Consider the following 56,389-nt stretch of genomic DNA (forward strand, 5'->3'; position numbering starts at 1 on the left):
GGCTCGAACAACCCGGACGGTGTCGATATCAAGAAGCACAAGGATGAAAACGGCGTGCCGCTGGATGGCATCCCTTTCCACCCTTACTACACCGTCAAAGACATCGTCGGCGTGGTGGTGTTCCTCTTCGTGTTCTGCTCCATCGTGTTCTTCTTCCCTGAAATGGGCGGGTATTTCCTCGAGAAGCCGAACTTCGAAGTGGCGAACGCCTTCAAGACGCCAGAGCACATCGCTCCGGTCTGGTACTTCACCCCGTTCTACGCAATCCTGCGGGCCATTCCCGACAAGCTCATGGGCGTTATCGCCATGGGTGCGGCTATCGCGGTTTTGTTTGTGCTGCCATGGCTGGACCGCAGTCCGGTCAAGTCAATGCGCTACAAGGGCTGGCTGAGCAAAATCTGGTTGTTGGTGTTCTGTGTGTCCTTCGTGATTCTGGGTGTGCTGGGCGTGTTGGCTCCGACTCCAGGTCGTACGTTGCTGTCGCAGGTGTGTACCTTCCTGTACTTCGCCTACTTCATTCTGATGCCGTTCTATACCCGGCTCGAGAAGACCAAACCGGTTCCAGAAAGGGTGACTGGCTGATGAAAAAGCTATTTGCTGTATTGATTCTTGCGGCTCTGCCAGTGTTCTCTTTTGCTGCCGTACACGGCACCGAGCTGGAAAAAGTCGAGATCGACGTGTCTGACAAGGCGGCGATGCAGGACGGTGCGCGGACGTTCGCCAACTACTGCATGGGCTGCCACAGCGCCAAGTTTCAGCGCTACGAGCGCGTGGCGAATGACCTGGGTATTCCCTCTGACCTGATGCTGGACAAGCTGGTGTTCACCGGCGCCAAGATTGGCGATCACATGAACATCGGCATGCAGTCTGCGGATGCTAAAGCCTGGTTCGGTGCGGCTCCGCCCGATCTGACTCTGGTTGCCCGTGTGCGTGGCACTGACTGGCTGTACGGCTACCTGCGTTCCTTCTATGAAGACCCTGCTCGTCCATGGGGCGTGAACAACAAGGTCTTCCCGAACGTTGGCATGCCCAACGTGCTGGTAGGGCTGCAGGGGCGTCAGGTCGTGGGTTGCAAGCAGGTTCAGGTCGTGGAGGATGGCAAGAAGCAATATGATCCGCTCACTGGTGCTCCGCTGACTCACGAAGCGTGTGATCAACTGACCATCGTGCCGAAGACCGGCAGCCTGAATGAAGAGCAGTTCGACGAGAAGATCAAGAATCTCGTGACCTTCCTCGCCTATTCGGCCAACCCGGTCAAGCTGGAGCATCAGCGCATCGGTACCTACGTGCTGCTCTATCTGGCGTTCTTCTTCGTGTTCGCCTACCTGCTCAAGCGCGAGTACTGGAAAGATATTCACTGATCATTGCACCACCCGCTGTAGACGATACGCGCCCTCGGGCGTCTCTTTTAGGTAGTGAACGCGGGACGGGTAGAGTGGCGGCGGCAAAGATTGCAGAATTTACTTTGTGTAAATGAGCTATCTTGTCGCCCGCGACGACCACCAGTTCCAAAAGCGGTCGTTATCGGAGGCGCCTCAGGGCGCGTTCGTTTTTTCTGTATTCAATAAATTCAACAAGCGAGGAGGACCGCCATGGGCGTGACCAACCGGTTGGCCTGTTACTCCGACCCCGCCGACCACTATTCCCATCGCGTGCGCATAGTGCTCGCCGAGAAAGGTGTCAGCGCCGAGATCATTGATGTTGTTGCGGGTCGTCATCCGCCCAAGTTGATCGAGGTGAATCCGTATGGCAGCGTGCCAACCCTGGTTGATCGCGACCTGGCGTTGTACGAGTCCACGGTGGTAATGGAATACCTGGATGAGCGTTACCCACATCCGCCGCTGTTGCCGGTTTACCCGGTGGCACGTGCCAACAGTCGGCTGCTGATCCACCGAATCCAGCGGGACTGGTGTGCGCTCGTGGATCTGATTCTGGATCCGCGCAGCAAAGAGGCGGCTCGTGTTCAGGCGCGTAAAGAGCTGCGCGAGAGCCTCACCGGGGTTTCGCCGTTGTTCGCCGAGAAAGCTTTTTTCCTGAGTGACGAGCAAAGTCTGGTTGATTGCTGTCTATTACCCATACTCTGGCGTTTGCCTGTCCTGGGTATCGAGTTGCCGCGGCCTGCCAAGCCGTTGCTTGATTATATGGAGCGCCAGTTTGCGCGTGAGGCATTTCAGGCGAGTCTGTCTGGTGCTGAACGCGACATGCGCTAAGGCTTAAGGAGCCGTTGATGAACTCCAGTCGCCCTTATCTGATTCGTGCTCTTTACGAGTGGATTGTCGATAACGATTGCACACCGCATATGCTGGTCAATGCGGAATACCCATCGGTTCAGGTTCCTCAGGGATTTGCCAACGATGGGCAGATTGTCCTGAATGTTTCGCCGTCTGCTGTGCGTCACTTGCACATGGATAACGATGCCGTCAGTTTTGAAGGTCGCTTCGGCGGCGTGCCACACACCCTGTACGTCCCTGTGGCGGCGATTCTGGGCATTTACGCCCGGGAGAACGGCCAAGGTATGGTTTTCGATCTGGAGCCTCCCTTCGAGGACGACGAGAATGAATCAGGCGATGACAGCCCACCTCCGGATTCCGAGCCACCGCGTCCCAGCGGCCGGCCAAGTCTGAAAGTGGTGAAATAAAAAAAGGCGATCCCTCGGGATCGCCTTTTTATTTCGCTCATTCTTGTTAAACGCCACACAACCTTGAATCGAAAAGCGATGAGCCGGGGCGTTGTGTATCAGTCGATGTATTCGAACAGCTTCACGATCTTTTGCACCCCGGATACGCCCTGAACCAGATTGGTTGCCCGGGTAGCTTCCTGCTGCGTCAACAGACCGAGCAAGTAGACGATACCGTTCTCGGTAATGACCTTGATGCGTGTTCCAGGGATGGCGCTGTCCGCCAGCATTTGTGTCTTGATCTTGGTCGTCAGCCAGGCATCGTTGTTGCGCGCCAGCAGGGAAGAGGGCGCCATGACCTGAATTTCATTGTTGACCTTCTTGACCTTCTGCACGGCAGCGGCGGCCTGTTCGGCCATTTGCTTGAGGTCGGCGCGAGGCGTCTGGCCAGCCAGCAGTACGATGCCGTTGTAGCTGGAAACCACAATGTGCGAGTTTTCGTCCAGGTCAGGGCTGGCCTTGGCGACGTTGACCGCTACTTTGGTTTCGATCAGCGAGTCATCGATCTTGCTGCCGAAGGTGCGAGTACCGCGATCGTCTTCGATAGGCTTTTCGCGGCTGGCATTGATTACCGAGCTGCAGCCGCTAAGGCCAAGGCACAGCGTCAGAGCCAGCAGGCTGAGGCGATTAAGGGTCATTCTTCACTCCCGAACAGTTGGCTGTCGATCAAGTCACATAAGCAGTGGATCGCCAGCAGGTGGACTTCCTGGATTCGTGCGGTGACTTTTGCCGGTACGCGGATTTCCACGTCTTCCGGCAACAGCAGTGAGGCCATGCCGCCGCCATCGCGTCCCGTCAATGCTACGACAATCATTTCGCGATCATGTGCGGCCTGGATGGCTTGAATGATGTTCGCCGAATTACCGCTGGTGGAAATCGCCAGCAGTACATCGCCGGGTTGGCCCAGGGCGCGGATCTGCTTGGAGAAGATTTCGTTGTAGCTGTAATCGTTGGCAATGGAGGTGATCGTCGAGCTGTCGGTGGTCAGCGCAATTGCCGGAAGGCTCGGGCGCTCGCGCTCGAAACGATTGAGCAGCTCGGATGAGAAGTGTTGGGCATCGCCCGCCGAGCCGCCATTGCCGCAAGAAAGCATTTTGCCCTCGTTGAGCAGGGCGTTCACCATGACCTGACTGGCTTGCTCGATATGGGGGGCAAGGACTTCCATCGCCTGTTGCTTGGTATCGATGCTGGCCTGAAAAAGCTGGCGAATTCGGGATTGCATGTCCATCTGGGTGACCTTAATTAGAACGTATGGCGGCTGTTCGGGCGCTGACCAGAAGATTCTGGAGGCCTCCCGGCGCACATCTGTGCAGCCCGCAAAGCGAAAAGCGAAATCGGTGTCAGGTTGTACTGCGTGTGTTGCAGGTTGTCATTCCGGGCGCTGTCATTCAGCTGTCGAACGCGCTTTTCAGCCAGTTAAAGGCGGGGCCGGAGCTCGGTTGTCCCTCAATGGCCACCACGTCGAAACGGCAGGGTGCATCAGCCCAGCGTGCTTCGTCCTGCAAGAAAAGCTGTGCCGCGGCAATGAGTTTTTGCTGCTTGCGAAAGTCCACGCTGTGCAGTGCTCCGCCCCAGCCCGAATGGCGCCGGTAACGAACTTCGACGAATACTACTGTATCCCCGTCGAGCATGACCAGATCGAGCTCGCCGCGCTTGCATAACCAGTTCTGTGCAATCAACTGCATGCCTTGCTGCTGTAAAAACAGCAGGGCGCTGGCCTCAGCCTCGCGCCCTGCGTTTGCAGCGGTGTCGCCCTGCATCAGGGGGCAGTGTCCGGCAGACGCTGAATCGCGCCATCTACGAACTCGGCCCATGGCAATTGACGTTCTATACGGCGTGCCGGGTTCATGCTCAGGCTTCCTGAGAGTCCGTCGATACGGCTTTCAGGCAGGGTCTTGAGTTGCCCCAGGCGTGGCGCGAGGCGGTACGCGTCGACACCCATCGCGTACAGCCGACCCAGGGTGCCGGCAGCCTGCGGCCATTGAGCGATCACTTGCTGGCGCAGCGGATCGTTGGCGTTGAGCAGCCATGGCGTCTCGCAGAAGCGTACCCCGTTGAGGTCCATGTATTGCGCATGATCGTTGCTGTTGGTGAACAGATGCGAGGTGGCGTAGACCGGCACGTCACCCGCGTACTGGAAGACCATGGTCGGTCTGATCTGTTGGGCTTGTTGAGGCGTGGCGGCGAGGAACATGAAGTCGATGTCCTGGCGACGCGACGGTTGCGCTGCGACGTCAGTACCGACCGTGCTCTGCAGGCGCTTGGCGCGACCTTCGCTGCTGCGCAGCTGGAACAGGTCGGCGATCTGCTGGGCGAGCGCGACAGGCTGGTCAACGTGTTCGGCTGCGATCAGCGTGCCGCCCTTGGCCTGCCAGCTCTGACGGAAAGCTTCGAGAACGCGGTCGCCCCATTCCCCTTTGGGCACCATGGCAACCGCACTGCGTTTGCCATCAGCCCAGGCGCGACGAGCCACTTCACGAGCTTCGTCTTCTGCAGCCAGACCGAACTGGAACAGTTGCGGCGGGCCTTCGCTGCTCACATCGCTGTAGTTCAGCGCCAGTGTGGTGATTGGCAATTGCTCGCGGGTACTGAGTTGCTTGACCAGTGGTTTTTCCAGCGGGCCGACGACCAGTTGCACGCCGTCAGCCTTGGCCTGACGGTAGAACTCGTCCATGGAGGTCAGGCGCGAGCTGTCGAAGACTTGAATCGAAGGTGGGTTCTCTCCCGCCTGTTGCGCTTGATAATGAGCGGCCAGGAAGCCCTCGCGCAGCGCCTTCGCCACTGCCGCCAGCGGGCCTTCCTGTGGCAGCAGCAGGGCGATCTTGGTCAGCGGCTCGCTGGTCAATGCTCTGAGCTGCGCGAGTGCGGTCGGCAATTGCAAGGCAGCAGGGTGTTTCGGGTTCTGCGCTTTCCAGTTGTCGATGGCGGCTTGCTGCTGTTCCAGCGTACCGGCGCCTTTCACAGCGCGGGCCAGGCTCAGCCAGCCGCCCATGTCATCGTTGGCCGTACTTTGCAGCTGTTCGGGTGGCAGGGCGGCAACCAGTGTCCAGATAGCGTTGTTGTTGGCGCTCAGTTCGGCACCTTGCAACAGAGGCCCTACGAATACGCGCTCGCTGATCGCTGCCATGACCTGGCCGTCAGCTTCCAGTGCACGTGCCCGAACAGTATGGGTGCGCACCTGCTGCTCGACGGACAACTCGCCAAGACGTTGCAGGCTTGGATGGTTCAGTGCGGTCAGCGCAGCCTTGGGCTGGTTGCGGCCCATTGCCAGTTCAGCGGCCAGCGTGCTGGCGTAAACCTGTTGGCCTGGCTTGAGCAGATCCAGCGGCACCTGCGCCAGAATCTGTGCTGCACGACCGGGGTCGTTCTGGCGGCTGGCCAGATCCGCGGCGCTGAGTCTGAGCAAGGCCGCCTGTTCCGGCGATTTCGCCTGTGCAGCTTGATCAAGCAATTGCTCGATGCTGGCGTCGGGGGTGCGTGGAAGTTCGCCAAGGCTGGACGAAGGCGAACTGGCGCAAGCCGCCAACAGGGCAGCAAGGCAGAGGGCAGAGAACAGCCGCAGGCAAGCGATCATGTGTATGTTCCTGATACTCGAGCAAATTAGCGGGGGATTGTACCCAAGCACTGGCAAGGGTGCGACGTCGGTGGCATTAAAGCGGTGATATTGGTTGCCGGAGGGGCATATTTGCGACCAAACCGGCAGATTTGCAGGGAATGAAATAGCGAATGGCGATGATACTGATCATGCTGCTCCGTCCTTTTTAAGGTCTTCCATGAATGCGCTACCCGTGCGAGGGGGTCGTAGTCTGTACAATGCAAACTCTTCACCAACCAAGGGTAACAAAAATGAGGTCTGCGCTTTGACTGCTCCCGTTGCTTCGAATTCCGCTGCCGGGTCGCTTTATGTAGTGGCCACGCCTATCGGCAATCTGGACGACATGAGCGTGCGCGCCCTGAAAGTGTTGCGTGACGTTGCACTTATTGCTGCTGAAGATACGCGTCATTCATTGCGATTAATGCAGCATTTTGGAATTCCTACTCCTTTGGCGGCGTGTCACGAGCATAACGAGCGCGATGAAGGCAGCCGTTTTATCGCACGGTTGCTGGCCGGTGATGATGTCGCGCTGATCTCTGATGCAGGTACGCCGCTGATATCCGATCCGGGTTATCACCTGGTTCGTCAGGCGCGTGCAGCGGGCATCCAGGTGGTGCCCGTGCCGGGCGCCTGTGCGTTGATAGCCGCGCTTTCGGCTGCGGGGTTGCCGTCCGATCGTTTTATCTTCGAAGGATTCTTGCCCGCCAAGGTCGTGGGCCGTCGGGCGCGTCTGGAATTGCTCAAGGAAGAACCGCGCACGCTGATTTTTTACGAAGCGCCGCACCGGATTCTTGAATGCCTGCAAGACCTTGAGTTTGTGTTCGGGCCAGAGCGGCCTGCGTTGCTGGCCCGTGAGCTGACCAAGACTTTCGAAACGCTCAAAGGCCTGCCCTTGGGCGAGCTCCGGGCGTTTGTCGAGGGCGACAGCAATCAGCAGCGCGGTGAGTGCGTCGTGTTGGTGGCGGGCTGGAGCGAGCCTGAAGGTGAAGACGTCATTGGTGTTGAAGCGCGCCGCATTCTGGACTTGCTGCTTCAGGAAATGCCGCTCAAGCGTGCAGCGGCCCTGGCGGCGCAAATCACCGGCGTGCGCAAGAATCTGCTTTATCAGGTGGCCCTGGACCAGCAAAAGGGTGATCAGGACGCGCCCCTTTCCCCTAAGTGATTGAGCTTCGGGTGTTTTAAAGCTTGTTCTCGCCGACTCGTGCCGCTAACCTTGTCGGCGGAGAGTCGATTGGACAGTCGCTGCCTCTTATTGTTCGCAATTAAGGGGGGGAGGAAAGTCCGGGCTCCATAGGGCGGAGTGCCAGGTAACACCTGGGAGGCGCGAGCCTACGGAAAGTGCCACAGAAAATAACCGCCTAAGCACTTCGGTGCCGGTAAGGGTGAAAAGGTGCGGTAAGAGCGCACCGCACGTCTGGCAACAGTTCGTGGCAAGGTAAACCCCACTCGGAGCAAGACCAAATAGGGTTCCTAGGCGTGGCCCGCGCTGGAACCGGGTAGGTTGCTAAAGACGTCCAGTGATGGCCGTCGTAGAGGAATGACTGTCCTCGACAGAACCCGGCTTACAGATCGACTCTCCACCTTTTCCCCTCTTGTGCGTTTCAGGCGCACAACACCCCTCGTAATACCGAAAAAATCTTACACCTCATAAATCACTTTAACTTCTGCGCGCAGCTCGTTGAGCTTTGTGGGAAATGTCCGAAAGAACGTTCCCGAAATTACCGTTCCGTATCCGAAAACACTCCTAAATCTCAGTAATGTAAGGGTTTTCCTTAAGACCGTGCCTTGACGGTGTGGTGGGCGCGTTCCTATAGTGTGCGCAAGTGGCAGAAAGTGGCATGAAGTGGGTTTTTTCAGCGCAAAAAGTTAGTATTTGGAGAATGCGCCTGTGTTTCGTGGTGCCAACGCAATCAATCTCGATGCAAAAGGCCGTCTCGCTATGCCGAGTCGGTATCGTGACGAGTTGGATTCGCGTAGCGCCGGCCAACTGATTGTGACCATTGATGCTGTTGACCCTTGTTTGTGCCTCTATCCGCTTTCCGAGTGGGAGTTGATCGAAGCAAAGCTGCGAGACCTCGCAACGTTTCGCGAGGAAAACCGGCGTCTTCAAAGGCTTTTGATCGGTAACGCTGTCGATCTGGAACTTGATGGCAGTGGGCGTTTTCTAGTGCCGCCGCGTCTGCGCGACTATGCCAAGTTGGATAAGCGCGTGATGTTAGTTGGCCAGCTCAATAAGTTTCAATTGTGGGACGAGGACGCCTGGAACGCAGTTGCTGATGCGGATCTGGCGGCCATTCAAAAACCTGGCGCGATGCCTGATGAATTACGTGACCTGATCCTGTGACTATTACTAGCGGCTTTACACACATCACCGTACTGCTCGAAGAAGCCGTCGAGGCTCTCGCGGTGCGCGCCGATGGCTGCTATCTGGATGGCACCTTCGGGCGTGGCGGGCACAGCCGCCTTATATTGCAGAAGCTGGGGCCTGCTGGCACATTGCTGGGGTTTGATAAAGACCCTCAAGCAATTGCCACCGGGCAATCGCTAGCGGCCGAAGACGGCCGCTTTGTTATTGTGCAGCGCAGCTTTGCCGAGCTGGGTGCCGAGGCTCAAAGCCGCGGGCTGGAAGGTAAAGTCAGCGGTGTGCTGCTGGATCTTGGCGTGTCTTCCCCGCAGCTGGACGATCCCGAGCGCGGCTTCAGTTTCATGAATGACGGTCCGCTGGACATGCGCATGGACCCGACTCGCGGTGTCAGTGCCGCCGAGTTCATCGCCACCGCTCCCGTGGAAGAAATCGCCCGGGTTTTCAAGGAATATGGCGAAGAGCGTTTTGCCAAGCGCATGGCGGCTGCCGTGGTCGCGCGCCGTGAGGTCCAGCCTTTTGAACGCACCGCCGATCTGGCCGAAGTGCTCAAGGTCGCCAATCCTGCCTGGGAAAAGGGCAAGAATCCGGCGACGCGCGCCTTTCAGGGTTTGCGTATCCACGTGAACAATGAGCTGGGCGACCTGGAGGCCGGTCTCGAAGCCGCTCTGGATGTACTGGAAGTCGGTGGTCGTCTGGTGGTGATCAGCTTCCACTCTCTGGAAGACCGCATCGTCAAGCTGTTCATGCGCAAGCTCGCCAAAGGCGAAGCCGACAACATGCCCCGGGATCTGCCCATCCAGTTCAAGGCATTCGATCCGAAGATCAAGATCCACGGCAAGGCGCAGTTCGCGTCCGACACCGAGACCAAGGCCAATCCACGCTCGCGCAGCGCCGTCATGCGTGTCGCGGAGAAGCTCAAGTGAGCCGGCGGTTCCTCAAGCCACTGCCCGGCGGCAGCTTCATCATGCTGCTGCTGTTCATTGCTGTCCTGGTTTCGGCGATTGGCGTGTCTTACAGCGCTCACTGGAACCGCCAGTTGCTCAACTCCCTTTATGCCGAACTCAGCGTGCGGGACAAGGCGCAAGCCGAGTGGGGCCGTCTGATTCTTGAGCAAAGCACGTGGACAGCCCATAGCCGCATCGAAGCCCTCGCCACAGAACAGCTGCACATGCGCATCCCGAGCGCTGCCGAAGTGCGAATGGTGGCCCCATGATGAAGCTTGAGGGGGCAATGTACCCGTGGCGCTTTCGCGTGGTCGTAGGTCTGCTCGTTTTGCTCGTGCTCGTCATTAGCTGGCGCATCGTCGACCTGCAAGTCGTGGATCATACGTTTCTTAAAGAGCAGGGCGACGCCCGCAGTGTTCGGCATATCCCGATTCCTGCGCACCGTGGCTTGATCACCGACCGTAATGGCGAACCTTTGGCCGTCAGCACACCCGTTACGACGCTGTGGGCCAACCCCAAGGAAATGCAGCAGGACAAAGCCAAATGGCCCGCTCTGGCAGCGGCTCTGGGTCAAGACCTCAAGTCACTGACCGAACGCCTGAATTCCCAGGCCTCCAAGGAATTCATTTACCTGGTCCGTGGTCTGACCCCGGAGCAAGGGCAGCAAGTCCTGGACCTTAAAGTGCCGGGTGTCTACGGCATTGAAGAATTCCGTCGTTTCTATCCGGCCGGCGATGTAACGGCCCATATGGTCGGTTTCACCGACCTGGACGACCATGGTCGTGAAGGGGTCGAACTGGCCTATGACGACTGGCTTGCGGGCGTGCCCGGCAAACGTCAGGTCATCAAGGATCGCCGCGGACGACTTATCAAGGATGTCCAGGTCACCAAAAATGCCAAGGCCGGGAAGACCTTGGCCTTGTCCATTGATCTGCGCCTGCAATATCTGGCCACCCGCGAACTGCGCAATGCCATTGTCGAGAACGAAGCCAAGGCCGGCAGTCTGGTGATCATGGACGTCAAGACAGGCGAAGTACTGGCCATGGTCAATTCGCCGACGTACAACCCGAACAACCGTCGCACCATGGTGCCTGCCGCCATGCGCAACCGGGCGATCATTGACGTGTTCGAGCCCGGCTCGACCATGAAGCCGATTTCCATGACTGCCGCGCTCGACAGCGGTCGCTGGAAACCCACCGACAAGGTTGAGGTTTACCCCGGCACCTTGCAGATCGGCAAGTACACCATTCGCGACGTTACCAAGACCGAAGGACCGATACTGGATCTGACCGGCATTCTGATCAACTCCAGTAACGTGGGGATGAGCAAGGTGGCTTTCGATGTGGGCGGCGAAGCGATTTTTCGTGCCATGCAGCGCGTGGGTCTCGGGCAATACACCGGTCTGGGCTTTCCGGGCGAGCGCGTAGGCAACCTGCCTAACTATCGCGAATGGCGCAAAGCCGAGACGGCGACCCTGTCTTACGGCTACGGGTTGTCAGTGACCGCGCTGCAACTGGTTCACGCCTACGCCGCGCTGGCCAACAACGGTCGTATCGTGCCGCTGACGATTCTCAAAAGCGACGCGGCGCCGACATCGGTTCAGGCGATTCCCGAGGCGACCGCCAAAACGCTGCAAGGCATGCTGCAACAGGTGATCGAGGACCCGCGTGGCGTTTATCGCGCCCGCGTGCCGTCCTATCACGTTGCCGGCAAGAGCGGCACGGCTCGTAAGACTTCGGCGGGCATCAAAGGCTATGCCGAAAATTCCTACCGCTCGTTGTTCGCCGGTTTCGGACCGATGAGCAATCCGCGCTACGCCATCGTCGTGGTCATCGACGAGCCGAGCAAGGGCGGTTATTACGGCGGTCTGGTGTCCGCGCCGGTCTTCAGCAAAGTCATGTCCGGCACGTTGCGCCTGATGAATGTCACGCCTGATAACCTCGCCCCAACGCCGCCAGAACAAGTCACTGCAACACCTGTCGTTAAAGGAGGGCGTGGTTGATGTCTTCCAGCCTGAACAAGATTTTCGCTCACGCAGACCGCGATCTGATGATTCGCGAGTTGACCCTGGACAGCCGCAATGTTCGCGGCGGCGATCTGTTTCTTGCGGTGCCGGGTGGCAAGTTCGACGGTCGCGATCACATTGCCGATGCATTGAAGCGCGGCGCGGCGGCGGTGGCGTATGAAGTTGAAGGCGCTACGGTTTTGCCGATCACCGATGTTCCGCTGATCCCGGTCAAGGGCCTGGCTGCGCAACTGTCGGACATCGCCGGTCGCTTTTACGGCGATCCAAGCCGCAGCCTGAACCTTGTCGGCGTCACCGGCACGAATGGCAAGACCAGCGTTACCCAACTGGTTGCCCAGGCGCTGGATCTGCTGGGGCAGCACTGCGGCATCGTGGGCACGCTGGGCACCGGTTTCTATGGCGCGCTGCAAAGCGGGCGGCACACCACGCCGGACCCGATTTCGGTGCAGGCGACGCTCACGGACTTGAAGAAAGCGGGCGCACGTGCCGTGGCCATGGAAGTTTCTTCCCACGGCCTGGATCAGGGGCGGGCGACGGCGCTGGCCTTTGATGTCGCCGTGCTGACCAACCTGTCGCGTGATCACCTGGATTATCACGGCACCATGCAAGCCTACGGCGAGGCCAAGGCCAAGCTGTTTGCCTGGTCCGATCTGCGTTGCCGGGTGCTGAATCTGGACGATGATTTCGGCCGTACGCTGGCTGCACAAAAGCATGAGTCGCGACTGATTACCTACAGCCTCGAAGATTCCAGCGCTTACCTGTATTGCCGGGAAGCGCTTTTCAACGATGGCGGCGTGCGCGCCACGCTGGTGACGCCGCAAGGCGAACACCTGTTGCGCAGCAGCCTCTTGGGCCGCTTCAACCTGAGCAACGTACTGGCTGCGGTGGGTGCGTTGCTGGGGCTGGATTACGCGCTGGACGAAATTCTCAAGGTGCTGCCAAAGCTCGAAGGTCCGGTTGGACGCATGCAGCGTCTGGGCGGCGGTGCCAAGCCTTTGGTGGTTGTGGATTACGCCCATACGCCTGACGCACTGGAAAAAGTCCTCACCGCGTTGCGGCCACATGCCAAGGGTCGCTTGATGTGCCTGTTTGGTTGCGGCGGTGATCGTGATCGTGGCAAGCGTCCGTTGATGGCCGAGGTTGTGGAACGTCTGGCCGACAGCGTGCTGGTCACCGACGACAACCCGCGCAGTGAAGTCCCTGCACGCATTTTCGACGACATTCGTGCGGGTTTCACCCACGCTGAAAACGTGCGTTTCCTTGAGGGCCGTGGTCCGGCCATCCGTGAGCTCATCGCCAGTGCCGAAGCCGACGATGTCATCGTGCTGGCGGGTAAAGGTCACGAGGACTATCAGGAAATCCACGGGCAGCGCCTCGCGTTCTCCGATCTGGAAGAAGCCACCCGTGCATTGGCTGCCTGGGAGGTCGCACATGCTTAAGCCGCTTTCTTTCAGCGAACTGGTCGTAGCCCTGGACGCCCGTCTGGTGGGCGCTGATTGCACGTTTGACGGCGTCAGCATCGACAGTCGCGCCATTGCGCCGGGGCAGCTGTTTGTCGCGCTGACCGGTCCGCGCTTCGATGGGCACGATTATCTGGATCAGGTTGCCGCCAAAGGGGCGGTAGGTGCGCTGGTTGATCATGAAGTTGCCGGCTCCACGTTGCCGCAACTGGTCGTCAACGATACGCGCAAAGCGCTGGCGCAACTGGGCGCCATCACCCGTAACGCGTTTGTCGACAAGCCCGTGGCGGCCATCACCGGTTCCAGTGGCAAGACGACGGTCAAGGAAATGCTTGCCAGTATCCTGCGCACCCGTGGGCCGGTATTGGCGACACGCGGCAACCTGAACAATGAACTGGGTGTGCCGTTGACGCTGCTGGAACTGGCTCCGCACTACGCGGCGGCGGTGATCGAGCTGGGTGCGTCCCGTGTCGGTGAAATTGCCTTCACTGTCAGCCTGACCAAACCGCACGTTGCGCTGATTACCAACGCTGGAACCGCCCATGTGGGCGAGTTCGGCGGGCCTGACAAAATTGTCGAAGCCAAGGGCGAGATTCTCGAAGGGCTCGATAGCTTCGGCATCGCCGTGCTCAACAAGGAAGACAAAGCGTTCCCCATCTGGACCGCCCGTGCCGGTCATCGTCAGGTGATCAGCTTTGCTGTCGCGGATTCGACGGCTGACTTCCATGCCCAAGACCTCAAGCTGGATGCGCGTGGCTGCCCGGGGTTCACCCTGCAAAGCCCGGCGGGTTCAGCGCGGGTGCAACTCAATCTGCTGGGTGTGCACAACGTAGGCAACGCACTGGCGGCGGCTGCGGCGGCGCATGCACTGGGCGTCACCCTGGATGGCATCGTTGTCGGCCTGAACACTGTGCAGCCGGTCAAGGGCCGCACTGTTTCGCAGATTGCGCCCAACGGCGTTCGGGTCATTGATGACACCTATAACGCCAACCCTACCTCGGTGAACGCCGCTGTCGATATCCTCACGGGCTTTACCGGTCGTACCGTGCTTGTGCTGGGCGATATCGGTGAGCTGGGCGACTGGGCCGAGCAGGGTCATCGCGATGTCGGCGCTTACGCCGCAGGCAAAGTGTCGGCGCTTTATGCCGTTGGTCCGCTGATGGTTCACGCCGTCAACGCGTTCGGCGAGCATGCGCGCCATTTTGCCAATCAGACCGACCTGATCGCTGCGCTGGGCGCCGAGCAGGACACTCAAACCACTATCTTGATCAAGGGTTCGCGCAGCGCTGCGATGGAAAACGTCGTCGCGGCACTGTGCGGTTCCAGCCTGGAGAAACATTAATGCTGCTGCTGCTGGCCGAGTTTCTGCAACAGTTTCACAAAGGCTTCGCGGTCTTCCAATACCTGACCCTGCGCGGGATTCTCGGCGTGCTCACGGCATTGTCGCTTTCGCTCTGCCTGGGCCCCTGGATGATCCGTACGTTGCAGCTTCGGCAGATCGGTCAATCCGTGCGCAATGACGGCCCGCAATCGCACCTTTCCAAATCGGGCACGCCGACCATGGGCGGGGCGCTGATTCTGTCGTCCATTGCCATCAGTACGCTGCTTTGGGCGGACCTGACCAACCGTTACGTCTGGGTCGTGCTGATCGTTACGCTGTTGTTCGGTGGCATCGGCTGGATCGACGATTACCGCAAGGTCATTGAAAAGAACTCCAAAGGCTTGCCCAGCCGCTGGAAATACTTCTGGCAGTCGGTGTTCGGCTTGTGCGCGGCCATCTTCCTTTATATGACCGCGCCGTCGGCGGTCGAAACCACGCTGATCATCCCGATGTTCAAGGATGCCAGCATCGCCTTGGGCATTGGCTTCGTGGTCCTGACGTATTTCGTCATCGTCGGCTCCAGCAATGCCGTCAATCTCACCGATGGCCTGGACGGGCTGGCGATTCTGCCGACAGTACTGGTGGGCGGCGCGCTGGGCATCTTCTGCTACCTGTCCGGTAACGTGAAATTTGCCGATTACCTGCTGATTCCTTACGTACCGGGTGCCGGCGAGCTGATCGTGTTCTGCGGCGCATTGATAGGCGCAGGTCTAGGGTTCCTGTGGTTCAACACCTATCCGGCTCAGGTTTTCATGGGCGACGTGGGTGCCCTGGCACTGGGCGCGGCGCTGGGCACCATTGCGGTGATCGTCCGTCAGGAGATCGTGCTGTTCATCATGGGCGGCGTGTTCGTGATGGAAACCCTTTCAGTCGTTATTCAGGTTGCGTCCTTTAAGTTGACCGGTCGTCGCGTCTTCCGCATGGCGCCGATCCATCACCACTTTGAACTCAAGGGCTGGCCCGAGCCGCGTGTGATCGTCCGTTTCTGGATTATCACCGTGATTCTCGTGTTGATCGGCCTTGCCACACTGAAACTGAGGTAGAACGAGTGTCTTTAATCGCTTCCGACCACTTCCGCATTATTGTCGGCCTCGGCAAGAGCGGCATGTCCCTGGTTCGCTTCCTCGCGAACCGGGGCGTGCCGTTTGCCGTGGCTGACACGCGGGAGAATCCGCCGGAACTGGCGACCTTGCGTCGGGACTATCCTCAGGTCGACGTGCGCTGTGGCGAACTGGACGTCGAATTTCTCTGCCGCGCCACAGAGCTCTACGTGAGCCCGGGCCTGGCTTTGGCGACCCCGGCGTTGCAACAGGCTGCCGCCCGTGGCGTGAAGCTGTCGGGTGACATCGAGTTGTTCGCACGTCACGCCAAGGCTCCGATCATCGCCATCACCGGTTCCAACGCGAAAAGCACCGTGACCACCCTGGTGGGCGAAATGGCCGAGGCGGCAGGCAAGCGCGTTGCCGTCGGTGGCAATCTCGGTACTCCGGCTCTGGATCTGCTGCGCGACGACGTCGAGTTGTACGTGCTTGAGCTGTCGAGCTTTCAGCTGGAAACCACTGATCAGCTCGGCGCCGAAGTCGCGACTGTATTGAATATCAGCGAAGACCATATGGACCGCTACAGCGGCCTGCCGGCTTATCACCTGGCCAAACACCGGGTTTTCCGTGGTGCTCGGCAAGTGGTGGTCAACCGCCAGGACGTGTTGACCCGTCCGCTGATCGGTGAGGGCCTGCCGTGCTGGACCTTCGGCCTTAACACGCCTGACTTCCATGGCTTCGGTCTGCGCGAAGAGAACGGCGAGAAATACCTCGCGTTCCAGTTCGACACCCTGATGCCGGTACGTGAACTGAAAATCCGTGGTGCCCATAACCAGTCCAACGCCCTGGCGGCGCTGGCGCTGGGGCATGCCGTCGGCTTGCCCATGGACGCGATGCTTGCCAGCCTGCGCACTTTTGGTGGCCTGGAACATCGCTGCCAATGGGTACGCGAGCGTGAAGACGTCAATTATTACGACGACTCCAAGGCAACCAATGTGGGGGCCGCGCTGGCTGCAATCGAAGGGCTGGGCGCGGACATCAGCGGCAAGCTGGTGTTGATCGCCGGTGGCGATGGCAAAGGCGCCGATTTCAGCGGGCTTGCTGCACCGATAGCGGCCCACTGCCGCGCGGTCGTGTTGCTGGGGCGTGATGCAGAGCTGATCGCTCAGGTGCTGGGCGATAGCGTGCCGTTGATTCGTGTCCAGTCGCTGGATGAAGCCGTAGCGCGCAGTGCAGAAGCCGCGCAGCCCGGCGATGCCGTGTTGCTGTCGCCAGCGTGCGCCAGTTTCGACATGTTCAAGAATTACGAAGAGCGCGGTCAGCTGTTCGCGCAAGCCGTGAGGAACTTGTCATGATCTTTGGCGTAATCAAACCGTACCCATCGCCACTGATCAGTGGCCGTGGCATCGACGTGGACTTCCCCATGCTGGCCGGTTGCCTGGCATTGCTGGGCCTTGGGCTGGTCATGATCACGTCCGCGTCGTCGGAAGTGGCCGCCGTGCAGTCCGGCAACACGCTCTACATGATGACCCGCCACTTGATCTACATGATCATCGGCCTGGGTGCCTGCGGCGTAACGATGATGATCCCGGTGGCGACCTGGCAGCGTCTTGGCTGGTTGATGCTCCTCGGTGCCTTCGGCTTGCTGGTCATGGTGTTGATTCCCGGTGTCGGGCGCGAGGTCAACGGTTCGATGCGCTGGATCGGCTTCGGTGCGTTCAACGTGCAGCCGTCGGAAATTGCCAAACTGTTCGTGGTGATTTTCCTGGCGGGCTATCTGATTCGTCGCCAGACCGAAGTTCGCGAAAGCTGGATGGGCTTCTTCAAACCCTTCATCGTGTTGCTGCCCATGGCTGGCTTGCTGCTGATGGAGCCCGACTTCGGTGCCACCGTCGTGATGATGGGCGCTGCGGCCGCAATGCTCTTCCTGGGCGGGGTCGGTCTGTTCCGGTTCAGCCTGATGGTGGCATTGGCGGTAGGGGCGGTGTTCGTTCTGGTTCAGGCTCAGCCGTATCGAATGGCGCGTCTGATTACATTTACCGACCCATGGTCCGATCAATTCGGCTCCGGTTATCAGCTGACTCAGGCGCTTATCGCCTTTGGTCGTGGCGAGTGGTTTGGCGTAGGTCTGGGCAACAGCGTGCAGAAGCAGTTCTACCTGCCGGAAGCCCACACTGACTTCGTTTTCTCGGTACTGGCTGAAGAGCTGGGCGTGGTCGGCTCGCTGCTGACCGTTGGCCTGTTTCTGTTTGTCAGCATCCGGGCGATGTACATCGGCATGTGGGCTGAGCGTGCCAAGCAATTCTTTGGCGCCTATGTGGCCTATGGCTTGGCGTTCCTGTGGATCGGTCAGATTCTGATCAATATCGGCGTGAACGTCGGGCTTTTGCCCACCAAGGGTTTGACCTTGCCGTTCCTCAGCTATGGCGGCAGCTCGCTGGTGATCTGCTGTGCGAGCCTGGGATTGTTGCTGCGTATCGAATGGGAATCGCGCAACAACATGGGCAGCGAAGAGGCCGAGTTCGACGAAAGCGACTTCGCCGAGGAGCCGCCTCATGGACGCTAATGTGCTGATCATGGCGGGCGGAACCGGCGGGCACGTGTTCCCTGCGCTGGCCTGTGCCCGTGAGTTTCAGGCCCGTGGCTATAAAGTGCACTGGCTCGGTACGCCCCGTGGCATCGAGAACGAACTGGTTCCGCAGGCGGGGTTCACCCTGCACCTGATCAACGTGACCGGTCTGCGCGGCAAGGGCCGTTTGTCCTTGCTCAAGGCCCCTTTGATGCTGGTCAAGGCATTGCTGCAGGCGCGCAGGATCGTGCGCGAGCTCAAGCCAGTTTGCGCGGTGGGTTTCGGTGGCTACGTCACCGGTCCTGGCGGTCTGGCGGCAGCGTTGGCGAAGGTACCTTTGATTGTCCACGAGCAGAACGCCGTGGCCGGTACCGCCAATCGCAGTCTGGCGTCGTTCGCCAGTCGCTTGTGCGAAGCCTTCCCCAATACCTTCGCGGCCAGCAGCAAGCGCCGCACCACCGGCAATCCGGTGCGTGTCGAGCTGTTTCTGGAGACCCCGCGCCAGGCATTGGCCGGGCGTCGTGCGCGGTTGTTGATTCTGGGCGGCAGCCTGGGCGCCGAACCGCTGAACAAACTGTTGCCCGAGGCGCTGGCGCTGGTGCCCGCAGAGGTGCGGCCCGAGGTGTTTCATCAGGCCGGCAAGCAGCACGATGAAATCACCGCAGAGCGCTATCGCGCTGCCGGTGTGGAGGCGCAAGTGGCGCCTTTTATCCAGGACATGGCTCAAGCGTATAGCTGGGCCGACCTGGTGGTCTGTCGCGCAGGCGCGCTGACCATCAGTGAATTGGCGGCAGCCGGACTGCCGTCACTGTTGGTGCCGTTGCCCCATGCGATCGACGACCACCAGTCCCGCAATGCCGACTATCTGGCCCTCGAAGGCGCTGCTTTCGTGATGCCACAAGCGACAACTGGCGCAGCCGAGATGGCGGCGCGCCTGAAAGAGGTTTTGATGCAACCCGAACAACTGAACAACATGGCTCGCACCGCTCGCCGACTGGCCAAGCCTGACGCCACCAACACCGTTGTCGATATCTGCCTGGAGGTGGCTCATGGTTGAGAATAAACGCGCGATGCCACAGCCGGAAATGCGCCGTATTCGTCGCATCCACTTCGTCGGGATCGGCGGGGTAGGCATGTGCGGGATCGCTGAAGTGTTGTTGAACCTGGGCTACGAAGTTTCCGGTTCCGACCTTAAGTCATCCCCTGTTACCGAGCGCCTTGAGTCCTTCGGTGCCCAGATCTTTATCGGTCACCGTGCCGAAAACACCGTGGGCGCTGACGTGCTGGTGGTGTCCAGTGCGGTCAATACCTCAAATCCGGAAGTGGCGACGGCTCTTGAGCGCCGCATTCCCGTGGTGCCCCGCGCCGAGATGCTGGCTGAGCTGATGCGCTATCGCCACGGCATCGCAGTTGCAGGCACCCACGGCAAAACCACCACCACCAGTCTGATTGCCTCGGTGTTCGCCGCGGGCGGTCTGGACCCGACATTTGTCATTGGTGGCCGGTTGAATGCCGCAGGTACCAACGCTCAGTTGGGCACCAGCCGTTACCTGATTGCCGAAGCCGACGAAAGCGACGCCAGCTTTCTGCACCTTCAGCCTCTGGTCGCGGTCGTGACCAATATCGACGCCGATCATATGGCGACCTACGAAGGCGACTTCAACAAACTGAAGAAAACCTTCGTCGAGTTCCTGCACAACCTGCCGTTCTACGGTCTGGCAGTGGTGTGCATCGACGATCCGGTGGTGCGCGAAATCCTGCCGCTGGTGAAACGTCCGACCCTGACTTACGGATTCAGCGAAACCGCTGACGTGCGCGCCATCAATGTGCGCCAGGACGGCATGCTGACGTTCTTCACCGTGCTGCGTCGCGATCATGAGCCGCTGGATGTTTCGGTCAACATGCCGGGCAATCACAACGTGCTCAATTCGCTGGCGACCATTGCCATTGCGACCGACGAAGGCGTCAGCGACGAGGCCATCGTCCAGGGCCTTTCCGGATTCCAGGGCGTGGGTCGCCGCTTTCAGGTGTATGGCGAGCTTCCGGTGGAAGGCGGCAACGTCATGCTGGTCGACGACTACGGTCATCACCCCCGTGAAGTTGCCGCTGTGATCAACGCGGTACGCGGCGGCTGGCCCGATCGCCGTCTGGTCATGGTTTACCAGCCCCACCGCTTCAGCCGTACCCGTGACCTGTACGACGATTTCGTCCAGGTGCTGACCGAAGCCAATGTGTTGCTGTTGATGGAAGTCTATCCCGCTGGCGAAGAGCCTATTCCGGGAGCGGACAGCCGCAACCTGTGCCACAGCATTCGTCAGCGTGGCCAGATGGACCCGATCTATATCGAACGCGGCGTTGAGCTTGCGCCGCTGGTCAAGCCGCTGCTGCGTCCGGGCGACATTCTGCTGTGTCAGGGTGCCGGCGACATCGGTGGCCTTGCGCCGCAACTGTTGAGAAGCCCGCTGTTCGCGGGCGCTGTCATCGCGTCAACTGAAGGAAAGCTGAAATGACGGCGCTGACGCAATCACTGCTCTGCACGCTGGAGCCGAAAACCTTCGGCCGCGTTGCCGTGCTGTTCGGTGGCAAAAGCGCTGAGCGTGAGGTTTCGCTGAAGTCCGGTCAGGCGGTGCTGCACGCACTGCAAAGCGCGGGCGTCGATGCGTTCGGTATCGATGTCGGCGACGATTTCCTGCAGCGTCTGGTCAGCGAGAAGATCGATCGCGCCTTTATCGTGCTGCACGGTCGGGGCGGTGAAGACGGGACCATGCAGGGGCTGCTGGAGTGCCTGGAAATCCCCTACACCGGCAGCGGCGTACTGGCTTCCGCGCTGGCCATGGACAAGTTGCGCACCAAGCAGGTCTGGCAGAGCCTGGGCCTGCCAACGCCACTGCACAGAGTGCTGGCCAGCGAAGCGGATTGTATTTCGGCGGTCACGGAACTGGGCTTGCCTTTAATCGTCAAACCGGCTCATGAAGGTTCCAGTATCGGTATGGCCAAGGTGACCGGCGCCGACGAATTGATCGCCGCCTGGAAATCCGCCAGTACCTACGATTCGCACGTTTTGGTTGAACAATGGATTCAAGGTCCCGAGTTCACCATCGCTTCTCTGCGTGGCCAGGTATTGCCTCCGATTGGCCTGGGCACTCCTCACAGTTTTTACGACTACGACGCCAAGTACCTGGCGGACGATACCCAGTATCGGATCCCGTGCGGCCTCGAAGAAAGCAAGGAACAGGAACTCAAGCAATTGACCGAACGGGCTTGCGAAGCCGTGGGCATTGCCGGTTGGGCGCGCACGGATGTCATGCAGGACATGAACGGCAAGTTCTGGCTGCTGGAAGTGAACACGGTGCCGGGCATGACCGATCACAGTCTGGTGCCGATGGCTGCACGAGCCGCTGGTCTGGACTTCCAGCAACTGGTGTTGGCGATTCTGGCCGACAGCGTCCAGGCGCGGGGTTAAGTCATGAACGCGACGGCACGTCATCAGCCTCCAGCACCCGGCCGCAAGCCGGTGCCGCGGGGTGCCAGTCGCATGGTGGCCAAAGAACCGCTGTCGGCGCGTCTGCCGAAAGCGAACTTCGGGTTTTTCAAGCGGTTGTTCTGGCCGGTGATGCTGGTGGTTCTGGGGTTTGGCACCTATGAGGGCGCGCAACGTCTGTTGCCGTATGCCGACCGCCCGATCACCAGGATCAACGTACAGGGTGACCTGAGCTACATCAGCCAGCAGGCCGTGCAGCAGCGGATAGCCCCCTTTGTGGCGGCCAGCTTCTTCACCATCGATCTGGCGGGCATGCGAACCGAACTGGAGCAAATGCCCTGGATCGCTCATGCGGAAGTGCGTCGGGTATGGCCGGATCAAGTGGTGATCCGTCTTGAAGAACAACTGCCGGTGGCGCGCTGGGGCGATGAAGCCTTGCTCAATAACCAGGGGCAAGCGTTTACCCCGCGTGAACTGGCCAATTACGAACACCTGCCGCAGTTGTTTGGCCCCCAGCGGGCTCAGCAGCAGGTGATGCAGCAGTATCAGATTTTGAGTCAGATGTTGCGCCCAATGGGGTTCTCCATCGCTCGGCTGGAATTACGTGAACGTGGCAGCTGGTTTTTGACCACGGGCGCGGGCAGTGCCGGTCCAGGCATCGAGTTGTTGCTGGGACGCGATCACTTAGTGGAAAAAATGCGCCGTTTTATCGCCATTTACGACAAAACGCTTAAAGACCAGATCACGAATATTGCGCGCATCGACCTGCGTTACTCCAACGGCCTTGCCGTCGGGTGGCGTGAGCCGGTAGCGCCTACGACGGACAAACCCGCCGTCGCGAAGAATTGACAAGAGGCAGGACCATGGCAAACGTGCAAAGCGGCAAAATGATCGTCGGCTTGGATATCGGCACCTCCAAGGTAGTGGCGCTGGTAGGTGAAGTCGCGGCCGATGGCACGGTGGAAATCGTCGGTATCGGTACCCATCCTTCCCGCGGCCTGAAAAAAGGCGTGGTGGTGAATATCGAGTCCACCGTTCAGTCGATCCAGCGTGCAGTGGAAGAGGCTCAGCTGATGGCGGGCTGCCGTATCCACTCGGCATTCGTCGGCGTGGCCGGCAGCCATATTCGCAGCCTGAACTCCCACGGCATCGTGGCAATCCGCGATCGTGAAGTCAGCTCGGCGGACCTGGAGCGTGTACTCGATGCCGCTCAGGCGGTGGCAATCCCGGCCGACCAGCGCGTGCTGCACACCTTGCCCCAGGACTACGTGATTGATAACCAGGAGGGTGTTCGTGAACCTCTGGGCATGTCGGGCGTGCGTCTGGAGGCCAAGGTTCACGTGGTGACCTGCGCGGTGAACGCTGCCCAGAACATCGAGAAATGCGTGCGTCGCTGCGGCCTGGAAATCGACGACATCATTCTGGAACAACTCGCTTCGGCGTACTCGGTACTGACCGATGACGAAAAAGAGCTGGGTGTGTGCCTGGTGGATATCGGCGGTGGTACTTCCGATGTCGCCATCTTTACCGAAGGCGCAATTCGCCACACCGCCGTGATCCCGATTGCCGGCGATCAGGTGACCAACGATATCGCCATGGCGCTGCGTACACCGACGCAATACGCCGAAGAAATCAAGATTCGCTATGCCTGCGCTCTGGCCAAACTGGCCGGCGCCGGTGAGACCATCAAAGTGCCAAGCGTGGGCGATCGTCCACCGCGCGAATTGTCGCGTCAGGCCCTGGCTGAAGTGGTCGAACCCCGCTACGACGAGCTGTTCACCCTGATTCAGGCTGAACTGCGCCGCAGCGGCTACGAAGATTTGATCCCGGCCGGCATCGTGCTGACCGGTGGTACTTCGAAAATGGAAGGTGCGGTCGAACTGGCCGAAGAGATCTTCCACATGCCGGTCCGCCTTGGCGTACCGCATAGCGTCAAAGGGCTCGCCGATGTTGTGCGAAATCCCATTTATTCCACTGGTGTCGGGTTGTTGCTGTACGGGCTGCAAAAGCAGTCTGACGGTATTTCGCTTTCCGGCATCGGCAGTAGCAGTAATGGTTATGGGGATGAGCCTAAAGCTCCGGTGCTTGAACGTATCAAGCGCTGGGTCCAAGGCAATTTCTAGGTTTCAAAAAGCAGTTGGCAGGCAGTGGGCACCAGGCACAAAACTAGAGAATGAAAGGAGAGGGAAAATGTTCGAACTCGTAGACAACGTCCCGCAAAGTCCGGTAATCAAAGTTATCGGTGTGGGTGGTGGTGGCGGCAACGCCGTTAATCACATGGTCAAGAGCAACATCGAAGGCGTGGAATTCATCTGCGCCAACACCGATGCTCAAGCCCTGAAAAACATCGGTGCACGTACCATCCTGCAATTGGGGACAGGCGTGACCAAGGGTCTGGGCGCTGGCGCCAACCCTGAAGTCGGCCGTCAGGCTGCACTGGAAGATCGTGAGCGCATTGCAGAAGTTCTGCAGGGCACCAACATGGTCTTCATCACCACTGGCATGGGCGGCGGTACCGGTACCGGTGCTGCGCCGATCATTGCTGAAGTGGCCAAGGAAATGGGCATTCTGACCGTTGCGGTCGTGACACGTCCGTTCCCGTTCGAAGGCCGCAAGCGTATGCAGATCGCCGATGAAGGCATCCGCATGCTGTCCGAAAGCGTCGACTCGTTGATCACCATTCCTAACGAGAAGCTGCTGACCATCCTCGGTAAGGACGCCAGCCTGCTGTCGGCTTTCGCCAAGGCTGACGATGTACTGGCTGGTGCCGTTCGCGGTATCTCCGACATCATCAAGCGTCCGGGCATGATCAACGTCGACTTTGCCGACGTACGTACCGTGATGAGCGAAATGGGCATGGCGATGATGGGCACTGGCTGCGCCAGCGGTCCGAACCGTGCACGGGAAGCCACCGAAGCAGCCATTCGCAACCCGCTGCTCGAAGACGTGAACCTGCAAGGCGCACGCGGCATCCTGGTCAACATCACTGCCGGTCCTGACCTGTCTCTGGGTGAGTACTCGGACGTGGGTAGCATCATCGAAGCGTTCGCTTCCGAGCACGCCATGGTCAAGGTCGGTACTGTTATCGATCCGGACATGCGTGACGAGTTGCACGTGACCGTGGTTGCCACCGGCCTGGGCGCGAAAATCGAAAAACCTGTGAAGGTTATCGACAACACCCTGCAGACCACTCAGCAAGCCTCGGCCCAGCCTTCTGCCCGTCAGGAGTCGCCGTCGGTGAACTACCGTGATCTGGATCGTCCTACCGTGATGCGCAATCAGGCTCACGCGGGTGCAACAGCAGCGGCGAAAATGAATCCGAACGATGATCTGGATTACCTGGACATCCCGGCTTTCCTGCGTCGTCAGGCCGATTGATGAAATGTATCAGGGGTATTTGGGTGATTGGTGTTCAGCAAAGGCCGGGTCTGCTATTATCGCCAGCCTTTGTTGATACCAGTTCGCAACTTGCGCTGAAGCGGCCAATGCCATGATTAAACAACGCACCCTGAAAAATATCATCCGTGCCACAGGCGTCGGCCTGCACTCGGGGGAAAAGGTTTACCTGACCCTCAAGCCTGCTCCTGTGAATACCGGTATCGTGTTTTGCCGTGCTGACCTTGACCCCGTCGTGCAGATTGCTGCGCGGGCGGAAAATGTCGGTGACACCACCCTGTCGACCACTCTGGTCAGCGGTGATGTCAAAGTTGACACGGTAGAACATTTGCTTTCGGCCATGGCTGGCCTTGGCATCGATAACGCCTACGTCGAACTCTCTGCCTCCGAAGTTCCAATCATGGACGGCAGCGCGGGACCCTTCGTATTCCTGATTCAATCGGCTGGCCTGGAAGAACAGGACGCGCCGAAGAAATTCATCCGGATCCTGCGTGAAGTGTCAGTGGAAGAGGGCGGTAAACGCGCTACTTTCGTGCCTTTCGAAGGGTTCAAGGTCAGTTTCGAGATCGATTTCGATCACCCCGTTTTTCGCGACCGCACCCAGAGTGCAAGCGTGGACTTTTCCAGCACTTCCTTCGTGAAGGAAGTCAGCCGTGCCCGGACCTTCGGGTTCATGAGTGATATCGAGTACCTGCGCAAGCACAATCTCGCACTCGGCGGCAGTGTGGAAAATGCCATTGTGGTCGACAAGAATGGCGTACTGAACGAAGACGGCCTGCGGTACGAGGACGAATTCGTCAAACACAAGATTCTGGATGCAATCGGTGACCTCTACCTGCTGGGCAACAGCCTGATCGGTGAGTTTCGCGGCTTCAAGTCGGGCCACGCTCTGAACAATCGCCTTCTGCGCACGTTGATCGAGCAGAAAGACGCCTGGGAAGTCGTGACTTTCGAAGATGCCAGCACTGCACCGATTTCTTACATGCGCCCCGTAGCGGCCGTGTAAGGTCAGTTTTACCCTCTTTCCTTTTATTTTTTAAAGGCCGCCTTCGGGTGGCCTTTTTTTATGGGCGGGCGATACCGAAATAATCCGGGGGGCCGGATTATTCCGGGATGACGGTGGGAAGGGCAAAGAAGGCTACTGTCTGGTCGGGCCTCTTCGCGAATGAATTCGCTCCCACCACTGCGCACCGCCTTGGTGTGACGGGCCTATTCTTTAGGCTTGGCATGCGCCGCCAGCCGCTCCAGTGCCGCACGGAGTTTTGGATCTGCGATACCGTCTGCGGTGGCCTGGATACTTTCGGCGGCCACGGTGGACAAGTCCATCGTATGACCGACGGCCCCTTGGGGTACGGTGGGCGGCTGTACCTTGAACAGAATGCGCGTGAGGCTGGCGAACTCGTCGAATGCGACCAGTTGTCGCTGCAAGCGTTTTTGCTGGTAGCGCAGTCGGGTCGCCCAGTGACCGTCGGTGACGATCAACAGAAGGCTGCCTTCACGCCAGGACGCGACATGACAATGCTCACGCGCGGCCGGTTGCAACTGGCTTTCCAGCAACCGTTGCAGGTGACCCAGACGCTGGGCGTGATGAAAAATGGCTTTGAGCGGCTTCGCTTCGCGCAACAAGACAGCCGGTGCCCGGGCTGTGAGGGGACGAAATGCCATGGTGAAGTAACCTTGGGTGACAAGGTCGCCATGTTACCAGAAATGCTCTCTGGCTCCGCGTTCAGGCTCCTTTCGCGGTTTTTACACGCAAAATCAACGAGTAACTTCTTTTTAACTTCTGCGGTTTGTGGGTTGAAGTCCGGAAAAAAGGCCCTATCTAGAAACAGCCCCGTCACAGCGCTGTGCCAGCATCGTGGAATAACGCCACTTTCCTCACCACCGTTTCCGGGTAGAATGCTCGTTCGCATGCGGCCATAAGGGCTGCACGGGCGACTCACGGGGCCGCCCTCCATCCCTATGTGTGGAAGATCCTGTCGATATGTTTGCGCCTTTGTTAAAGAAACTTTTTGGAAGCAAGAACGAGCGTGAAGTAAAGCGCATGCTCAAGACGGTTCAACACGTCAATGCCTTCGAAGAGCAAATGGTGGCCCTTTCGGACGAGCAATTGTGTGCCAAGACCGAAGAGTTCAAGGCCCGCTTAGCCAAAGGTGAGACCCTCGATAAGCTCCTCCCTGAAGCTTTCGCGGTTGCTCGTGAAGCCGGTAAGCGTGTCATGGGCATGCGTCACTTCGATGTGCAGCTCATCGGAGGCATGACCCTGCACGAAGGCATGATTGCTGAAATGCGTACCGGTGAAGGCAAGACCCTGGTGGGTACGCTGGCGGTTTATCTCAATGCGCTGTCCGGAAAGGGCGTACACGTTGTTACCGTGAACGACTACCTTGCACGCCGCGATGCCAACTGGATGCGTCCGCTGTACGAATTCCTCGGTCTGAGCGTAGGCATCGTCACGCCTTTTCAGCCGCCTGAAGAGAAGCGCGCTGCTTACGCGGCCGATATCACGTACGGCACCAACAACGAATTCGGTTTTGATTACCTGCGCGACAACATGGCTTTCAGTATGGAAGACAAGTTTCAGCGCGAACTCAACTTTGCGGTCATCGACGAAGTGGACTCGATCCTCATCGACGAAGCCCGTACGCCGCTGATCATTTCCGGTCAGGCCGAAGACAGCTCCAAGCTGTACACCGAAATCAACCGTCTGATCCCCAAGCTCGAGCAACACATCGAGGAAGTGGAAGGCGAAGTCACCAAGGCTGGCCACTACAGCATTGACGAGAAAAGCCGGCAGGTTGAGCTCAACGAGGCCGGTCACCAGTTCATCGAAGAAATGCTCACCGAAGTCGGGCTGCTGGCCGTGGGTGAGAGCCTGTACTCGGCGCACAATCTGGGCCTTTTGACCCACGTTTATGCCGGTCTTCGTGCCCACAAGCTGTTCCATCGCAATGTGGAGTACATCGTTCAGGACGGTCAGATTCTGCTGGTCGACGAGCACACCGGTCGTACCATGCCGGGTCGTCGCTTGTCCGAGGGTCTGCACCAGGCCATCGAAGCCAAGGAAAACCTGAACATTCAGGCCGAAAGCCAGACCCTGGCATCGACCACGTTCCAGAACTACTTCCGTCTGTATAACAAGTTGTCCGGCATGACCGGTACGGCGGACACCGAAGCGTTCGAATTCCACCAGATCTACACCCTGGCGGTCGTGGTCATTCCACCGAACAAGCCGCTGGCACGTAAAGACTTCAACGACCTGGTTTACCTGACCGCCGAAGAGAAATACGCGGCCATCGTGACCGACATCAAAGCCTGTCTGGCCGAGAATCGTCCGGTGCTTGTGGGTACCGCGACCATCGAAACCTCCGAGCACATGTCGCGTCTGCTCAATGAGGAAGGTATCGAGCACAAGGTACTCAACGCCAAGTTCCACGAAAAGGAAGCCGAGATCATCGCGCAAGCCGGTCGTCCGGGTGCGCTGACCATCGCCACCAACATGGCCGGTCGTGGTACCGACATTCTGTTGGGCGGTAACTGGGAAGTGGAAGTCGCCGCGCTCGACAACCCAAGCCCTGAGCAGATCGCGCAGATCAAGGCCGACTGGCAGAAGCGCCATCAGCAAGTGATCGAAGCGGGCGGTCTGCACGTGATTGCTTCCGAGCGTCACGAATCACGCCGTATCGACAACCAGCTACGTGGTCGTGCCGGTCGTCAGGGCGACACCGGTTCCAGCCGTTTCTACCTGTCTCTGGAAGACAGCCTGATGCGTATCTTCGCCTCGGACCGGGTGAAGAACTTCATGAAGGCCCTGGGCATGCAGTCCGGCGAAGCGATCGAGCACCGCATGGTGACCAACGCTATCGAAAAGGCACAGCGCAAGGTTGAAGGTCGCAACTTCGATATTCGTAAGCAATTGCTCGAGTTCGACGACGTCTCCAACGAGCAGCGTAAAGTGATCTACCACATGCGCAACAGCCTGCTGGCTGCAACGAACATTGGTGAGACCATCGCTGACTTCCGGCAGGACGTGCTCAACGGTTTGATCAGCCAGCACATTCCGCCTCAGTCCATGCCGGAGCAGTGGGATGTCCCGGGTCTGGAAGCCTCGCTGGAAAATGACTTCGGCGTGAAGCTGCCGATTCAGCAATGGCTGGACGAAGACGATCACCTGCACGAAGAAACACTGCGCGAGAAGCTGCTGATTGAATTGCTCGCCGCTTACAACGAGAAGGAAGAGCAAGCCAGCGCCGACGCGCTGCGCACCTTCGAGAAACAGATCCTGCTGCGCGTCATCGACGACTTGTGGAAAGACCATCTGTCGACCATGGACCACTTGCGTCACGGCATTCACTTGCGCGGTTACGCCCAGAAGAACCCGAAGCAGGAATACAAGCGCGAGTCGTTTGCCCTGTTCCAGGAACTGCTGGACTCGATCAAGCGGGACACGATCCGTGTGCTGTCCCACGTTCAGGTTCGCCGCGAAGATCCGGAAGAAGAAGAGGCCCGCCTGCGTCGCGATGCCGAGGAACTGGCGCAACGCATGCAGTTTGAGCACGCCGAAGCGCCGGGTCTGGATCAACCGCAAGTACTGGTCGAAGAGGGCGCCGATGTGGCTGTTGCCCCGGTCCCGGTTCGCAACGATCAGAAGCAGGGTCGTAACGAGTTGTGCTGGTGTGGTTCGGGCAAGAAGTACAAGCATTGTCACGGCCAGATCAACTGATTCCAGTGATCTAAACCGTACTATCAACGCCGCGACCGGCTCAGCCGTCGCGGCGTTTTCAATCGTTTGCCGTACCGATGCGGGCGGCGTAGTCATCTTTCAAGGAGCGCACCTAATGGCTGTTGGTCTTGGTCCTTTGCCGACATTGCACCCGGTTCCCGGTTTTGAACTGGGTATTTCCTCTGCCGGCATCAAGCGCCCAGGGCGCAAGGATGTGGTGGTCATGCGCTGTGCCGAAGGCTCCAGCGTCGCAGGGGTTTTTACCCTCAATGCGTTTTGCGCCGCGCCGGTCATCCTTGCCAAACAGCGCGCTCAGGGCGTCGTGCGCTACCTGTTGACCAACACCGGTAACGCCAACGCAGGCACCGGTGAGCCGGGTCTGGTCAATGCCGCCCGCACCTGTGCAAAGCTGGCAGAGTTGACCGGTGTCGATGCCAGCGCCGTGCTGCCTTTTTCTACCGGTGTCATCGGTGAGCCGTTGCCTGTGGAAAAAATCGAAGGCGCCTTGCAAGCTGCCCTTGATGACCTGTCTGTGGATAACTGGGCCGCGGCGGCCACGGGGATCATGACGACCGACACGCTCCCTAAAGGCGCGAGTCGCCAGTTCCAGATCGACGGTGTGACCGTTACCGTGACCGGCATCAGCAAGGGCGCGGGGATGATTCGGCCGAACATGGCGACCATGCTCGGTTATATCGCCACAGACGCCAAGGTTGCTCAGGACGTGCTGCAGGACTTGATTCGCGACGGTGCCAACAAGTCGTTCAACCGCATCACCATTGATGGCGATACGTCCACCAATGACTGCTGCATGTTGATTGCCACCGGTCAGGCTGATCTGCCCCAGGTGACAGAAGCCAAAGGCCCGCTGTTCGAGGCGTTGAAAAAAGCCGTGTTCGACGTGTGCATGGAAGTCGCTCAGGCCATCGTGCGTGACGGCGAAGGCGCCACCAAGTTCGTGACCGTTGAAGTCAACGGCGGCGGCAATCATCAAGAGTGTCTGGACGTGGGCTACGCGGTGGCGCATTCGCCGCTGATCAAAACCGCGCTGTTCGCCTCCGACCCGAACTGGGGTCGCATTCTGGCGGCTGTGGGCCGTGCTGGCGTGCCGGATCTGGATGTGAGCAAGATCGACGTGTTCCTCGGTTCTGTATGCATCGCCAGCAAAGGCTGCCGCGCCACCACCTACACTGAGGAGCAGGGCTCTGCAGTGATGGCAGAAGCCGAAATCACCATCCGCATCGAGCTGGGCCGCGGCCAGTGCAGCGAAACCATCTGGACCACTGACCTGTCCCACGAGTACGTGAAGATCAACGCGGAATACCGCACTTGATCTGACAGCCGCACCTGTGGGGACGAAGTGTGGGAGCGAATTCATTCGCGAAAACGGCGGTACATTCTCTGATTTTCCGTAGTCAGGACTGCCGTTTTCGCGGATGAATCCGGTCCCACTGTCTCGCGTTTGCACGACGACCGCTAGATTGCCCACAGGAGCCCTCTTCAGATCGCTCCCTTTCCAGAGGACACTGACATGACTCTGCACCTGATCATCGGCGACAAACGCTTTTCCTCCTGGTCCCTGCGGCCTGCGTTGGCGCTGTACATGACCGGCGCGCCCTACACCGAGCAGGTCATCAGACTCAACCAGCCCAATACCCGACAACTCATCCTCGAGCATTCGCCTACGGGCAAAGTGCCGATCCTGAAAACCGGGCACGGCTCGATCGCGGATTCTCTGGCGATTATCGAATACCTCGCTGAACAATTTCCGGACGCTGGCCTGTGGCCTGCTGACATCGCTGCCCGTGCCCAGGCGCGTTCGGCCTGTGCGCAAATGCACAGCGGTTTCCTGGCGCTGCGTTCGACCATGCCCATGGACTTGCGTCACAACGAAGCGCTGGAAGTCATCTCGGTCGAAGCCCAGGCCGATATCGAGCGCATGTGTGCGCTGTGGGCCGAGTGCCGCGCTGCCGCCGTCCAGAGCGGGCCTTACCTGTTCGGACAGGCCAGCGCCGCCGACGCGTTCTTTGCCCCCGTGGCAGTTCGCATGCGTACTTATCAGGTGCAGTTGCCGCCAGAAGCCCAGGCCTACGTCGATACCCTTTACCAATGGCCGGTTTTCCAGCGCTGGCAACAGGCCGCACTGGAGGAATTCCCGGAATGAAACGTATCCATGTCGCCGCAGCGGTCATTCGTGGCTCGGACGGCAAGATTCTTATTGCGCGGCGCGCTGACACCCAGCATCAAGGTGGTTTGTGGGAGTTTCCCGGTGGCAAGGTCGAACCCCATGAAACCGTTGAAGCAGCCCTGGCCCGCGAACTGCTGGAAGAGCTGAACATCGTTGTGACTCAGGCCCGCCCGCTGATCAAGATTCAGCACGATTACCCGGACAAGCAGATACTTCTGGATGTGTGGGAAGTGTCCGCATTCAGTGGCGAACCCCATGGTGTCGAAGGGCAACCCTTGGCCTGGGTCACGAGTCGCGAACTGGCCGATTATGACTTTCCGGCGGCCAATCAACCGATCGTCGCTGCCGCACGGCTGCCGGGGGAATACTTGATCACGCCGGGCGACCTGGACACCCCGCAGTTGCTGCGCGGCCTGCGCACGGCCATCGCCGGAGGCACCAGGCTTGTTCAGCTGCGCGCACCGGGCGGCTATGACCCGCAATACCGCGACATGGCGGTGGATGCAGTGGGTTTGTGTGCCGGCAAGGCGCAATTGATGCTTAAAGGGCCGCTGGAGTGGCTGGGTGACTTTCCCGCGGCGGGCTGGCACCTGACGTCGGCGCAGTTGCGCAAGCTGGCCAGTCGTGGTCGTCCTTTCCCGAAAGAGCGCTGGCTGGCCGCGTCCTGCCACAACGCGGAAGAGCTGAGCCTGGCCGAGCAGATGGATGTGGACTTCGTGACGTTGTCACCGGTTCAGCCCACTCAGACGCACCCCGATGCCCAGCCATTGGGCTGGGAGCAGGCCAGCCAGTTGATTGCAGGGTTCAGCAAACCGGTTTACCTGTTAGGTGGCGTTGGCCCCAATGAGCGGCAACGTGCCTGGGAGAACGGTGCCCAGGGCGTGGCCGGAATCAGGGCGTTTTGGCCTGATGCGTAAAGGGCGATAGCCCACTTTCAGGTTTTCCCGCAGGAACTACTCCCGTGGGACCGGCTTTAGCCGGGAAGGCGGTGTGGCCATCGACGCGGATGCTTCGTATGTCCCGGCCTCTTCCCGGCTAAAGCCGGTCCCACGGGGCGAACTGAGTGCAGTTCACAGGTCAGAGTCAAAGGGCGGATTCAGGCTTCCTGGCCGCTTCCCACAATATTTCAGCAATTCCTTGCCGGCGGGCAATCATCCGCGCCGAGACAAACAGCAGGTCCGACAGGCGATTGATGTAGGCCAGTCCGAACCCGGCCAAGGGTTCTACGGCATTGAGGTGCTGACAGCGCCGCTCCGCGCTGCGCGCCAGGCTGCGGCAAACGTGGGCTTGGGCGATCAGTGTCGAGCCACCGGGCAGGATGAAGTTTTCCAGGGCGCCGAGTTCGTCGTTCCACAGGTCGATGGCGGCTTCCAGTCTGTCGATTTCCGCCTGATTCAGCGCCTGGTAAGTCGGCATGGCCAATTCACCGCCGAGGTCGAACAGGCGGTGCTGGCAGGGTGTCAGAACTTCGATCACTTCATTCAGGCCGGGATTCGCCACTGCTTGGTCCACAAGCCCGGCCAGCAACAGTCCCAACTGGCTGTTGAGCGTGTCGACCTCACCGATGGCTTCGACCCGTGGATGATCCTTCGACACGCGTCGCCCGTCGCCCAGCCCGGTTTCGCCGGTGTCGCCGGTGCGTGTGTAAATTTTCGACAATCGAAAGCCCATTGTTACTACTCCTTCATAACGGTGAAATCACCGCTTCCGGCACGTTGACCTGACTGCCCGCCAAGGGCAGTCGTAAGGTAAAGCACGTGCCCAGGCCGACAGAGGATTGCACCTCCATCTGGCCTTTGTGGTTATTGGTGATGATGAAATAGGACACCGACAGCCCAAGTCCAGTGCCCTGTCCGATTTCCTTGGTGGTGAAAAACGGTTCGAAAGTCCGCTTGCGTACGTTTTCGGACATGCCGATGCCGTTGTCTTCCACCTGGATTTCTGCCCAGGGCGGATTGAGTCGGGTGCGCAGGGTAATTCGGCCCGGCTCGGTGTCGTCCGGCCGTTGATGAATGGCCTGCGCGGCGTTCTTGAGCAGGTTGAGCAGGACTTGTTCCAGTTCATTGGGAATGGCAGGCACGGGTCCCAGTTGAGGGTCGAACTGGCGGATGATCGCCTGGCCTTTGAAATCGAAACCGATGGTCAGGTCAAAGTCGTTGCTGGCGATTTCCAATGCTTGATCAATCAGCGCCGGTAATTCGCAAGGGATCATCTGGCGGTTGCTGAGGCGGCTGAAACTGAGCATATGACTGACGATCTTTGCCGCCCGGGCGCCGGCCTGCTGTATGCCGTCCAACAGTTGCGGCACCTCCCGGCTGGTGAGGTAGCGATTGACCTTGTCCAGAGCGATGCCATCGGCTTCGGCCTGTTCGATGTTTTTCGGCAGGTCCGGGGAAAGACGCCGACGAATGTTCTGCACGTTGTGCAGGATCGCACCCAATGGATTGTTGATTTCATGGGCCATGCCCGCCGCGAGACCGCCCACGGACAGCATCTTCTCGGACTGCACCATCATTTCCTCCAGGGACAGACGCTGGGTGATGTCGTCGATGCGTATCACCACGCCACGGCCCGCGCCGCCGGTCAGCGGGTAAAACGTCAGGGCGTAGTGCCGCCGTTCCTCGTCCTTGATCCAGGTCACCCGCTCGATCTTGGTAACGCTGTGCCGTTCCACGGTGAGCTTGAGCTGCGGCAGAAAGGCTTTCATGGGCGCGAAGGCGAGGAAAATCGGCTGGTTCAGCGCTTCGTCCAGGGGTGTACCCGACAACGCGCTGGCTTCCTGATTCCACTGGGTGACGTACAGTTGTTCGTCCAGAGCGATCAGCGCGGAGGGCATGGAGTCGATAATGCTGTTGAGGTAGTTCTGAAAGCCGGTGAGTTTCTTCTCGATCTTGCTGCGCACCTGCACTTCAAGTTCCAGCTTGCGATTGGTGTGGCGGGTTTCTTCGGCCAGCCCTTGCGCCTGGTCGTAGGCTTCCTGAGAGTCGTCCCGGGCCCGCTTGAGCTGCTGTTCGCGAGCTTCGATGCGCGACAGCATGGTATTGAACGCTTCGGCCAGGCTGCCGATTTCGTCCTGGTTGCCCGGCGCTGCCCGCAGCGCGTAGTTCTCCTGCCGCGTGACCTGCCGCGACAACTCTTCAAGCTGGTAAATCGGCTCGGTGATCAGGCGGCGGATCTGCCGGGCAATGACCAGCCATAAAAATATGCTGAATACCAGGATGCCAAGGCTGGCCGTCAGCGTGCCGGTGTAGAACGCCGGGGGCAGTTCGCTGCTGGCCACCAGCAACAAATGCCCGGGGGCCTGGCCGGTCTTGGGTACGGGGATGACCTGCGTGCTGCGAAACTCGGTCAAGCGCCAGGTTTCTACGTGAGTGAAGCGCTCGGGCAGTTTGAGGCCGTCGCCTTGCTGCAATTGGCCCAGGCGCTCGCCGTTGTTGTCGTAAAGCGCCGCCGCGCGCAATGGACCGTAATTTCTCAGCTCCCGGAGCAAGGCGTGTGCTTCGCGGGGCGAGTTGAGGGATTGTTCTGCCAGGTTCGGGTTGCTGATCAATCGGCCGATGGTTTGCAGCGCTTGCGGCGCCATGGCTTCCTGAGAAATGTAATAGGCCGCGCCGATGAATGTCATGTTGGCGACCAATAGCACGGTGGTCAGCAAGACCAACAAGGCCGCCAGGATTTTTTGGCCTACCGGTAGATTTTCCAGACGCTGGCGCAATGGCATGGGGCGAATCACAGGCTATGAGGAAAGGGCAGGGTAGCGCGGCGCTCTGCCATTGCAAACCCTGACCTAGTCGATGCGCAAGCCTTGAGCGACCAGATGCTCAACCAGCCGTTTCTGCAACTGGATCAAATGCGGCACTGCGCAGCGATGGCGCTGCGCAGCGGCACAGGCGTAACCGAGCAGGTAGCTGATCTCGGTGCGTCTTCCCTGGGACACGTCCTGATGCATCGACGAATAGTTGGCGGCGGTGGCCTGAATCACGCGTTCGACCTCGCTGTGCAACTCCAGCGCGGCTTCAGGCTGGCCGCAGCACGTGAGCAGTTCACCCAATTCGCTGCATAGGGTTGCCACTTCGCAGGGATGTTGCTGCAGCCCGCCGTTGCGGCAGTCATGCAGCACCGTCAGCGGGTTTATCGCGCAATTGAGTGCCAGTTTGCGCCACAGGCGGGTGAGGATGTCGGGCGTCCATTGATGAGGTATGCCGCTGGCGTGCAGGTCTGGCAGCCAGGAGGGTGGCATTGGGTTGCGCGGATCGCCCAGCCAGGTGAATCCATGGCCAGCGAAGACGACACGCCAGTCCTGCTCACGAAACGCGCCTTCGGTGCTGGAGGCGAAGGTGCAGCGGGCCTGGGGCGCCCGTGCGGCCACGGCGTCCTGGCTGCCCAGCCCGTTCTGCAGCAGGATCAGCTCCGCATCCGCGCTCAGGCGGGGCAACAGATTCGCGACCGCTTGCTCGGCGTCATAGGCCTTGCAGGCCACCAGCAGACGCTTGATCGGTTCAATATCGTCAGCGACCTGCGCGCTGACCGGCACACGTTGTTCGACGCCGTGCTCCACCAGTGTGATGGCTGCGCCGTTGGTCTCATAAGCCGCCAGTCGGGGGGCATCACGCAGAATGAGTCTGACCGGCAAACCGGCCCGCGCCAGCCTTGCCGCCCATAAACTGCCGAGGCTGCCCGCGCCGAGAACATGCCATGTGACAGGCATCAGACAGCCACTGAAGCGGAAATGAAGCGGAGCAACAGAGGAAAAACGGCAGTCGACATGGAAGGCTCGCAGTGAACGCGGGAAAGTCCCGTTATAATGAGCCCGCTTTTATCACGTCAAGCCACGCGTGCTCGATTCATCGAACCGCGCCCTCACCTGGAGAAATTACATGCCCTCGTTCGACGTAGTGTCCGAACTGGATAAACACGAAGTCACTAATGCCGTCGACAACGCCATCAAAGAGCTGGACCGTCGCTACGATTTGAAAGGCAAAGGTGAATTCGAGTTCAAGGAACTGACCGTCAACCTCACCGCCGAAGCGGACTTCCAGCTTGAAGCGATGATCGAAATCCTCAAGCTGTGCCTGGCCAAGCGCAAGATCGACGTCAAGTGCCTTGAAGTCAAGGATGCCTACCCGTCCGGCAAGCTGATGAAGCAGGAAGCCGTGCTCAAGGAAGGCATTGATAAAGAGCTGGCGAAGAAAATCGTCGCCCACATCAAGGAAGCCAAGCTCAAGGTTCAGGCGGCCATTCAGGGCGAGCAAGTGCGTGTCACCGGCAAGAAACGTGACGACTTGCAGGAAGCCATGGCAGTGCTGCGCGGCCACGAATTCGGCATGCCGCTGCAGTTCAACAACTTTCGGGATTGATCTTCATGCCTCGGGTTTGCGGGAACCTACGTCCTGTTCAAGCGTCCGAGGCCTGAGCAAACGGCTCGAGCAACGAGGCCATGAGCCCGGGGCTCAGCCGTTTTTTTGCGGCAAGCAAGGAGTCATTGATGGATTTAAATGCAGAAGTCGACCATTTGGTCAAAGCCTCCGAAGCGTGGATTCCGATGATCATGGAATACGGCAGCCGTGTGCTACTGGCCTTGGTTACGCTGACCATCGGGTGGTGGCTGATTAACCGGTTGACGGTCAAAGTGGGCGCTTTGCTGGCCTTGCGAAATGCGGATCTGGCGCTACAGGGTTTCGTCAGCAACCTGGCCAATATCATTCTGAAGATCCTCCTGATCGTCAGCGTCGCGTCGATGATCGGTGTGGAAACCACTTCGTTCGTGGCCGCTATCGGTGCTGCCGGTCTGGCCATTGGCCTGGCCTTGCAAGGTAGCCTGGCGAACTTCGCCGGTGGCGTGTTGATTCTGCTGTTCCGTCCTTTTCGCATCGGTGATTGGATCGAAGCTCAAGGGGTTGCCGGTACCGTCGACAGCATTCAGATCTTCCACACGATTTTGCGCACGGGCGATAACAAGACGGTGATCCTGCCCAACGGCAACCTGTCCAACGGCATCATCACCAACACCAATCGCCAACCGACGCGCAAAGTCGTGTTCGATGTCGGTGTCGATTACGAAGCTGATCTGAAAACGGCGCAGCAGGTTTTGCTGGACCTGGCCAATGACCCGCGAGTACTGGCTGATCCGGCTCCGGCTGCAGTCGTCTCCACCCTGGGTGACAGCTCGATCACCGTTTCGCTGCGCATCTGGGTGAAAACGCCGGATTACTGGGACGTCGTGTTCATGCTCAACGCCGAAGCTCGCGACCGGTTGAAAGCCGCGAATATCGACATTCCATTTCCGCAACGAGTGATTCGCGTGGTGCAGGATTCCACGCCGCAGTAAGGCTTGTCACGTAGCGCGAATTTATCGCCGAGGCGTCTGGTGTATCCAGCCGTCTCGCTGATAAACCGCCGCTACATCTCAGGCTTTTCAGCCCCTTCTACGGTCTCCGCTTCCTTGGTCTGCCCCGGTTCCTTGCGCCACTGCAAGACGATCATGAGCAGCGTGGGCACGCCCAGCATCGCCGTGATCAGGAAGAAGTTGTGATAACCGAACTTCTCCACCATGACCCCTGAATACCCGCCAATCAAGCGTGGCAGCAGCAGCATGATCGAGCTGAGCAGCGCATATTGCGTCGCGGAGAATTTGAGGTTGGTCAGGCTCGACAGATAGGCCACGAACGCCGACGTCGCCAGCCCGGCACTGAAGTTGTCCATGGAGATGGTCAGGACCAGCATCTGCAGATTGGGGCCCATGTCAGCGAGCATCAGAAACAGCAGGTTGGTGGCGGCCGACGTCACGCCACCAATGAACAGGATCGGCATGATGCCGAAACGCACGATCAACAACCCGCCAAAGCCCGCGCCCAGCAATGTCATGACCAGACCAAAGATCTTGCTGACGCTGGCGATCTGATCCTTGGTAAAGCCCTGATCGATGTAAAACACATTGGCCATGACGCCCATGACCGTGTCCGACATGCGGTAGGTAGCGATAAGGCCCAGCAGCAGGAAAGCCTGCCAGCGATAGCGCAGGATGAAGTCGTTGATGGGGGTCAGCACCGGTGCCAGCCCGCGTCGTCCGAATGACGAAAGGCAGGCGGCCGTCAGGATGATATAGAGGATAGAGCGCAGGAAGGCCCGATCCTCAAGCAGCAGGTCCATCCAGCTCGTGCCGTTGAACAACACGCTGGAAAAGTCGGTGTTGTAGAGCTGGGTAAACATCGCGGGCACGGACACCAGCAAAATGATCAGCACGAAGACCGAGGCCAACTGATGCGTAAAGCCGTAGCGGGCGGCCGATAGCTGCGTGCGCAGTGGCACAGGTGGCTCGCGCATCACCAGCGTGGTGATCAGCGCAGGCAGCATCAGCAGGCCGAATAGCACGTAGGTGCCGGTCCAGGCCGAATGTTTGTAGGCAAAGCCGGTGGACCCGAAGCCTTCGGCGAAGTACAGCGCGCCCGCCGTAGCGAGCAGCGCCGCGACCCGGTAGCCGGACATATAGCTGGCGGCGAGCGCAGCCTGTTGGGTGTCGTTGGCGATTTCCAGGCGATAAGCATCGATGGCGATGTCTTGAGTCGCTGAAGAAAAAGCCACGACCACGGCAATCGCGATCAGCCACGACAGATGCTGTTGCGGATCGCAGAAACCCATACCGATCAGGCCGAGTATGACCAGTGATTGCGACAACACCAGCCAGGATCGGCGACGCCCCAGTTTGCCCAGCAGCGGCAGGCGCCATTGGTCGAGCAGCGGCGACCACACCCACTTGAAGGCATAGGCCAGGCCGATGAGGCTTGCATAACCGATGGTTTCCCGAGCGACACCCGCCTCGCGTAACCAGACCGATAACGTAGAGAAGACCAGCATGTAAGGCATGCCCGCAGCGAATCCGAGCAACAGCAGTACTAATGTCGAGGGGCTGGCATATGCGGCGAGCGCGGCGCGCCAGGTTTTACGGGGCATGGGCTGGAATCTGCCTCAGGTTACGAAAACAAAGGGCGCACTCTAACCGCAGTGCTCTATCGGACGCCAGCCATGACGCCGCATATCTACCCGATTGTTCTGAACGGTAATGCCTTCGGCGCGTAGACGGGCGCGCTGTTCGTCCCCTGAAACGCTGCCCGCCGGCAAGCTCAGGCGACCTCCGGCCGCGATCACGCGGTGCCAGGGCAGGGAACTGCCTTCCGGCAACTGGCTCAGAGTGCGACCGACCCAGCGTGCGGCACGGCCAAGGCCAGCCAGGTCCGCCAGCTGCCCGTAAGTGATAACGGTTCCTGTTGGCACCTGATTCAGGGTAATGTACAGCGCCGTGCGTCGCACCTCTGCCGCAGAGAGGCCTGAAGGATCGTCGTTTCCCGAGGGTTTTTCGGCCACGCGTTCGTTTCCTGTGTACTGAGCTATGGAATGCCAAGTTGCGGAACTACGCCGTGTTCCCGTGGTCTGTGTCTGCGCCCGCGGCGGTCTCCGATCGATTGCCTTGACGTCGTCCACAGGACGATGCCCGATTTTCCGCTAACTGAGCCTTGTCGTTGCTTATGCTGAACAGAACTTTGCTGTGCCTCGCTGTGACCTTCGCGTCCACGCCCTTGCTCGCTGATACCGTCTGGTTGAAAAACGGCGACCGTTTGACCGGTACCATCAAGGTCTTCGACGGCGGCAAGCTGCTGATCGAAACCAAGTATGCCGGCGCTATCCCGCTGGACTGGAAAGAGGTCAAAACCCTCGAAAGCGACCAGAAGCTGCTGGTCAAACAAGACCAGTATCAGGGTGAAGTCGCCAAGTCTCTGCAAGCTTCCGACGATGGCAAGGTGACTCTGCTCAATGGCGAGGCACCCAAAACGGTCGAGCTGGCCAGCATCCAGCAGATCATGAAGCCCACGCCTATCGTTACCGACCTGGTCTGGAAGGGCAATATCGACGCCGCCCTGGACTTCGAGCGAGCAGAGAACGACACCGACGATTACAACGTCGCGTTCAAGACCACGGCGCGTCATGGTCAGTGGCGTCACAACGCCAAGGGCGAATACAACCGCGAAAGCAGCGACGAATTGGTGACCACCGATAACTGGAGCGCCGAATACTCCATCGACCGCTTCCTGACCGAGAACTGGTTCTGGGATGGCCGCGTCAACTATAAGCGCGACAAAGTCGAAGACCTTTCTCGTCAGCGCACCGTCGGTACCGGTCCTGGTTATCAGTTCTGGGATAACGAGCTGGGTGCATTCAAGCTGGGCGCATTGCTCAACCGCACCGACTTCGAATATTCCAACGGTTCGAAAGATAATTTCTATTCCGTGGCCGGCACCTGGGATTACAACCGTTACCTCATTGGCAAAAAGGTTGAGTTCTTCACCAATGGCGAGTTGGGCAAGCCAATCGGTAATGTGGCTGATTACAGTCTCGAGGCTGAAGTCGGGTTGCGCTATAAAGTGACCGACTGGGCGTCCCTTAACCTGAAAGCCGAAAAAGACGTGATCAGCGGTTCCAGCGAAGGCGATCTTGACAAAACCCGTTACACCGCAGGATTTGGTGTGACCTGGTAATTCCGATTCGCCTGTCTGCGTAAAAGCCACCCAGTGGGCGAAGCGGCGTTTAAACACCGCTTCGCTCAACGGCTTTTACACACTCACCGTTGACCCTTTCCTAAATTCGCAACCCGCCGTCCAGCTCCAGAATTCGTCCGTTGTAATAGTCGTTTTCCAGAATGTAGGCCACCGAGTGGGCGATTTCTTCCGGTTTGCCCATGCGCTTGAGCGGGATGGCGGAGGTCATCTTCTCCAGTGCTTCGGGCTTCATGCTGCCCGTCATCTCGGTTTCGATAAAGCCCGGCGCTATGCCCGCCACGCGGATGCCATAGCGCGCCAGTTCCTTGGCCCAGGTCACGGTTGCAGCCGCCACGCCCGCCTTGGCGGCGGTGTAGTTGGTCTGGCCTACATTACCCGCGCGGGAAATCGAAGAAATATTGATGATTGCGCCCTGGCTCTTCAGCTCCACCATCTTTGCCGCCACTTCGCGAGTACACAGGAAAACGCCGGTCAGGTTGACGTCGATGACCGCCTGCCACTGCGCAAGGCTCATCTTGGTCATCTCGCCGTCCTTGACCTTGAGCAACAGGCCATCGCGCAAAATTCCGGCATTATTGATCAAGCCATGAATCGCGCCGAAATCCTCGGCAACGTTGGCGACCATGTCCGTGACCTGAGCTTCATCGGCCACGTTGCACAGATAGGCGCGCGCTTCAACGCCCAGCGCCTCGCAGGCCTGGACCGATTGATCGAGTTTTTCCTGATTCAAATCCACCAGCGCCAGCCTTGCGCCTTTGCCCGCCAGATATTCAGCCATGGCGCGGCCAAGACCCTGGCACCCGCCTGTGATAATGATTACCTTGTCTTTCAATTGCATGCGCGTGCCCAATTAGCAGGTCATTGTTATCCCTGCAGGCATTTATGCAGGGGAGAGAGAGTGTGTTGAATGATCGTCTTACTGACTGAATAGTTAACAGGAGTCAAAAAATGAGCATCAAGGCCGCCAAGCATGCACGAGAACTGCTGCTCAAGGAATACAGAGGGGTGCTGTCGACCCACTCCAAATCCATGCCTGGCTATCCGTTCGGTTCCTCTGTTCCTTATTGCCTGGACGGGCAGGGCAGGCCTTTGATCCTGATCAGTCGAATCGCGCAGCACACGCACAATCTGGGGCAGGACCCCAAGTGTTCGTTGTTGGTGGGCGAGCGCGAAGCCGTGGATGTTCAGGCCACCGGGCGCGTCACGGTCATGGCTGAAGCTCAAAAAATCACCGAGCCTTTGGATGTTGAAGCCGCTGCCGAGCGTTATTACCGCTATTTCCCGGAGTCACGCAGCTATCACTCGGCCCATGATTTCGATTTCTGGGTGCTGATCCCGGTGCGCTATCGCTTCATCGGCGGATTTGGTGCCATTCACTGGCTCGATAACGTGGCCCTGCCAAACCCTTTTGCGGGGGCTACCGAGACCAGCATGGTTGAACACATGAATGAAGATCACGCCAAGGCCATCGCCCATTACGTGCAACTCACGGGATTGCCCCAGAGTGAACCGGCCCAACTGGCCGGTATCGACAGCGAAGGCATGCACCTGCGGATCGGTCAGGGCCTATACTGGTTGCCCTTCGCAGAGCCCTGTAATACGCCGACACAAGTGCGCGAAGCCTTGGTTCAGCTGGCTCATGCGGAAAAATGGCCTGCTCGTGACGTGCAAGGCGCTTGAATTCACGTATTTGCGACGTCACTTAAGGTCTACTGCAAGGCATTCTTGCGTTGAGGAAGTCATTTGATGCGTGTTTTTTTGCTGCTCTTTCTACTGTTTCCGGTGCTTGAGCTGTTTGTTCTGGTTCGGGTAGCCATGTCCATCGGCTTCCTGCCGACGTTTCTGCTGGTCGTGGCGACGTCCATGCTTGGCATATTTGTCATTCGCGTGGCCGGGTTCGCCACTGCGCTGCGGGCGCGTGAAAGCCTGGCGCGTGGTGAGCTGCCCGCTCAGCAAATGATGGAGGGCCTGATGATTGCGGTGGGCGGTGGCCTGCTGCTGTTGCCCGGTTTCATCAGCGACATTCTGGGTGTGATCTGTCTGTTGCCGGTGACTCGTCGAGTGCTGGTCAACAAGCTGCGTCAGCGCGCCGAGGAACAAGCCATTCGTCAACGCGCGTTCAGCGATGACATGCCGACCAGCCACGGCCCAAGCCGACCCGGCGCGATCCATCCGCCCACACGCGAACCTGACGTGATCGAAGGCGAGTTTGAGCATCGCGACAAATAGCTGCGGGGCTGTAGCCCAATGAATGTGGCACCTGCGCAGCCTGTGCGGGTGTCACGTCGGGGCTGACAGCGACCACGCCCAAGCAAAAAAATTATCCCCCAAGCCTTGTAATCACCTTGCCCGCCCTTATGTATGGGTCACCGCAAGGTTTCTGGCTACATGGCCAGACCGTATTCTGCGGTTCGCTCGTCGAACCGTAACCGGCAACGCCGGATGTTCTAACCCGCTGGTGTCGTTACCGGCCGTTTAAAAACCATAATTAGGAGATCGACAATGAAGCTTCGTCCTCTGCATGACCGCGTCGTAATCCGTCGCAGCGAAGAAGAATCGAAAACTGCTGGCGGTATTGTTCTGCCGGGTTCGGCTGCTGAAAAGCCAAACCGTGGCGAGATCCTCGCTGTGGGTACCGGCCGCGTGCTGGACAACGGTGAAGTGCGTGCGCTGGCCGTGAAAGTGGGTGACAAAGTAGTGTTTGGCCCTTACTCCGGCAGCAACACTGTGAAAGTTGATGGCGAAGACCTGCTGGTGATGAGCGAGAACGAAATTCTCGCGGTCGTCGAAGCCTGAGTCATCCCGCTACCTTTCGTTACTACTCAGTATTTAAGGAATATCGATCATGGCTGCTAAAGAAGTTAAGTTCGGCGATGCTGGCCGTAAAAAAATGCTCGCCGGTGTAAACGTCCTGGCTGACGCAGTAAAAGCAACGCTGGGTCCAAAAGGCCGTAACGTGATTATCGAGAAGAGCTTCGGCGCTCCTTTGATCACCAAGGACGGCGTTTCGGTTGCCAAGGAAATCGAACTCAAAGATCGTTTCGAAAACATGGGCGCGCAGCTGGTCAAAGACGTTGCTTCCCGTGCCAACGATGACGCCGGTGACGGTACTACCACTGCAACCGTTCTGGCTCAGGCTATCGTCAACGAAGGCCTGAAAGCCGTCGCTGCCGGCATGAACCCGATGGACCTCAAGCGCGGCATCGACAAGGCGACCATCGCCATCGTTGCTCAGCTGAAGCTGCTGTCCAAGCCATGCACCGACACCAAGGCAATCGCCCAGGTCGGTACTATCTCGGCCAACTCCGACAATTCCATCGGCGACATCATTGCTGAAGCCATGGAAAAAGTGACCAAAGACGGCGTTATCACCGTTGAAGAAGGTTCGGGTCTGGAAAACGAATTGTCTGTTGTAGAAGGCATGCAGTTTGACCGTGGCTACCTGTCCCCGTACTTCATCAACAAGCCGGACACCATGGTTGCCGAGCTGGACAGCCCGCTGATCCTGCTGGTCGACAAGAAAATCTCCAACATCCGCGAAATGCTGCCGGTTCTGGAAGCAGTGGCCAAAGCTGGCCGTCCGCTGTTGATCGTTGCTGAAGACGTTGAAGGCGAAGCCCTGGCGACTCTGGTTGTGAACAACATGCGTGGCATCGTGAAAGTTGCAGCCGTCAAAGCCCCGGGCTTCGGCGACCGTCGCAAGGCCATGCTGCAGGACATCGCCGTTCTGACTGGCGGTACCGTTATCTCCGAAGAGATCGGCCTGAGCCTGGAAACCACTACCCTGGAACACCTGGGTAATGCCAAGCGCGTCGTGCTGAACAAAGAAAACACCACCATCATCGACGGTGCCGGCGTTAAAACCGACATCGACTCGCGTATCGCTCAGATCCGCCAGCAAATCGGTGACACCACTTCGGATTACGACAAAGAAAAACTGCAAGAGCGTCTGGCCAAGCTGTCCGGCGGCGTTGCAGTCATCAAAGTCGGCGCTGGTTCCGAAGTTGAAATGAAAGAGAAGAAAGCCCGCGTTGAAGACGCCTTGCACGCCACTCGTGCAGCCGTTGAAGAAGGCGTGGTACCTGGCGGTGGCGTGGCTCTGGTTCGCTCCCTGCAGGCAATCGAAGGTCTGAAAGGCGACAACGCCGATCAGGACGTGGGTATCGCTCTGCTGCGTCGCGCTGTAGAAGCGCCACTGCGCCAGATCGTTGCCAACTCCGGTGACGAGCCAAGCGTTGTTGTCGACAAGGTCAAGCAGGGTTCGGGTAACTTCGGTTACAACGCTGCTACCGGCGAATACGGCGACATGATCGAGATGGGCATCCTTGACCCGGCTAAAGTGACTCGCTCTGCTCTGCAGGCCGCGTCCTCGATCGCCAGCCTGATGATCACCACCGAAGCGATGATCGCTGAAGTGGCAGACGACAGTAAGTCGTCTGGCGGCGGCATGCCGGACATGGGCGGCATGGGTGGTATGGGCGGCATGATGTAAGCCAGCTTTACCCCCGAAGTAACACCCAAAAAGAACCCCGCCTCGTGCGGGGTTTTTTTATGGGCTCGCTCCAACAGAGTTTGCTTCTCAGCTTGCTGTACGCTCCGCCTCAACCACCCGCGCCGGTTTCGGCACGGGCCGGTACAAGACCGCGTAATAAGCCCCCAGACAAATCAGCCAGCAAAACACCGCCGTCCAGACGTTATGCGAAAAGAAGTGCGCGCCTTGCAGCATGCGTCCGATGGAAAAGACTGTCCCGAGACCGAACGCGAGGATCAGCCCCGCTGTGGCCAGGCGCGGACGCCGGTCGCGGAACATGAAGAACAACGCAAACAGCGTAAAACCCGTTGCCGCGTGCCCGCCGGGCCAGCAACGTCCTGGCTTGTCTGTTTCCGGACGCGGGCTGAGCAGCTCGCTGTAGGTCTCCTTGCCACCAAATTCCGTCAGGCTCCAAGGGCATTGCACGGAGGTCACGACTTTGATGGGCGTGACGAAACTGGTGGACAGCGCCATGGACAGCACCAGGCACCCCAACTCCCGCCGCCATGGCATCAACCGCTTGACCTTGAATGCGGCAATGAACGCAATCAGCGACAACACACCTGCTGCGATCACGGCATTCTTGGCCCAGTCATGCATCACGTTTTCGAGAAAGTAGCTGTGTCTGCCGATGAACGCGCCTGCAACAGGGTCATACGCCAGTTTGGCGATGTCCATGTCCAGGGTTGTCAGTTCCAGCAAAACCAGAACGAAGGCGGTGAAAGCGGGGATACCCAAAACTATCCAGAGGTTGAGCGGGCGTGAGTAAGGCGGGACTGAAGCTCTCGACATGGCGGATCCAGATCAGCGAAAGGGAAACCTCGTACGACGGCCGAGGGAGGACTAGTCTGATTTTCTGGCTGTCGGAAAGCCGTGAATCCCGAGTGAAAAAAACGTTAGGCCATCCGGCGCTGGTCCTGAGACTGACTTGGCCTTAAGCTGCGCCAGCCTTATTGCATACGGAGGGCGGCACCATGCGAATTCTGCTCGTTGAAGACAACCGCGACATTCTTGCCAACCTCGCGGATTACCTGGAAATGAAGGGCTATACCGTCGATTGCGCTCAGGATGGTCTTTCCGGATTGCATCTGGCCGCCACCGAGCATTACGACCTGATCGTGCTCGATATCATGTTGCCCGGCATTGACGGCTACACCCTGTGCAAACGCCTGCGCGAAGATGCGCGGCGCGATACCCCGGTCATCATGCTCACTGCCCGGGATCAGCTCGACGACCGCCTGCAAGGCTTCCGTTCCGGTGCAGACGACTATTTGCTCAAGCCGTTTGCCCTGTCTGAACTGGCCGCACGTATCGAGGCGGTACTGCGCAGGGCCCAGGGCGGCGGTCGCCGGACCCTGCAGGTGGCGGACCTGATCTACGACCTGGACACGCTGGAGGTCACCCGCGAAGGGCGACTGCTCAAGCTCAACCCGGTTGGCTTGAAACTGCTGGCCGTATTGATGCAGAAAAGCCCCCACGTCTTGCGCCGGGAGATTCTCGAAGAAGCCTTGTGGGGCGACGATTGTCCGGACAGCGACAGCCTGCGTAGCCATGTTCACCAACTGCGTCAGGTCATCGACAAGCCGTTTCCAAAGCCGCTGCTGCAAACCGTGCACGGCGTCGGGTACCGCCTGGCCGAGGGTAAAGATGGAGTTTAAGCAAAGCCTCGCGCAACGGATCATCATCGCCTTTGCCCTGATGAGCGCTCTGGTCGCCGGGTCTTTCGCCATGGGGATCGTCGCCACGGTGCACCTGGTTGAAGAAAAACTGATTTCCGCAGGCCTGGGCGGCGACCTCAATCGGTTGCTGCTGATGGACAGCGTCAGCGACTGGAGCCATCGCCCCGAGCCTGACCAGCTGTTTTATTTCAGCGGCGGTCCCGGGGACTTTGATGTGCCCAAGGATTTGCGTCATCTGGAGCCGGGGTTTCACGAGGTCTTCCGCGGCCCCTTGTCCTACCATGCCATGGTCGAAGTGGTAGACGGTCGGCGGTATGTGCTTCTGCAGGATCAAAGCGATTTCGAGGAGCGTGAGCGCGTCCTGTTTGCCGTGGTATTGGTCGGGTTCGTGCTGGCGTTGGCGCTGGCGGTGTTTCTGGGCTGGGTCCTGGCGCGTCGAGTCATGGCACCGGTTGTGCGCCTGGCCAGGCAAGTCCGGCATCGGGATCAACTGCTGGGGCTTGCACCCCCTCTGGCCCCTGATTACGCCGCGGATGAAGTGGGCGAGCTGGCCGTGGCGTTCGACGCAACGCTGGGCCGCTTGCGCAATGCGTTGACTCGCGAGCGCATGTTCACCAGCGACGTGAGCCATGAATTGCGCACGCCCTTGATGGTGCTTGCCAGCTCCTGTGAGTTACTGCTTGAGAATCCGGCGCTGGATACCCGTGCCCGTGCTCAGGTAGAACGTATCGCTCGGGCTTGTGAGGAAATGCGCGACCTCGTCCAGACCTTCCTGATGCTGGCCCGTACCCAGCGTGAAGACGCAACCATGACGCCCAGAGTAGGGCTGCGTACCGTCGCGGAACAACTGGTCGCGTTGTGGCGAGGCCCTATCGAAAGCAAAGGGTTGACGTTGAATTTTCTTCCGGATGCCGCTGACCCATCGGCGGACGTTCTGTACAACGCCACTTTTCTCCATGCCGTCATGGGCAACCTGCTGCGCAACGCCTTGCACTACACCGACACCGGTTTCATCACGTTGACCTTACAAGCCGATGGCTTCTTTGTTGAGGACAGCGGGGTGGGCATCCCTGAAGAAAAGCGCGAGGCGATGTTTGAGCCGTTTGTGCGCGGTAATGAAAAACGCGGGGAAGGGCTTGGCCTGGGCTTGTCGCTGGTGCAGCGGATTTGCGAAAACCAGGGCTGGACCGTCGGTCTGAGTTCGATGGAGCCCAACGGGTGCCGCTTTAGCGTCAAGCTAAACCCCCGGTGACCTTTAAATCCCAGTGTTTCTGACTCGCAAAAACCGTCGCTCTCCTGAAGAGTGGCGGGGTGCTGGCTTTAAGCGGTTGAAAACTCTAGAAACACTTGTCCTGTCAAGTGACATTTTTTTCACATTTGTATGACCTGACGATGACGCAAGGCTGGCTAAGTTGGCAGCTATCTGAATCAGGAGATTCACCATGAGCAAACGAATCGAGCTCGAGTTTTCCCGTAAGTACAATCAACAGCACGCTCAAAAATATTTGCAGAAGCATCAGGACAATCTGTCGCGAAGGCTGTCTCACAGGCGCGATGAGCAACTGGCCCGCAAAGCCCTGAAGCTTGCGGGTGATCCTGGCCTGGTGCTTGATTTGCCTTGCGGCGCGGGCCGGTTCTGGCCGCTGCTGGCGGAAAAGCCCAATCGAGTGATCATCGGCGCTGACAATTCCGCCGACATGCTCAGCACGGCGTGCCAGTCTCAGCCCGTCGAGGTGGTGAAACGGGTACAACCCTTGCAGACATCAGCGTTTGCGATTGATCTACCCGACAATGCCGTGGACAGTATTTTTTGCATGCGCCTGCTGCACCATGTGGGCGACGCGGCCCATCGGGTGGCGTTATTGCAGGAGTTTCAGCGTGTTACGCGCGACAGCGTGATCATCTCGCTGTGGGTGGACGGCAATTTCAAGGCCTGGAAACGCAAGCGCAGTGAGCGCAAGCGGCGCGAGGAAAAGGGCCAGGAAGGTTACCAGAATCGCTTTGTGTTACCCGTGGCTACTGTAGAAGCCGAATTTGAACAGGCAGGTTTTCGAATCCAGGAGCGGATGGATTTCCTGCCGATGTACGCCATGTGGCGTGTCTATTTATTGCGCAAGAGGTAACAGGATGGGTGTGGAAGGTGTAGCAGAATCGACAGTTGGCCAAGGCGAGCGCTTTGCCTATTTCTGGAACCAGCGCGGGGAGTGGGTTGAAGAGCCCAATATTCGTCGTGGTGGTGAAAGCGGCGTGCAGCGCGTCCTGACTGAAAACGGTCGGTTGATCTACATCAAACGTCAGACCGGGCATATCTATCGCAGCTGGCTTCACCCGTTTGGCCGACCCACCGTACTGCGCGAGCGCGACGCGCTGGAAGGCTTGCGGCAGCTCGACGTGAATGTGCCGAAGATGATTTTCTGCGGGGCCGAGCGCGATGAAAACAATGAGTGGCGCGCATTGCTGGTGACCGCCGCGCTGGACGGTTTTGAAGAAATCGAGAACTGGTATGCCGCCGGTGGTCGCGAGCGCTATGGCGAGGCGTTGCATGAGCAGATGCTCCATGAACTGGCAGTCAACCTGGCGCGTATGCATCGCGGCCGCTGGCAACACAGCTGCATCTACATCAAGCACGTATTCGTCCGCGTGGTCGGCGAGGGCGCGGATGCCCGGGCTGAAGTTGCGCTGCTGGACCTTGAAAAGTGCCGCCGCCGCCTGACGCCTTATGCGGCTGCCCAGCACGACATGAAACAATTACGGCGCCATTCGTCATTCAGCACGGCGGACTGGCAAAAACTGGTTTACTTTTACGAGGCAGTGTTTGGCAACACCATCAAAGGGTTAGAGTGATGAAACTAGAACTGGCTCGAACTATTTTTGTACTGGGCGCGTTGGCTGTTGCTTCGGTTGCGGTCGCGGCCTGGGAAGAGCCAGGTACGAAGATCCTGAGTGCCTCACAGGGTGAGGGCCAATGTCTGTTGCCGAGGGTGGCCCGGATCGAGCGTGATCTGAAACCCGACCACGATCTACTGCTGTTGATGTTCGGCCTGGCTCAAGGCTCAGGGCCGCAACGTTAAGACAGTTTGCTGGCATAGGCCCCGTTTCCGGGGCCTTTTAGTTTTTGCAGGTTGTCAGGGCTGAGGCTGCACAGGTCGCTCTGCCGCCACCGGGTTCTTTTCCGGCGCCGCCAACACGGTATAGACGCATGGCAGCACGAACAACGTAAACAACGTCCCGACCGACATCCCCGTCGCAATCACGATACCGATATCGAACCGGCTCACGGCACCGGCTCCGGTCGCCAGAATCAAGGGTACCATGCCGAAAACCATGGCAGCGGTGGTCATCAATACGGGGCGCAGGCGAATCGCCGCCGCTTCTTCCACCGCTTCCCTGGCTGACAGACCTTTGTCCCGGCGCAGCTGATTGGCGAATTCCACGATCAGAATCCCGTGTTTGCTGATCAGCCCGATCAGCGTCACCAGCCCCACCTGGGTGTAGATGTTCATGCTGGAAAAACCCAGGAACAGCGGAATCAAGGCGCCGCAAATCGACAGCGGCACGGTGACCAGTATCACCAGCGGATCGCGGAAACTCTCGAATTGAGCCGCCAATACCAGAAAGATGATCGCCAAGGCCAAAGCGAAGGTGACCCACAACGCGCTGCCTTCCTGAACGTATTGTCGCGACGCGCCCGCGTAGTCATAGGCAAACCCTGCCGGCGCTTCTTCGCTGGCGATCTGGCGGACCGTGTCGATAGCCTCGCCCATGCTGACGATGGGGAACCCCTGGATGATGGCGGAGTTGAGTTGCTGGAATTGATTCAACTGGCGTGGCCGGGCGCGGTCACTGACGGTGATCACGGTGGAAAGCGCCAGCAACTGGCCTTCGCTGTTCTTGACGTAATAGTTGTTCAGCCAGCCCGGGTTGTCCCGAAAAGCACGTTCAACCTGAGCAATTACTTTGTAGCTGCGCCCTTCGATGGTGAAGCGGTTGATTTCCGCCTCTCCCAGCAAAGTGGCCAGCGTTGCGCCCAGGTCGGCCATGGAAACCCCCATCTGCGCCGCCTTGGCCCGGTCGATATCCACCACCACTTCCGGTTTGTCGAAGGCCAGGTCGATGTCCAGAAAGGCAAACTTGCCCGACTCCGACGCGCGCGCCTTGATGCGCTCCGCCACTTGCAGCAGTGATGCGTAGTCATTGGGCGTGTTGATCACAAACTGAAAGGGCAGGCCTTCACCCGTGCCTGGAAGCGATGGCAGGTTGAAGCCGAAAATCTGCAGGCCACTGATGCCAGCCAGCTTTGCCTGAACCTCCGGCAGAATCTCCATCTGCGTGCGGCTGCGTTCGTCCCAGGGTTTGAGCAGGAAGCCGCCGACGCCGGTTTGCACACCGTTGAAGCCGTTGATCTGGAACGACGAGTAATACTCGGGAAACGCTTTGAATATCTCGATGAACTGGTCGGTGTAGTGGTTGATGTAATTCAGATTCGTGGGCTGCGGCGACGTCGCCATCAGGAAAACAATGCCTTGGTCTTCATCCGGGGCCAGTTCCGACTGTGTGAACTTGATCAGTACGGGAATCAGACACAACACGATCACGGCAAAGACCAACACCACCGGGCGCGTATTGAGCGTGCCGTGGAGCATGTGACGGTAGCGTGTCTTGAGGCGCTCGAAAATCTGATCGAGCTTGTGGGCCAGACCGCTGGGGTTTTCTTCATGGCGCAGGAGCAAGGCGCACATCATCGGCGACAGGGTGAGCGCGACAATGCCTGAAATCACCACCGCGCCGGCCAGCGTCAGGGCAAACTCCTTGAACAAGGCCCCCGTCAGACCCTCCAGAAAGCCGATGGGCGCATACACCGCCGCCAGCGTGATGGTCATGGAGACCACCGGCATGGCGATCTCACGCGCGCCTTCCAGCGCTGCATCAAGCGGCGTCTTGCCTTCCTCGATGTGCCGATGGATGTTCTCCACGACGACAATCGCGTCATCCACCACCAGACCGATGGCCAGCACCATGGCCAACAGTGTCAACAGGTTGATGGAGTAACCCATCAGTTGCATGAAGAACAGCACGCCGATCATCGACAGCGGAATCGTGATCACCGGAATCAGCACCGAGCGAAACGCACCCAGGAACAGGAACACCACGACAATCACGATCAGCACCGCTTCAATCAGGGTTTTCACCACCTCGTTGATCGAGGCCTGGATGAACAGCGTGGCGTCGTAAGCAATGGAAACCTTCAGGCTGGGCGGAAGCTGGCTTTCCAGCTCCGGCATGATGCGTCGCACTTCCTTGATCACATCCAGCGGGTTGGAACTGGGCGTGCCCTTGATGCCGATATAGACCGAAGGCGTGCCATCGAACGAGCTGACGGTATCGTAGTTTTCCGCGCCCATCTCCACTCGCGCCACATCGCCCAGCAAAACGCGACGGTCACCCACGGTCTTGAGGGGGATGGCGGCGAAGGCTTCGGCGGATTTCAGCTCTGTGGTGGCGTTAATGCTGGTGACGACATACTCGCCCTTGATCTCGCCAGCCGCCGACAGATAGTTGTAGCGCCGTACCGCATCGGTGACATCTGCCGCCGTGAGGCCAAAGCCCGCCAGACGTACAGGATCGAGCCACAGCCGCATGGCGAAGACCTGATTGCCGAGGATTTCGGCTTCTGCCATACCCGGCAGCGTCGCCAGTTTCGGCTGGACCACGCGGGACAGGTAATCGGTGATCTGCGGATTGCTCAACTCGGTACTGTAGAAACTGATGTACATCAGTGCCGAAGCGTCGGCCGCTTCCTTGCTGAGCACCGGATCCTCGGCATCTTGCGGCAGTTGGTTCTTCACTTCGTTGGCCTTGGCCAGCAATTCGGTGAACAGTCGGTCGCTGTCAGCGCCGATGCGTGCATAAACCGACACTACTGAAAAATTCTGGCGGCTGACCGACGTCATGTAGTCGATGCCTTCAGCACTCGCCAGACTTTGCTGCAGGGGTTGTGTGATATAGCCCTGAATGGTTTCGGCATTGGCACCGGGGTACGCCGTGGTCACCGTGATCAGGGCGTTTTCCATTTGCGGATACTGGCGAATCGTCAGCTTGCTGAAAGCCTGGAAACCCAGCAGCACAATCAACAGGCTGACCACGGTGGCGAGCACCGGCCGGCGTATGAACGGATCTGTAAAGGCCATGAAGAATTCCTTGATCAGTTCGCGCGAGGCTGGCTGTGTGGTTCGGGGGCCAGGGTCGTGTCAGCGCTGATGGCGACATGCGCGCCGCTGTCCAGCTTGAGCTGACCACCGCTCACCACTTGCTCGCCTGCCTTGATCCCTTTGCTGATGATCACCAGCCCATCGCGGCGTTCGCCGGTTTCCACAAAGCGTCGCTCGACGACCAGGCGCGGCTGGCCCTTGGCGTTTTGTTCCGGCTCTGCCTTGTCGCTTTTTTCCGACGTTACTTTCTCTGGAGCGACGACGTACACCGAGTTGCCATAGAGCGTGTAGGTGATCGCACTTTCCGGCAGGACGATTTGCGTCTTGGGGCCGGGTAACAGGACCTGAAGATCGCCGAACATACCGGGCAGCAATTTGCTTTCAGGGTTGGGAAGTGTGGCGCGTACCAGTACGTTGCGAGTGGCTTCATCGACCTTGGGGTTGATTGCGCTGAGCGTTGCTTCGAAGCGCTGCCCGGGATAGGCCGCCACACTGACCAGGGCTTTCTGACCCACAGCCAGGCTTGGCAGCGCCTGTTCGGGCACGTTGAAGTCGAGATAGAGGCTGCTCAGATCCTGCAAGGTGGCGATGACCGTGCCGCTGGCCAGGTAGTCACCCACATCCACCTGACGAATGCCGATGATGCCGCTGAACGGCGCCAGAATGCGTTTTTTCGCCAGCGACGCATTCAATTGCGCCACCGTCGCATTGGCCTTTTCCAGTTGCGCCGCCAGCTTGTCAAATTCACCTTTGGAGATGGCCTGGTCGCCCACCAGTCGGCTGCCGCGACCGTGTTCTACCCGGGCCAGGCCAAGGTCGGCCTGCGCGGTGCCCAGCAAGGCTTTTTCCACGTCGCTGTCCAGTTGCAACAGAGGCTGACCGACGCGGACACTCTGCCCTGAATCAAACAGCACCGCCTTCACCGTGCCCGCGATTTCCAGGCTCAGGTCAACGCCTTGCAAGGCTTTGAGCGTACCAATGGCCGGCAACCGGCTTTGCCACTCGCGCTCGCTGGCGGTGACCACCGGCACACTGATCGGCGGTTTGGGCGCGCTGAACTGTTGGATTTGTTGATAGACAGAAAAAGCCTTGTAGCCCGCCAGCAGTAATACCACCAACAGCACTACACCCAGCATGATCCACATACGGCGACGCAGCATATTCACTTCCTTGCAAATACAGGTTGAATCAGGCGAGCACGTTAGTCCTGCGGCTCGGGAATCTGCCTGATAAAAAAGTCACGCAATAGTACTTCAAAGCCGACGTTTTGCTCGGGTTTGTCGTGGCGGATGTGCAGGGTTTTTGTCATGCCAGATGCAAATGGTTGTCCCAGAAGCCTGCGGGCAAATCCAGCGGCGTGGCCAGCAGATCGTTCTGGCGGCAATCGTAGAAACGGCATCGGCCCTGGCCGGAGGTAACGACGAATCCCTCGGCCACGGCGCCTACGCCAGCGCAATCGGGCAGGGGGGCGTCAAGGCGGACCGCGCCGCTGTCCAGGTCCCAGATGAAGAACCGGTTGCCTCGGGGGGCTGTGAGGGCGACCAGTCGCAGTTCGCTGTGTACCGCAACGCTGGCGGTGTAATGGTTCATCGCCGCCCGTTGCTGTTCGTCAACCGGGAACGCCTTGAAAGGCTGGCCCGGACGCTTGATGGCCAGCAGCTCGGCGCTCTCGTGGGCATCGCCCATGAATTGCTGGCCGGTAACGATGGTGCCGTCGCTGGCGATGCCCATGTGGCGCACGCTGTTCATGGATTGGCTGAGGGTTTCCTTGCTGAGCAAGGTGCCGTCGCGTTTCATCAGCACCAGACTGGGCTCCATGGCGTTCAGGTTCATTTCGACCCGGCTTTCGGCCTCGGTGCGTATGCCGCCGTTGGCGACCACCAGGGTTTCGCCGTCGGGCATCCACGACACTTGATGCGGACCAATGCCATGGGTGGAAATCTCGCCGGCATGCACCAGTCGTTCACCTTCAAACCGATACACGCCCAACAGGCCGCGGCCCGGATCGGTGGTGTCATTTTCTGTGGCGTAAAGCCACTCGCCACCGCTGTGAATCACCGCGTGCCCATAGAAATGCCGGTTCGGTTGCGAGGTGATGGTCTGTAACAGCCGACCGTCCTGCAGATCAATCAGATAGCTCTCGGTGCCAGGACGGCGGGCAACGAACACCGCCAGGTTCAGTGTTGGATGATTGATGATGTCGTGACAACGCTGGCCGACCCTTGTGGCAAAGACCTGTTTGCCATCCAGTCGATAGCCCACGGCGTAATGCTGCCCGTCGGCATCGTCCCGGGCAGACAGCAGCAGCGGGCTTTTGCCTTTTTGGCGAAACAGTGTCCAGCCACCCAGCGTGCAAGCGCTGAGCAGCAGACTTCCGAGGGCCAGGACCTGGCGTCGCAACATCATCACAATCCTCTCGATCAATCGCCGTCGTTGGCGTTGAAACCCAACTGAATGCCCAGCGCCTTGGCCAGTTCACCTTCGTGCAGGCGGTGGACCACGTTGAGGCTGTCATAGAACGCATTGAGCTGTTGACGGCCTTCATCGCTGGCCAGCAGGTCAGCAAGGGGAGGC

General features: G+C 59.1%; 53 protein-coding genes and 1 other RNA gene (2 of these 54 cut by a window edge). 38 read left to right on the forward strand and 16 right to left on the reverse strand.

What is annotated here, in order from left to right:
- The 4 genes from ACP7B0_RS06395 to ACP7B0_RS06410 form a co-directional block, all read left to right on the forward strand.
- Nucleotides 1-582, forward strand: partial view of a cytochrome b gene (locus tag ACP7B0_RS06395; RefSeq protein WP_426140213.1) — the final stretch only. It extends 630 nt beyond the left edge of the window; 582 of the gene's 1,212 nt are visible here — the last part of the coding sequence; its start codon lies beyond the left edge, outside the window; it ends in the stop codon at nt 580-582.
- A complete protein-coding gene (locus tag ACP7B0_RS06400) occupies nt 582-1,361 on the forward strand; it encodes a cytochrome c1 (protein ID WP_426140214.1) in 780 nt (259 codons plus the stop codon). Before ACP7B0_RS06395 ends, ACP7B0_RS06400 begins: the two co-directional genes overlap by 1 nt.
- A 231-nt stretch (nt 1,362-1,592) precedes the next feature.
- Entirely contained in the window at nt 1,593-2,210 is a 618-nt protein-coding gene (locus tag ACP7B0_RS06405) for a glutathione S-transferase N-terminal domain-containing protein (RefSeq protein ID WP_426140215.1), read from the forward strand.
- Nucleotides 2,211-2,227: 17 nt separating this feature from the next.
- Entirely contained in the window at nt 2,228-2,638 is a 411-nt protein-coding gene (locus tag ACP7B0_RS06410) for a ClpXP protease specificity-enhancing factor (RefSeq protein WP_426140216.1), read from the forward strand.
- Between the two features lie 98 nt (nt 2,639-2,736).
- Here ACP7B0_RS06410 and ACP7B0_RS06415 read toward each other — a convergent pair whose 3' ends face one another.
- The 4 genes from ACP7B0_RS06415 to ACP7B0_RS06430 form a co-directional block, all read right to left on the reverse strand.
- Nucleotides 2,737-3,315 carry a BON domain-containing protein gene (locus tag ACP7B0_RS06415; RefSeq protein ID WP_426140217.1) on the reverse strand — a complete coding sequence of 193 codons (579 nt, stop codon included), beginning with the start codon at nt 3,313-3,315 and terminating at the stop codon, nt 2,737-2,739.
- Nucleotides 3,312-3,905: a phosphoheptose isomerase gene (locus ACP7B0_RS06420; RefSeq protein ID WP_426140218.1), complete on the reverse strand. Its 594-nt coding sequence runs from the start codon at nt 3,903-3,905 to the stop codon at nt 3,312-3,314. The genes ACP7B0_RS06415 and ACP7B0_RS06420 overlap by 4 nt, the downstream gene beginning before the upstream one ends.
- Before the next feature lie 160 nt (nt 3,906-4,065).
- Nucleotides 4,066-4,437: a YraN family protein gene (locus ACP7B0_RS06425; RefSeq protein WP_426140219.1), complete on the reverse strand. Its 372-nt coding sequence runs from the start codon at nt 4,435-4,437 to the stop codon at nt 4,066-4,068.
- Nucleotides 4,437-6,251, reverse strand: a complete 1,815-nt coding sequence (locus ACP7B0_RS06430; RefSeq protein ID WP_426140220.1) for a penicillin-binding protein activator — start codon at nt 6,249-6,251, stop codon at nt 4,437-4,439. The genes ACP7B0_RS06425 and ACP7B0_RS06430 overlap by 1 nt, the downstream gene beginning before the upstream one ends.
- Nucleotides 6,252-6,537: 286 nt before the next feature.
- On the opposite strand from ACP7B0_RS06430, the gene rsmI reads away from it, so the two are divergent.
- The 18 genes from rsmI (at nt 6,538) to lpxC (ending at nt 25,940) form a co-directional block, all read left to right on the forward strand.
- On the forward strand, nt 6,538-7,434 hold the full coding sequence (gene rsmI / locus ACP7B0_RS06435) for a 16S rRNA (cytidine(1402)-2'-O)-methyltransferase (protein WP_426140221.1): 897 nt from the start codon (nt 6,538-6,540) through the stop codon (nt 7,432-7,434).
- 61 nt (nt 7,435-7,495) lie between these two features.
- Nucleotides 7,496-7,853: RNase P RNA component class A (gene rnpB, locus ACP7B0_RS06440), an RNA gene on the forward strand.
- Between the two features lie 307 nt (nt 7,854-8,160).
- Nucleotides 8,161-8,616, forward strand: coding sequence for a division/cell wall cluster transcriptional repressor MraZ (mraZ, locus tag ACP7B0_RS06445; RefSeq protein ID WP_426140222.1), 456 nt, complete (start codon nt 8,161-8,163; stop codon nt 8,614-8,616).
- Entirely contained in the window at nt 8,613-9,560 is a 948-nt protein-coding gene (rsmH, locus tag ACP7B0_RS06450; protein WP_426140223.1) for a 16S rRNA (cytosine(1402)-N(4))-methyltransferase RsmH, read from the forward strand. Before mraZ ends, rsmH begins: the two co-directional genes overlap by 4 nt.
- Entirely contained in the window at nt 9,557-9,850 is a 294-nt protein-coding gene (gene ftsL / locus ACP7B0_RS06455) for a cell division protein FtsL (protein ID WP_426140225.1), read from the forward strand. The genes rsmH and ftsL overlap by 4 nt, the downstream gene beginning before the upstream one ends.
- Entirely contained in the window at nt 9,847-11,583 is a 1,737-nt protein-coding gene (locus ACP7B0_RS06460; RefSeq protein ID WP_426140226.1) for a peptidoglycan D,D-transpeptidase FtsI family protein, read from the forward strand. Before ftsL ends, ACP7B0_RS06460 begins: the two co-directional genes overlap by 4 nt.
- On the forward strand, nt 11,583-13,046 hold the full coding sequence (locus ACP7B0_RS06465; RefSeq protein ID WP_426140227.1) for a UDP-N-acetylmuramoyl-L-alanyl-D-glutamate--2,6-diaminopimelate ligase: 1,464 nt from the start codon (nt 11,583-11,585) through the stop codon (nt 13,044-13,046). Before ACP7B0_RS06460 ends, ACP7B0_RS06465 begins: the two co-directional genes overlap by 1 nt.
- Nucleotides 13,039-14,409, forward strand: a complete 1,371-nt coding sequence (locus ACP7B0_RS06470; protein ID WP_426140228.1) for a UDP-N-acetylmuramoyl-tripeptide--D-alanyl-D-alanine ligase — start codon at nt 13,039-13,041, stop codon at nt 14,407-14,409. The genes ACP7B0_RS06465 and ACP7B0_RS06470 overlap by 8 nt, the downstream gene beginning before the upstream one ends.
- The gene (mraY, locus tag ACP7B0_RS06475; RefSeq protein ID WP_426140229.1) at nt 14,409-15,491 is read left to right on the forward strand and encodes a phospho-N-acetylmuramoyl-pentapeptide-transferase; all 1,083 of its coding nucleotides are present in this window, start codon (nt 14,409-14,411) and stop codon (nt 15,489-15,491) included. Before ACP7B0_RS06470 ends, mraY begins: the two co-directional genes overlap by 1 nt.
- Nucleotides 15,492-15,496: 5 nt before the next feature.
- Nucleotides 15,497-16,843, forward strand: coding sequence for a UDP-N-acetylmuramoyl-L-alanine--D-glutamate ligase (gene murD, locus ACP7B0_RS06480; protein WP_426140230.1), 1,347 nt, complete (start codon nt 15,497-15,499; stop codon nt 16,841-16,843).
- Nucleotides 16,840-18,054, forward strand: coding sequence for a putative lipid II flippase FtsW (gene ftsW, locus ACP7B0_RS06485; RefSeq protein ID WP_426140231.1), 1,215 nt, complete (start codon nt 16,840-16,842; stop codon nt 18,052-18,054). The genes murD and ftsW overlap by 4 nt, the downstream gene beginning before the upstream one ends.
- A complete protein-coding gene (gene murG, locus ACP7B0_RS06490; RefSeq protein WP_426140233.1) occupies nt 18,044-19,114 on the forward strand; it encodes an undecaprenyldiphospho-muramoylpentapeptide beta-N-acetylglucosaminyltransferase in 1,071 nt (356 codons plus the stop codon). Before ftsW ends, murG begins: the two co-directional genes overlap by 11 nt.
- Complete coding sequence (murC, locus tag ACP7B0_RS06495) at nt 19,107-20,567, forward strand: UDP-N-acetylmuramate--L-alanine ligase (RefSeq protein ID WP_426140234.1); 1,461 nt, start codon at nt 19,107-19,109, stop codon at nt 20,565-20,567. Before murG ends, murC begins: the two co-directional genes overlap by 8 nt.
- Entirely contained in the window at nt 20,564-21,520 is a 957-nt protein-coding gene (locus ACP7B0_RS06500; protein ID WP_426140236.1) for a D-alanine--D-alanine ligase, read from the forward strand. Before murC ends, ACP7B0_RS06500 begins: the two co-directional genes overlap by 4 nt.
- Nucleotides 21,521-21,523: 3 nt before the next feature.
- Nucleotides 21,524-22,387, forward strand: coding sequence for a cell division protein FtsQ/DivIB (locus ACP7B0_RS06505; protein ID WP_426140237.1), 864 nt, complete (start codon nt 21,524-21,526; stop codon nt 22,385-22,387).
- A 14-nt stretch (nt 22,388-22,401) separates the two neighbouring features.
- Nucleotides 22,402-23,661, forward strand: a complete 1,260-nt coding sequence (gene ftsA / locus ACP7B0_RS06510; protein WP_426140238.1) for a cell division protein FtsA — start codon at nt 22,402-22,404, stop codon at nt 23,659-23,661.
- Nucleotides 23,662-23,728: 67 nt separating this feature from the next.
- Nucleotides 23,729-24,916, forward strand: a complete 1,188-nt coding sequence (gene ftsZ / locus ACP7B0_RS06515) for a cell division protein FtsZ (RefSeq protein WP_426140240.1) — start codon at nt 23,729-23,731, stop codon at nt 24,914-24,916.
- A gap of 112 nt (nt 24,917-25,028) precedes the next feature.
- A complete protein-coding gene (lpxC, locus tag ACP7B0_RS06520) occupies nt 25,029-25,940 on the forward strand; it encodes a UDP-3-O-acyl-N-acetylglucosamine deacetylase (protein WP_426140241.1) in 912 nt (303 codons plus the stop codon).
- A gap of 203 nt (nt 25,941-26,143) precedes the next feature.
- Here lpxC and ACP7B0_RS06525 read toward each other — a convergent pair whose 3' ends face one another.
- Complete coding sequence (locus ACP7B0_RS06525; protein ID WP_426140243.1) at nt 26,144-26,599, reverse strand: DUF721 domain-containing protein; 456 nt, start codon at nt 26,597-26,599, stop codon at nt 26,144-26,146.
- A 319-nt stretch (nt 26,600-26,918) separates the two neighbouring features.
- On the opposite strand from ACP7B0_RS06525, the gene secA reads away from it, so the two are divergent.
- From secA to ACP7B0_RS06545, 4 genes are all read left to right on the forward strand, one after another.
- Nucleotides 26,919-29,657, forward strand: coding sequence for a preprotein translocase subunit SecA (gene secA, locus ACP7B0_RS06530; RefSeq protein WP_426140244.1), 2,739 nt, complete (start codon nt 26,919-26,921; stop codon nt 29,655-29,657).
- Nucleotides 29,658-29,772: 115 nt separating this feature from the next.
- A complete protein-coding gene (gene argJ / locus ACP7B0_RS06535) occupies nt 29,773-30,990 on the forward strand; it encodes a bifunctional glutamate N-acetyltransferase/amino-acid acetyltransferase ArgJ (RefSeq protein WP_426140245.1) in 1,218 nt (405 codons plus the stop codon).
- Between the two features lie 198 nt (nt 30,991-31,188).
- The gene (locus ACP7B0_RS06540; protein ID WP_426140246.1) at nt 31,189-31,821 is read left to right on the forward strand and encodes a glutathione S-transferase family protein; all 633 of its coding nucleotides are present in this window, start codon (nt 31,189-31,191) and stop codon (nt 31,819-31,821) included.
- Entirely contained in the window at nt 31,818-32,762 is a 945-nt protein-coding gene (locus tag ACP7B0_RS06545; RefSeq protein ID WP_426140247.1) for a Nudix family hydrolase, read from the forward strand. The genes ACP7B0_RS06540 and ACP7B0_RS06545 overlap by 4 nt, the downstream gene beginning before the upstream one ends.
- A gap of 166 nt (nt 32,763-32,928) precedes the next feature.
- Here ACP7B0_RS06545 and ACP7B0_RS06550 read toward each other — a convergent pair whose 3' ends face one another.
- From ACP7B0_RS06550 to ACP7B0_RS06560, 3 genes are all read right to left on the reverse strand, one after another.
- Nucleotides 32,929-33,516, reverse strand: coding sequence for a cob(I)yrinic acid a,c-diamide adenosyltransferase (locus ACP7B0_RS06550; RefSeq protein WP_426140248.1), 588 nt, complete (start codon nt 33,514-33,516; stop codon nt 32,929-32,931).
- Between the two features lie 13 nt (nt 33,517-33,529).
- Nucleotides 33,530-35,566 carry a sensor histidine kinase gene (locus tag ACP7B0_RS06555; protein ID WP_426140249.1) on the reverse strand — a complete coding sequence of 679 codons (2,037 nt, stop codon included), beginning with the start codon at nt 35,564-35,566 and terminating at the stop codon, nt 33,530-33,532.
- A 66-nt stretch (nt 35,567-35,632) separates the two neighbouring features.
- Complete coding sequence (locus tag ACP7B0_RS06560) at nt 35,633-36,553, reverse strand: putative 2-dehydropantoate 2-reductase (RefSeq protein ID WP_426140250.1); 921 nt, start codon at nt 36,551-36,553, stop codon at nt 35,633-35,635.
- A gap of 169 nt (nt 36,554-36,722) precedes the next feature.
- On the opposite strand from ACP7B0_RS06560, the gene ACP7B0_RS06565 reads away from it, so the two are divergent.
- Nucleotides 36,723-37,202, forward strand: a complete 480-nt coding sequence (locus ACP7B0_RS06565; protein WP_426140252.1) for a YajQ family cyclic di-GMP-binding protein — start codon at nt 36,723-36,725, stop codon at nt 37,200-37,202.
- Between the two features lie 128 nt (nt 37,203-37,330).
- A complete protein-coding gene (locus tag ACP7B0_RS06570) occupies nt 37,331-38,173 on the forward strand; it encodes a mechanosensitive ion channel family protein (RefSeq protein WP_426140253.1) in 843 nt (280 codons plus the stop codon).
- A 71-nt stretch (nt 38,174-38,244) separates the two neighbouring features.
- On the opposite strand, the gene ACP7B0_RS06575 is transcribed toward ACP7B0_RS06570, so the two are convergent.
- Complete coding sequence (locus ACP7B0_RS06575) at nt 38,245-39,795, reverse strand: AmpG family muropeptide MFS transporter (protein WP_426140255.1); 1,551 nt, start codon at nt 39,793-39,795, stop codon at nt 38,245-38,247.
- Between the two features lie 42 nt (nt 39,796-39,837).
- Complete coding sequence (locus ACP7B0_RS06580; RefSeq protein ID WP_426140257.1) at nt 39,838-40,206, reverse strand: MGMT family protein; 369 nt, start codon at nt 40,204-40,206, stop codon at nt 39,838-39,840.
- A 161-nt stretch (nt 40,207-40,367) separates the two neighbouring features.
- Here ACP7B0_RS06580 and ACP7B0_RS06585 point away from each other — a divergent pair, with 161 nt between their 5' ends.
- Nucleotides 40,368-41,375 carry a DUF481 domain-containing protein gene (locus ACP7B0_RS06585; RefSeq protein ID WP_426140258.1) on the forward strand — a complete coding sequence of 336 codons (1,008 nt, stop codon included), beginning with the start codon at nt 40,368-40,370 and terminating at the stop codon, nt 41,373-41,375.
- 100 nt (nt 41,376-41,475) lie between these two features.
- Here ACP7B0_RS06585 and ACP7B0_RS06590 read toward each other — a convergent pair whose 3' ends face one another.
- Nucleotides 41,476-42,234, reverse strand: coding sequence for an SDR family oxidoreductase (locus ACP7B0_RS06590; RefSeq protein ID WP_426140260.1), 759 nt, complete (start codon nt 42,232-42,234; stop codon nt 41,476-41,478).
- Nucleotides 42,235-42,344: 110 nt separating this feature from the next.
- On the opposite strand from ACP7B0_RS06590, the gene ACP7B0_RS06595 reads away from it, so the two are divergent.
- The 4 genes from ACP7B0_RS06595 (at nt 42,345) to groL (ending at nt 45,888) form a co-directional block, all read left to right on the forward strand.
- The gene (locus ACP7B0_RS06595; RefSeq protein WP_426140262.1) at nt 42,345-43,076 is read left to right on the forward strand and encodes a HugZ family protein; all 732 of its coding nucleotides are present in this window, start codon (nt 42,345-42,347) and stop codon (nt 43,074-43,076) included.
- Nucleotides 43,077-43,142: 66 nt separating this feature from the next.
- Entirely contained in the window at nt 43,143-43,625 is a 483-nt protein-coding gene (locus ACP7B0_RS06600) for an FxsA family protein (protein WP_426140263.1), read from the forward strand.
- 273 nt (nt 43,626-43,898) lie between these two features.
- On the forward strand, nt 43,899-44,192 hold the full coding sequence (locus ACP7B0_RS06605; protein WP_020292988.1) for a co-chaperone GroES: 294 nt from the start codon (nt 43,899-43,901) through the stop codon (nt 44,190-44,192).
- A gap of 49 nt (nt 44,193-44,241) precedes the next feature.
- Entirely contained in the window at nt 44,242-45,888 is a 1,647-nt protein-coding gene (gene groL / locus ACP7B0_RS06610; RefSeq protein ID WP_426140264.1) for a chaperonin GroEL, read from the forward strand.
- An 87-nt stretch (nt 45,889-45,975) separates the two neighbouring features.
- Here groL and ACP7B0_RS06615 read toward each other — a convergent pair whose 3' ends face one another.
- Nucleotides 45,976-46,719, reverse strand: coding sequence for a phosphatase PAP2 family protein (locus tag ACP7B0_RS06615; protein WP_426140265.1), 744 nt, complete (start codon nt 46,717-46,719; stop codon nt 45,976-45,978).
- Nucleotides 46,720-46,901: 182 nt separating this feature from the next.
- Between ACP7B0_RS06615 and colR the strand changes: the two genes are divergently transcribed.
- From colR to ACP7B0_RS06640, 5 genes are all read left to right on the forward strand, one after another.
- Nucleotides 46,902-47,585, forward strand: a complete 684-nt coding sequence (gene colR / locus ACP7B0_RS06620) for a two-component system response regulator ColR (protein ID WP_426140266.1) — start codon at nt 46,902-46,904, stop codon at nt 47,583-47,585.
- Nucleotides 47,575-48,858, forward strand: coding sequence for a sensor histidine kinase (locus tag ACP7B0_RS06625; RefSeq protein ID WP_426140267.1), 1,284 nt, complete (start codon nt 47,575-47,577; stop codon nt 48,856-48,858). The genes colR and ACP7B0_RS06625 overlap by 11 nt, the downstream gene beginning before the upstream one ends.
- Before the next feature lie 190 nt (nt 48,859-49,048).
- Complete coding sequence (locus ACP7B0_RS06630; RefSeq protein ID WP_426140268.1) at nt 49,049-49,729, forward strand: class I SAM-dependent methyltransferase; 681 nt, start codon at nt 49,049-49,051, stop codon at nt 49,727-49,729.
- Nucleotides 49,730-49,733: 4 nt separating this feature from the next.
- Nucleotides 49,734-50,450, forward strand: coding sequence for a lipopolysaccharide kinase InaA family protein (locus ACP7B0_RS06635; protein WP_426140270.1), 717 nt, complete (start codon nt 49,734-49,736; stop codon nt 50,448-50,450).
- Complete coding sequence (locus tag ACP7B0_RS06640; protein WP_426140271.1) at nt 50,450-50,677, forward strand: hypothetical protein; 228 nt, start codon at nt 50,450-50,452, stop codon at nt 50,675-50,677. Before ACP7B0_RS06635 ends, ACP7B0_RS06640 begins: the two co-directional genes overlap by 1 nt.
- A 54-nt stretch (nt 50,678-50,731) precedes the next feature.
- Here ACP7B0_RS06640 and ACP7B0_RS06645 read toward each other — a convergent pair whose 3' ends face one another.
- The 4 genes from ACP7B0_RS06645 to ACP7B0_RS06660 form a co-directional block, all read right to left on the reverse strand.
- Nucleotides 50,732-53,794: a multidrug efflux RND transporter permease subunit gene (locus tag ACP7B0_RS06645; protein ID WP_426140272.1), complete on the reverse strand. Its 3,063-nt coding sequence runs from the start codon at nt 53,792-53,794 to the stop codon at nt 50,732-50,734.
- Nucleotides 53,795-53,808: 14 nt separating this feature from the next.
- A complete protein-coding gene (locus tag ACP7B0_RS06650) occupies nt 53,809-54,975 on the reverse strand; it encodes an efflux RND transporter periplasmic adaptor subunit (RefSeq protein WP_426140273.1) in 1,167 nt (388 codons plus the stop codon).
- A gap of 145 nt (nt 54,976-55,120) precedes the next feature.
- Entirely contained in the window at nt 55,121-56,218 is a 1,098-nt protein-coding gene (locus ACP7B0_RS06655) for a DUF1513 domain-containing protein (RefSeq protein ID WP_426140274.1), read from the reverse strand.
- Between the two features lie 17 nt (nt 56,219-56,235).
- Nucleotides 56,236-56,389, reverse strand: partial view of an imelysin family protein gene (locus ACP7B0_RS06660; RefSeq protein ID WP_426140275.1) — the 3' end only. 911 nt of this gene lie beyond the right edge of the window; only the last 154 of its 1,065 coding nucleotides appear in the window; its start codon lies beyond the right edge, outside the window; the stop codon is at nt 56,236-56,238.

Origin of the sequence: Pseudomonas sp. DWP3-1-2, assembly GCF_049896285.1 — a bacterium.
Taxonomy (GTDB): Bacteria; Pseudomonadota; Gammaproteobacteria; order Pseudomonadales; family Pseudomonadaceae; genus Aquipseudomonas.

Excerpts from the sequence above, each read along its gene's own strand:
- ACP7B0_RS06405 (WP_426140215.1), top strand. The coding sequence starts at position 1,593 with ATGGGCGTGACCAACCGGTTGGCCTGTTACTCCGACCCCGCCGACCAC.
- ACP7B0_RS06595 (WP_426140262.1), top strand. The coding sequence starts at position 42,345 with ATGAGCATCAAGGCCGCCAAGCATGCACGAGAACTGCTGCTCAAGGAA.
- ACP7B0_RS06560 (WP_426140250.1), bottom strand. The coding sequence starts at position 36,553 with ATGCCTGTCACATGGCATGTTCTCGGCGCGGGCAGCCTCGGCAGTTTA.
- ACP7B0_RS06420 (WP_426140218.1), bottom strand. The coding sequence starts at position 3,905 with ATGGACATGCAATCCCGAATTCGCCAGCTTTTTCAGGCCAGCATCGAT.
- ACP7B0_RS06555 (WP_426140249.1), bottom strand. The coding sequence starts at position 35,566 with ATGCCATTGCGCCAGCGTCTGGAAAATCTACCGGTAGGCCAAAAAATC.
- ACP7B0_RS06425 (WP_426140219.1), bottom strand. The coding sequence starts at position 4,437 with ATGCAGGGCGACACCGCTGCAAACGCAGGGCGCGAGGCTGAGGCCAGC.
- ACP7B0_RS06635 (WP_426140270.1), top strand. The coding sequence starts at position 49,734 with ATGGGTGTGGAAGGTGTAGCAGAATCGACAGTTGGCCAAGGCGAGCGC.
- ACP7B0_RS06655 (WP_426140274.1), bottom strand. The coding sequence starts at position 56,218 with ATGTTGCGACGCCAGGTCCTGGCCCTCGGAAGTCTGCTGCTCAGCGCT.
- secA (WP_426140244.1), top strand. The coding sequence starts at position 26,919 with ATGTTTGCGCCTTTGTTAAAGAAACTTTTTGGAAGCAAGAACGAGCGT.
- ftsZ (WP_426140240.1), top strand. The coding sequence starts at position 23,729 with ATGTTCGAACTCGTAGACAACGTCCCGCAAAGTCCGGTAATCAAAGTT.
- ftsW (WP_426140231.1), top strand. The coding sequence starts at position 16,840 with ATGATCTTTGGCGTAATCAAACCGTACCCATCGCCACTGATCAGTGGC.
- ACP7B0_RS06575 (WP_426140255.1), bottom strand. The coding sequence starts at position 39,795 with ATGCCCCGTAAAACCTGGCGCGCCGCGCTCGCCGCATATGCCAGCCCC.
- ACP7B0_RS06565 (WP_426140252.1), top strand. The coding sequence starts at position 36,723 with ATGCCCTCGTTCGACGTAGTGTCCGAACTGGATAAACACGAAGTCACT.
- ACP7B0_RS06545 (WP_426140247.1), top strand. The coding sequence starts at position 31,818 with ATGAAACGTATCCATGTCGCCGCAGCGGTCATTCGTGGCTCGGACGGC.
- ACP7B0_RS06460 (WP_426140226.1), top strand. The coding sequence starts at position 9,847 with ATGATGAAGCTTGAGGGGGCAATGTACCCGTGGCGCTTTCGCGTGGTC.
- ftsA (WP_426140238.1), top strand. The coding sequence starts at position 22,402 with ATGGCAAACGTGCAAAGCGGCAAAATGATCGTCGGCTTGGATATCGGC.
- ACP7B0_RS06630 (WP_426140268.1), top strand. The coding sequence starts at position 49,049 with ATGAGCAAACGAATCGAGCTCGAGTTTTCCCGTAAGTACAATCAACAG.
- groL (WP_426140264.1), top strand. The coding sequence starts at position 44,242 with ATGGCTGCTAAAGAAGTTAAGTTCGGCGATGCTGGCCGTAAAAAAATG.
- colR (WP_426140266.1), top strand. The coding sequence starts at position 46,902 with ATGCGAATTCTGCTCGTTGAAGACAACCGCGACATTCTTGCCAACCTC.
- ACP7B0_RS06540 (WP_426140246.1), top strand. The coding sequence starts at position 31,189 with ATGACTCTGCACCTGATCATCGGCGACAAACGCTTTTCCTCCTGGTCC.
- ACP7B0_RS06400 (WP_426140214.1), top strand. The coding sequence starts at position 582 with ATGAAAAAGCTATTTGCTGTATTGATTCTTGCGGCTCTGCCAGTGTTC.
- lpxC (WP_426140241.1), top strand. The coding sequence starts at position 25,029 with ATGATTAAACAACGCACCCTGAAAAATATCATCCGTGCCACAGGCGTC.
- ACP7B0_RS06570 (WP_426140253.1), top strand. The coding sequence starts at position 37,331 with ATGGATTTAAATGCAGAAGTCGACCATTTGGTCAAAGCCTCCGAAGCG.
- ACP7B0_RS06625 (WP_426140267.1), top strand. The coding sequence starts at position 47,575 with ATGGAGTTTAAGCAAAGCCTCGCGCAACGGATCATCATCGCCTTTGCC.
- mraY (WP_426140229.1), top strand. The coding sequence starts at position 14,409 with ATGCTGCTGCTGCTGGCCGAGTTTCTGCAACAGTTTCACAAAGGCTTC.
- ACP7B0_RS06605 (WP_020292988.1), top strand. The coding sequence starts at position 43,899 with ATGAAGCTTCGTCCTCTGCATGACCGCGTCGTAATCCGTCGCAGCGAA.
- ACP7B0_RS06550 (WP_426140248.1), bottom strand. The coding sequence starts at position 33,516 with ATGGGCTTTCGATTGTCGAAAATTTACACACGCACCGGCGACACCGGC.
- ACP7B0_RS06650 (WP_426140273.1), bottom strand. The coding sequence starts at position 54,975 with ATGCTGCGTCGCCGTATGTGGATCATGCTGGGTGTAGTGCTGTTGGTG.
- ACP7B0_RS06600 (WP_426140263.1), top strand. The coding sequence starts at position 43,143 with ATGCGTGTTTTTTTGCTGCTCTTTCTACTGTTTCCGGTGCTTGAGCTG.
- argJ (WP_426140245.1), top strand. The coding sequence starts at position 29,773 with ATGGCTGTTGGTCTTGGTCCTTTGCCGACATTGCACCCGGTTCCCGGT.
- ACP7B0_RS06525 (WP_426140243.1), bottom strand. The coding sequence starts at position 26,599 with ATGGCATTTCGTCCCCTCACAGCCCGGGCACCGGCTGTCTTGTTGCGC.
- ACP7B0_RS06645 (WP_426140272.1), bottom strand. The coding sequence starts at position 53,794 with ATGGCCTTTACAGATCCGTTCATACGCCGGCCGGTGCTCGCCACCGTG.
- ACP7B0_RS06590 (WP_426140260.1), bottom strand. The coding sequence starts at position 42,234 with ATGCAATTGAAAGACAAGGTAATCATTATCACAGGCGGGTGCCAGGGT.
- ACP7B0_RS06470 (WP_426140228.1), top strand. The coding sequence starts at position 13,039 with ATGCTTAAGCCGCTTTCTTTCAGCGAACTGGTCGTAGCCCTGGACGCC.
- ACP7B0_RS06430 (WP_426140220.1), bottom strand. The coding sequence starts at position 6,251 with ATGATCGCTTGCCTGCGGCTGTTCTCTGCCCTCTGCCTTGCTGCCCTG.
- ACP7B0_RS06640 (WP_426140271.1), top strand. The coding sequence starts at position 50,450 with ATGAAACTAGAACTGGCTCGAACTATTTTTGTACTGGGCGCGTTGGCT.
- ACP7B0_RS06415 (WP_426140217.1), bottom strand. The coding sequence starts at position 3,315 with ATGACCCTTAATCGCCTCAGCCTGCTGGCTCTGACGCTGTGCCTTGGC.
- ACP7B0_RS06505 (WP_426140237.1), top strand. The coding sequence starts at position 21,524 with ATGAACGCGACGGCACGTCATCAGCCTCCAGCACCCGGCCGCAAGCCG.
- murC (WP_426140234.1), top strand. The coding sequence starts at position 19,107 with ATGGTTGAGAATAAACGCGCGATGCCACAGCCGGAAATGCGCCGTATT.
- ACP7B0_RS06410 (WP_426140216.1), top strand. The coding sequence starts at position 2,228 with ATGAACTCCAGTCGCCCTTATCTGATTCGTGCTCTTTACGAGTGGATT.
- ACP7B0_RS06615 (WP_426140265.1), bottom strand. The coding sequence starts at position 46,719 with ATGTCGAGAGCTTCAGTCCCGCCTTACTCACGCCCGCTCAACCTCTGG.
- ACP7B0_RS06465 (WP_426140227.1), top strand. The coding sequence starts at position 11,583 with ATGTCTTCCAGCCTGAACAAGATTTTCGCTCACGCAGACCGCGATCTG.
- ACP7B0_RS06500 (WP_426140236.1), top strand. The coding sequence starts at position 20,564 with ATGACGGCGCTGACGCAATCACTGCTCTGCACGCTGGAGCCGAAAACC.
- murG (WP_426140233.1), top strand. The coding sequence starts at position 18,044 with ATGGACGCTAATGTGCTGATCATGGCGGGCGGAACCGGCGGGCACGTG.
- ACP7B0_RS06585 (WP_426140258.1), top strand. The coding sequence starts at position 40,368 with ATGCTGAACAGAACTTTGCTGTGCCTCGCTGTGACCTTCGCGTCCACG.